Source organism: Chryseobacterium sp. KMC2, assembly GCF_016756935.1.
Lineage (GTDB): Bacteria > Bacteroidota > Bacteroidia > Flavobacteriales > Weeksellaceae > Chryseobacterium > Chryseobacterium rhizosphaerae.
Genome location: NZ_JAESIT010000015.1, coordinates 1 through 57671, shown reverse-complemented (window position 1 = coordinate 57671; position 57671 = coordinate 1). Strand labels below are relative to the sequence as shown.

The 57671-nt window shown below is 35.4% G+C and carries 51 protein-coding genes; 22 read left to right on the top strand and 29 right to left on the bottom strand.

All coding sequences use genetic code 11. The annotated features are described in order from the left end of the window. Positions 1 to 230: 230 nt before the first annotated feature. The gene (locus tag JML65_RS17060; protein WP_167449396.1) at positions 231 to 377 is read right to left on the bottom strand and encodes a hypothetical protein; all 147 of its coding nucleotides are present in this window, start codon (positions 375 to 377) and stop codon (positions 231 to 233) included. Positions 378 to 489: 112 nt separating this feature from the next. Here JML65_RS17060 and JML65_RS17055 point away from each other — a divergent pair, with 112 nt between their 5' ends. Continuing rightward, complete coding sequence (locus JML65_RS17055; RefSeq protein WP_202271526.1) at positions 490 to 786, top strand: MGMT family protein; 297 nt, start codon at positions 490 to 492, stop codon at positions 784 to 786. Positions 787 to 1365: 579 nt separating this feature from the next. On the opposite strand, the gene JML65_RS17050 is transcribed toward JML65_RS17055, so the two are convergent. Both JML65_RS17050 and htpG read right to left on the bottom strand, forming a co-directional pair. Continuing rightward, a complete protein-coding gene (locus tag JML65_RS17050; protein WP_047490091.1) occupies positions 1366 to 1758 on the bottom strand; it encodes a helix-turn-helix transcriptional regulator in 393 nt (130 codons plus the stop codon). A gap of 900 nt (positions 1759 to 2658) precedes the next feature. After that, a complete protein-coding gene (gene htpG / locus JML65_RS17045) occupies positions 2659 to 4551 on the bottom strand; it encodes a molecular chaperone HtpG (protein WP_047490095.1) in 1893 nt (630 codons plus the stop codon). A gap of 82 nt (positions 4552 to 4633) precedes the next feature. Here htpG and JML65_RS17040 point away from each other — a divergent pair, with 82 nt between their 5' ends. Then, positions 4634 to 6136, top strand: coding sequence for a hypothetical protein (locus JML65_RS17040; protein WP_202271525.1), 1503 nt, complete (start codon positions 4634 to 4636; stop codon positions 6134 to 6136). 65 nt (positions 6137 to 6201) lie between these two features. On the opposite strand, the gene recA is transcribed toward JML65_RS17040, so the two are convergent. Both recA and JML65_RS17030 read right to left on the bottom strand, forming a co-directional pair. Continuing rightward, positions 6202 to 7203 (bottom strand): recombinase RecA, encoded by a 1002-nt coding sequence (recA, locus tag JML65_RS17035; RefSeq protein ID WP_047490101.1) that lies wholly within the window; start codon positions 7201 to 7203, stop codon positions 6202 to 6204. A gap of 191 nt (positions 7204 to 7394) precedes the next feature. Beyond that, positions 7395 to 8591, bottom strand: a complete 1197-nt coding sequence (locus JML65_RS17030; RefSeq protein WP_202271524.1) for an oxygenase MpaB family protein — start codon at positions 8589 to 8591, stop codon at positions 7395 to 7397. Between the two features lie 251 nt (positions 8592 to 8842). On the opposite strand from JML65_RS17030, the gene JML65_RS17025 reads away from it, so the two are divergent. Further along, on the top strand, positions 8843 to 9238 hold the full coding sequence (locus tag JML65_RS17025; RefSeq protein WP_202271523.1) for a hypothetical protein: 396 nt from the start codon (positions 8843 to 8845) through the stop codon (positions 9236 to 9238). Between the two features lie 69 nt (positions 9239 to 9307). On the opposite strand, the gene gap is transcribed toward JML65_RS17025, so the two are convergent. The 4 genes from gap to JML65_RS17005 form a co-directional block, all read right to left on the bottom strand. Then, positions 9308 to 10312 carry a type I glyceraldehyde-3-phosphate dehydrogenase gene (gap, locus tag JML65_RS17020; RefSeq protein ID WP_047490113.1) on the bottom strand — a complete coding sequence of 335 codons (1005 nt, stop codon included), beginning with the start codon at positions 10310 to 10312 and terminating at the stop codon, positions 9308 to 9310. A 32-nt stretch (positions 10313 to 10344) separates the two neighbouring features. Beyond that, positions 10345 to 11331 carry a 6-phosphofructokinase gene (gene pfkA, locus JML65_RS17015; protein ID WP_047490116.1) on the bottom strand — a complete coding sequence of 329 codons (987 nt, stop codon included), beginning with the start codon at positions 11329 to 11331 and terminating at the stop codon, positions 10345 to 10347. An 83-nt stretch (positions 11332 to 11414) separates the two neighbouring features. Further along, the gene (locus JML65_RS17010) at positions 11415 to 12287 is read right to left on the bottom strand and encodes a DUF4846 domain-containing protein (protein ID WP_202271522.1); all 873 of its coding nucleotides are present in this window, start codon (positions 12285 to 12287) and stop codon (positions 11415 to 11417) included. Between the two features lie 191 nt (positions 12288 to 12478). Further along, positions 12479 to 12820 carry a winged helix-turn-helix transcriptional regulator gene (locus tag JML65_RS17005; protein ID WP_202271521.1) on the bottom strand — a complete coding sequence of 114 codons (342 nt, stop codon included), beginning with the start codon at positions 12818 to 12820 and terminating at the stop codon, positions 12479 to 12481. 96 nt (positions 12821 to 12916) lie between these two features. On the opposite strand from JML65_RS17005, the gene JML65_RS17000 reads away from it, so the two are divergent. Continuing rightward, a complete protein-coding gene (locus JML65_RS17000) occupies positions 12917 to 13153 on the top strand; it encodes a hypothetical protein (protein WP_202271520.1) in 237 nt (78 codons plus the stop codon). Further along, complete coding sequence (locus JML65_RS16995) at positions 13150 to 13950, top strand: DNA alkylation repair protein (protein WP_202271519.1); 801 nt, start codon at positions 13150 to 13152, stop codon at positions 13948 to 13950. The genes JML65_RS17000 and JML65_RS16995 overlap by 4 nt, the downstream gene beginning before the upstream one ends. A 987-nt stretch (positions 13951 to 14937) precedes the next feature. On the opposite strand, the gene JML65_RS16990 is transcribed toward JML65_RS16995, so the two are convergent. The 3 genes from JML65_RS16990 to JML65_RS16980 form a co-directional block, all read right to left on the bottom strand. Then, positions 14938 to 15696: a TIGR03915 family putative DNA repair protein gene (locus JML65_RS16990; protein WP_202271518.1), complete on the bottom strand. Its 759-nt coding sequence runs from the start codon at positions 15694 to 15696 to the stop codon at positions 14938 to 14940. 71 nt (positions 15697 to 15767) lie between these two features. Then, positions 15768 to 16196 (bottom strand): hypothetical protein, encoded by a 429-nt coding sequence (locus JML65_RS16985; protein WP_202271517.1) that lies wholly within the window; start codon positions 16194 to 16196, stop codon positions 15768 to 15770. 2 nt (positions 16197 to 16198) lie between these two features. After that, positions 16199 to 17458 (bottom strand): putative DNA modification/repair radical SAM protein, encoded by a 1260-nt coding sequence (locus JML65_RS16980; RefSeq protein ID WP_047490140.1) that lies wholly within the window; start codon positions 17456 to 17458, stop codon positions 16199 to 16201. 155 nt (positions 17459 to 17613) lie between these two features. Here JML65_RS16980 and JML65_RS16975 point away from each other — a divergent pair, with 155 nt between their 5' ends. The 5 genes from JML65_RS16975 (at position 17614) to sucC (ending at position 23187) form a co-directional block, all read left to right on the top strand. Continuing rightward, complete coding sequence (locus JML65_RS16975; RefSeq protein ID WP_047490143.1) at positions 17614 to 18942, top strand: hydroxymethylglutaryl-CoA reductase, degradative; 1329 nt, start codon at positions 17614 to 17616, stop codon at positions 18940 to 18942. A 166-nt stretch (positions 18943 to 19108) separates the two neighbouring features. Continuing rightward, the gene (locus tag JML65_RS16970) at positions 19109 to 20197 is read left to right on the top strand and encodes a hypothetical protein (RefSeq protein WP_202271516.1); all 1089 of its coding nucleotides are present in this window, start codon (positions 19109 to 19111) and stop codon (positions 20195 to 20197) included. A gap of 1 nt (position 20198) precedes the next feature. After that, positions 20199 to 20585 (top strand): DUF423 domain-containing protein, encoded by a 387-nt coding sequence (locus JML65_RS16965; RefSeq protein WP_047490149.1) that lies wholly within the window; start codon positions 20199 to 20201, stop codon positions 20583 to 20585. A gap of 3 nt (positions 20586 to 20588) precedes the next feature. Then, positions 20589 to 21866 carry a chloride channel protein gene (locus JML65_RS16960; RefSeq protein ID WP_202271515.1) on the top strand — a complete coding sequence of 426 codons (1278 nt, stop codon included), beginning with the start codon at positions 20589 to 20591 and terminating at the stop codon, positions 21864 to 21866. 130 nt (positions 21867 to 21996) lie between these two features. After that, positions 21997 to 23187, top strand: a complete 1191-nt coding sequence (gene sucC / locus JML65_RS16955) for an ADP-forming succinate--CoA ligase subunit beta (protein WP_047490155.1) — start codon at positions 21997 to 21999, stop codon at positions 23185 to 23187. Between the two features lie 229 nt (positions 23188 to 23416). On the opposite strand, the gene JML65_RS16950 is transcribed toward sucC, so the two are convergent. After that, on the bottom strand, positions 23417 to 24301 hold the full coding sequence (locus tag JML65_RS16950) for a mechanosensitive ion channel family protein (protein WP_202271514.1): 885 nt from the start codon (positions 24299 to 24301) through the stop codon (positions 23417 to 23419). 92 nt (positions 24302 to 24393) lie between these two features. On the opposite strand from JML65_RS16950, the gene JML65_RS16945 reads away from it, so the two are divergent. Beyond that, positions 24394 to 25029 carry a peroxiredoxin gene (locus tag JML65_RS16945; protein ID WP_202271513.1) on the top strand — a complete coding sequence of 212 codons (636 nt, stop codon included), beginning with the start codon at positions 24394 to 24396 and terminating at the stop codon, positions 25027 to 25029. A 92-nt stretch (positions 25030 to 25121) separates the two neighbouring features. Here the strand turns inward: JML65_RS16945 and JML65_RS16940 are convergent, their stop codons facing one another. From JML65_RS16940 to JML65_RS16930, 3 genes are all read right to left on the bottom strand, one after another. Beyond that, positions 25122 to 25712, bottom strand: coding sequence for an outer membrane beta-barrel protein (locus JML65_RS16940; protein ID WP_047490162.1), 591 nt, complete (start codon positions 25710 to 25712; stop codon positions 25122 to 25124). Positions 25713 to 25997: 285 nt separating this feature from the next. After that, positions 25998 to 26513, bottom strand: a complete 516-nt coding sequence (locus JML65_RS16935; protein ID WP_047490165.1) for a membrane protein — start codon at positions 26511 to 26513, stop codon at positions 25998 to 26000. Between the two features lie 88 nt (positions 26514 to 26601). Beyond that, positions 26602 to 28929, bottom strand: a complete 2328-nt coding sequence (locus JML65_RS16930; protein WP_202271512.1) for a TonB-dependent siderophore receptor — start codon at positions 28927 to 28929, stop codon at positions 26602 to 26604. Positions 28930 to 29112: 183 nt separating this feature from the next. On the opposite strand from JML65_RS16930, the gene JML65_RS16925 reads away from it, so the two are divergent. After that, positions 29113 to 30168, top strand: a complete 1056-nt coding sequence (locus JML65_RS16925; protein WP_115920548.1) for a Gfo/Idh/MocA family oxidoreductase — start codon at positions 29113 to 29115, stop codon at positions 30166 to 30168. Positions 30169 to 30227: 59 nt separating this feature from the next. On the opposite strand, the gene JML65_RS16920 is transcribed toward JML65_RS16925, so the two are convergent. Further along, positions 30228 to 32123 (bottom strand): ABC-F family ATP-binding cassette domain-containing protein, encoded by a 1896-nt coding sequence (locus tag JML65_RS16920; RefSeq protein ID WP_115920550.1) that lies wholly within the window; start codon positions 32121 to 32123, stop codon positions 30228 to 30230. Positions 32124 to 32317: 194 nt separating this feature from the next. Here JML65_RS16920 and JML65_RS16915 point away from each other — a divergent pair, with 194 nt between their 5' ends. Beyond that, positions 32318 to 32830 (top strand): 5' nucleotidase, NT5C type, encoded by a 513-nt coding sequence (locus JML65_RS16915; RefSeq protein WP_047490176.1) that lies wholly within the window; start codon positions 32318 to 32320, stop codon positions 32828 to 32830. Between the two features lie 13 nt (positions 32831 to 32843). Here JML65_RS16915 and JML65_RS16910 read toward each other — a convergent pair whose 3' ends face one another. Beyond that, entirely contained in the window at positions 32844 to 33707 is an 864-nt protein-coding gene (locus JML65_RS16910) for a glycoside hydrolase family 25 protein (RefSeq protein WP_047490179.1), read from the bottom strand. A gap of 65 nt (positions 33708 to 33772) precedes the next feature. Here JML65_RS16910 and JML65_RS16905 point away from each other — a divergent pair, with 65 nt between their 5' ends. The 5 genes from JML65_RS16905 to deoC all read left to right on the top strand — a co-directional run bounded on the left by JML65_RS16905 (position 33773) and on the right by deoC (position 38240). Continuing rightward, positions 33773 to 35035, top strand: coding sequence for an NAD(P)/FAD-dependent oxidoreductase (locus JML65_RS16905; protein WP_202271511.1), 1263 nt, complete (start codon positions 33773 to 33775; stop codon positions 35033 to 35035). Beyond that, the gene (gene trmD, locus JML65_RS16900) at positions 35032 to 35703 is read left to right on the top strand and encodes a tRNA (guanosine(37)-N1)-methyltransferase TrmD (RefSeq protein WP_047490184.1); all 672 of its coding nucleotides are present in this window, start codon (positions 35032 to 35034) and stop codon (positions 35701 to 35703) included. Before JML65_RS16905 ends, trmD begins: the two co-directional genes overlap by 4 nt. Before the next feature lie 355 nt (positions 35704 to 36058). After that, on the top strand, positions 36059 to 36994 hold the full coding sequence (locus JML65_RS16895) for an endonuclease (RefSeq protein WP_047490187.1): 936 nt from the start codon (positions 36059 to 36061) through the stop codon (positions 36992 to 36994). 27 nt (positions 36995 to 37021) lie between these two features. Further along, positions 37022 to 37492, top strand: coding sequence for an Lrp/AsnC ligand binding domain-containing protein (locus JML65_RS16890; RefSeq protein ID WP_047490188.1), 471 nt, complete (start codon positions 37022 to 37024; stop codon positions 37490 to 37492). Between the two features lie 4 nt (positions 37493 to 37496). After that, positions 37497 to 38240, top strand: a complete 744-nt coding sequence (gene deoC, locus JML65_RS16885; protein WP_047490191.1) for a deoxyribose-phosphate aldolase — start codon at positions 37497 to 37499, stop codon at positions 38238 to 38240. 55 nt (positions 38241 to 38295) lie between these two features. On the opposite strand, the gene dusB is transcribed toward deoC, so the two are convergent. Together dusB and JML65_RS16875 are read right to left on the bottom strand one after the other, a co-directional pair. Then, positions 38296 to 39291, bottom strand: a complete 996-nt coding sequence (gene dusB / locus JML65_RS16880; RefSeq protein WP_115920552.1) for a tRNA dihydrouridine synthase DusB — start codon at positions 39289 to 39291, stop codon at positions 38296 to 38298. 131 nt (positions 39292 to 39422) lie between these two features. Further along, on the bottom strand, positions 39423 to 42659 hold the full coding sequence (locus tag JML65_RS16875; protein WP_081989044.1) for a hypothetical protein: 3237 nt from the start codon (positions 42657 to 42659) through the stop codon (positions 39423 to 39425). A gap of 147 nt (positions 42660 to 42806) precedes the next feature. On the opposite strand from JML65_RS16875, the gene JML65_RS16870 reads away from it, so the two are divergent. The 3 genes from JML65_RS16870 to JML65_RS16860 all read left to right on the top strand — a co-directional run bounded on the left by JML65_RS16870 (position 42807) and on the right by JML65_RS16860 (position 45755). Then, positions 42807 to 43742: a T9SS type A sorting domain-containing protein gene (locus tag JML65_RS16870; protein ID WP_202271510.1), complete on the top strand. Its 936-nt coding sequence runs from the start codon at positions 42807 to 42809 to the stop codon at positions 43740 to 43742. A gap of 88 nt (positions 43743 to 43830) precedes the next feature. Beyond that, positions 43831 to 44781: a T9SS type A sorting domain-containing protein gene (locus JML65_RS16865; RefSeq protein WP_202271509.1), complete on the top strand. Its 951-nt coding sequence runs from the start codon at positions 43831 to 43833 to the stop codon at positions 44779 to 44781. 164 nt (positions 44782 to 44945) lie between these two features. Beyond that, complete coding sequence (locus tag JML65_RS16860) at positions 44946 to 45755, top strand: lamin tail domain-containing protein (RefSeq protein WP_202271508.1); 810 nt, start codon at positions 44946 to 44948, stop codon at positions 45753 to 45755. A gap of 90 nt (positions 45756 to 45845) precedes the next feature. On the opposite strand, the gene JML65_RS16855 is transcribed toward JML65_RS16860, so the two are convergent. The 8 genes from JML65_RS16855 to JML65_RS16820 form a co-directional block, all read right to left on the bottom strand. Next, a complete protein-coding gene (locus JML65_RS16855; RefSeq protein WP_237390921.1) occupies positions 45846 to 48668 on the bottom strand; it encodes an aminopeptidase in 2823 nt (940 codons plus the stop codon). Between the two features lie 54 nt (positions 48669 to 48722). Continuing rightward, the gene (gene pyrF, locus JML65_RS16850; RefSeq protein ID WP_115920560.1) at positions 48723 to 50102 is read right to left on the bottom strand and encodes an orotidine-5'-phosphate decarboxylase; all 1380 of its coding nucleotides are present in this window, start codon (positions 50100 to 50102) and stop codon (positions 48723 to 48725) included. A 115-nt stretch (positions 50103 to 50217) separates the two neighbouring features. Continuing rightward, a complete protein-coding gene (locus tag JML65_RS16845) occupies positions 50218 to 50559 on the bottom strand; it encodes a YkvA family protein (protein ID WP_047490446.1) in 342 nt (113 codons plus the stop codon). 86 nt (positions 50560 to 50645) lie between these two features. Continuing rightward, a complete protein-coding gene (locus JML65_RS16840; protein WP_047490207.1) occupies positions 50646 to 51185 on the bottom strand; it encodes a TlpA family protein disulfide reductase in 540 nt (179 codons plus the stop codon). A 37-nt stretch (positions 51186 to 51222) separates the two neighbouring features. After that, the gene (locus JML65_RS16835; protein WP_202271507.1) at positions 51223 to 51786 is read right to left on the bottom strand and encodes a thioredoxin family protein; all 564 of its coding nucleotides are present in this window, start codon (positions 51784 to 51786) and stop codon (positions 51223 to 51225) included. Positions 51787 to 51802: 16 nt separating this feature from the next. Continuing rightward, positions 51803 to 52873, bottom strand: coding sequence for a chorismate synthase (gene aroC, locus JML65_RS16830; protein WP_202271506.1), 1071 nt, complete (start codon positions 52871 to 52873; stop codon positions 51803 to 51805). A 50-nt stretch (positions 52874 to 52923) separates the two neighbouring features. After that, entirely contained in the window at positions 52924 to 54495 is a 1572-nt protein-coding gene (locus tag JML65_RS16825; protein WP_237390920.1) for an LIC_10190 family membrane protein, read from the bottom strand. Between the two features lie 116 nt (positions 54496 to 54611). After that, positions 54612 to 55184 carry a YMGG-like glycine zipper-containing protein gene (locus JML65_RS16820; protein ID WP_115920564.1) on the bottom strand — a complete coding sequence of 191 codons (573 nt, stop codon included), beginning with the start codon at positions 55182 to 55184 and terminating at the stop codon, positions 54612 to 54614. Between the two features lie 302 nt (positions 55185 to 55486). Here JML65_RS16820 and JML65_RS16815 point away from each other — a divergent pair, with 302 nt between their 5' ends. Continuing rightward, positions 55487 to 55933, top strand: a complete 447-nt coding sequence (locus JML65_RS16815; RefSeq protein WP_202271504.1) for a hypothetical protein — start codon at positions 55487 to 55489, stop codon at positions 55931 to 55933. Positions 55934 to 56379: 446 nt separating this feature from the next. Here JML65_RS16815 and JML65_RS16810 read toward each other — a convergent pair whose 3' ends face one another. Continuing rightward, positions 56380 to 57210 carry a glycosyltransferase family 2 protein gene (locus JML65_RS16810; protein WP_273635240.1) on the bottom strand — a complete coding sequence of 277 codons (831 nt, stop codon included), beginning with the start codon at positions 57208 to 57210 and terminating at the stop codon, positions 56380 to 56382. Between the last annotated feature and the right edge of the window lie 461 nt (positions 57211 to 57671).

Sequence of the window (57671 nt, the reverse complement as noted above, 5' to 3'; positions counted from 1 at the left end):
TTAAGACGCAAGAAAATCTAAGATTTTCAGCAAGGACATGACAGAATAGTATTAAATTTCTTGCAGACCCAGCAAATGCTGGTTAAAATCTACCGTACACAATTTTATCGGAGATAAAATCCTTGCCCCTTACAGAATGTAGTATTCCAAAAAACTAACGTCTTTGCGTTTTCCAAAAATTTTCCATAAACATCTGTGAAAACCGGTATCATAAGTAGGAAAATAAAAAATCAATCCAACGAATTCACCAGAACAAAATAACGATACGCCAAAATTCCCTTTTCTATCTTAGTCAGATGATTGGGATCTTTATTACTCAGTTTTGGGAGAACTTTTTTATTAACCGCATTCAGCAGCCGGAAAAATGATTTTTTCATATCTTTATCTTTTAATGAAACATCATTGAATCCATGTGAGTTCAAAAATAATGCAAATCTTTTGAAATCCGGAGTATATGATTTTCAATCACTTAATTAACTACAGAAAGGTATGGATGAAATCTTCAAACAACAGGTGTACGAAGTGGCGAAACTTATTCCAAAGGGCAGGGTTTCAACGTATGGAGCTATAGCCAAAGCAGTAGGTTACCCGAATCATTCCCGGCATGTGGGAAAAGCTATGGGAGGATGTCCTGAAGATGTTCCTGCACACCGTGTGATCTCAAGTTCAGGAGTCTTATCTGTCCCTGAATTTCAGCCAAAACTGGAAGCGGAAGGCCTTACGATAGAAAATCTTAGAATAAAAAATTTCAAAAAACTGTTCTGGGATCCGTTGGAGGAATTGTGATTTCAAAACAAGTTTGTTTAAACTTAACCACAAAAGTCACAAGAGATTTTTAAACACTTATAAGCTATATACTTTGTGTATAAGAAGTACACTAAAGTTTTGTTGAAAATCAAAGATTTTCATCTTATGTGAACTTAATTGTGCGGTATTCTTTTAAACTTTCTAAAGTGTACTAAAGTGTCTAAAAAATAAAAACTTTTGTGTCTGACTACGTCGAAATAATATTCATCGACTGAAAGGAGATAATCTTCGATTTGTGGTTTAGTAAAAAAGTTTAAACGGCTTTAGAATTTAAATCAAAGAATTTTTTTAACGCAAAGTTTTCATTTGCTTTCTTGAATATTTTTAGAGAGCAAAGTTGGAATCAATGAAATTGATTCTTTCTAAGCGAACGTATTACTGTCACAAAGCTTCATTAGCGACAGAGTTGCAACTCTTTGCCTCCTAAAATAAAACATTTAAATCATTAATTCTTTGCATCAAAAAACTTTAGCATCAATTAGAGCCTATATCACAAAAAAATGTCACTCCATAACTTAATATGAGTGACACAGATATTTTTACAATTTTCAAACCGTATTATTTTCTTCCTTTTGGGAGACCTTTCAGTTCTTCTTTCAGTTTTTCGTTCTCCTCTTTTAATAAAGCAATATAGTTTTGTAAATTTTCAATGATAGCTCCCGGAATATTATCATAATTATTTTGATTAGTAATTACCCCCGCAGAAGAAGATCTATCATTAAATACAGGATGGTCATTGTTAATAACTACTGTAGGTTCTTCCTCTTCATAAATATCTTCAATCGGTACATCCAGAAAACGGGCCAGTTTGTCCCATTCATCTTTTACGATCCTTACATCACCGCTTTCTTTTCTACTGTAATTAGATACATCTGTTGCGATAAAATCAGCTACCTGTTGTTGAGTATAGCCTTTTTGCTTTCTGATGACGCGTAATTTTTCTTTTTGCATGACCGACATTTTATACAAAAATGGCAAAAAAGCATAAGCTGTACAATAGAAAACAGAAAAAAATATGATCTAAAGAATAAGATTAAAGATAAAATGAAAATAAGCTTATAAACATAGGTGTTATCTGATTTAATTGTTGAAAACTTTCTTCGTATCAGTTGTTTATTTCATGATAACTTCTGATTAATCAAAGAGTATTTGGTAAAAGACCAGATTTAAACCTTATAGGTTTTTAAAACCTATAAGGTTTAGATACAATAACCTATCCATTTAGATTACTGTTGATGATTTTTGGATTGTTGGAAAAACGCAAAGCCGCAAAGATTTTCATGCATTGTGAAAATTTTAAGCCGTAAAAAAATCTAAGATTTTCAGCAAGGGACATGACAGAATAGTATTAAATTTCTCGCAGACCCAGCAAATGCTGGTTAAAATCTACAGTACACAATTTTATCGGAGATAAAATCCTTGCGCCTTAAAAGCATGAGTTATATCAAAAAAATTGCGCCTTAGCGTTTTCCAACTCCTCATCCTTTTTAGTAAAAAAAGACTGTTTCGAAATGAAACAGTCTCTTGTGTATCCTTATTTTTCAAGCTGCTTAGCATCTCTTTTTTGTTGGAATACGCAAAGGCGCAAAGATTTTCATGTAGTATGAAAATTTAAGACGCAAGAAAATCTAAGATTTTCAGCAAGGGACATGACAGAATAGTATTAAATTTATCGCAGACCCAGCAAGTGCTGGTTAAAATCTACAGTACACAATTTTATCGGAGATAAAATCCTTGCGCCTTAAAAGCATGAGTTATATCAAAAAAATTGCGCCTTAGCGTTTTCCAACTTCCTCATCCTTTTTAGTAAAAAAAGACTGCTTCAAAATTGAAACAGTCTCTTGTGTAATATTATTTTTCAAGTTGCTTATAGCTTCTCTGTATAAAGTCTGTCAGGTCTTTTCCTTTCAGTAAATTCTGTGAAAGTTTGGCAAGATCCAGAGCATATTTGATCAGGTTTTGCTTTTCGTCACTATTTTCAGTTTTTAATATCTGATTAGAAAGTTCACTGTTGGAATTGACAACAAGATTGTACATTTCCGGGAATCCTCCCATTCCGAACATTCCACCTCCGCCTGTAGCCTGCATTTCTTTCATTCTTCTCATAAACTCCGGCTGAGTAATAGTGAAAGGAGCATCACTGCTGTCAAGATCTTCAAGCTGAACGGTGAATTTAGCATCCTGTATTGCTTCTTCTACATTCTTTTTTAAAGATTCTTTTTCAGTTTCATTTAATTTTGAAATAACCGGCTCATCTTTTTTGATCAGGTTATTGATGTGATCAGCATCTACTCTTGCGAATGAGATGTTTTCTTTTGAAGTTTCCAGTTTCTGGATCACATGTGGAATAATAGGAGAGTCTAATAAAAGTACCTCATATCCTTTATCCTTTGCAGATTGGATGTAGCTGTGCTGTTCATCAGCATTGGTAGCATAGAGAACAACTAATTTGTTATCCTTATCTGTTTGTGACGGCTTGATTTTCTCAACTAATTCATCCCATAAAAAGTATTTTCCGTCTGTGGTAGGATACAACGTAAATTTATCTGCTTTTTCAGAAAACTTCTCTTCAGTGATAATTCCGTATTCAATAACGATTTTAATATCGTTCCATTTTTTCTCATAATCTTCACGGTTTTCGTTGATCAGAGAAACCATTTTATCGGCTACTTTTTTGGTGATATAAGAAGAAATTTTCTTTACAGCACCGTCTGCCTGAAGATAAGAGCGGGATACATTCAACGGAATATCCGGAGAGTCGATAACTCCTCTAAGAAGCATCAGGAAATCCGGAACGATACCTTTTACTTCATCTGTTACAAATACCTGATTTTGGTAGAGTTGGATTTTATCCTTGTCGATATTCAGATTGTTGCTCAGTTTTGGGAAGAATAAAACTCCGGTAAGGTTGAATGGATAATCAACATTAAGGTGAATATTGAATAGAGGTTCATCAAACTGCATTGGATACAATTCGTGATAGAACTTCATATAATCTTCGTTGGTCAGCTCACTTGGAGCGATAGTCCATGCCGGTGTAGGGTTGTTGATGATATTATCTACTTCTTCTGTTTCCGCCACTGCATCTTCAGGAGCATCTTCCGGTAAAGGCAGGGTATGTGTTTTTGTTCCGAATTTAATAGGAACAGGCATAAACTTGTTATACTTTGATAATAGCTCACGGATTTTTCCTTCTTCTAAAAACTCTACAGAATCTTCTGCAATGTGAAGGATGATTTCTGTACCTCTGTCAGTTTTATCCGTTGTTTCCTCAAGGGTAAATTCCGGGCTTCCATCACAGATCCATCTTACAGCCGGTTCATCTTTATATGATTTGGTAAGGATTTCCACTTTCTCAGCCACCATAAAAGCAGAGTAGAATCCAAGCCCAAAATGTCCGATAATTCCTGAATCTTTTGCAGAATCTTTATATTTTTCCAAAAACTCTTCAGCTCCGGAAAAAGCAACCTGGTTGATGTATTTTTCAACTTCCTCACCCGTCATACCAATACCCTGGTCGATGATGCGTAACGTTTTTTGTTCTTTATCGATTTTAACCTCAAGTTTTGGGTTACCGTATTCAACCTTAGCCTCTCCAATACTTGTTAAATGCTTTAATTTTAAGGTAGCATCAGTAGCATTAGAGATTAATTCTCTTAAAAATATTTCGTGGTCGCTGTAAAGAAACTTTTTTATAAGGGGAAAAATATTTTCAACAGATACATTAATATTTCCTTTAGTCATAATATTTTAGATTTTTAATTGTTACCCATAACTTCTCAAAAAAAATACCACGAAGAAGAATGTGACAGAATGACATTTTTTTATGAGCGGTCTATTCATCCCTTTTATTATATTTACCGCCAATTATAATAACAATATGGGAATCTTTAATTTTTTTAAGAAAAAAGAAAACAGACAGGAGGAAGTTTATGCTCCGGTTCAGCAAAATGAAACATCAGTTAAAAATGTAATGGAAGAAGCTGAAGAAGTGGAAGTAATGGTAGATACATTACCTGAACAGCCTTCGGAGCCGGTTGAAGAAAAGAAGATCAATAATGAATATGAAAAGATAAAGATTTACAATGATTATATTGTCTATTCCATTGCGCTTCAGCTAAAGGGTGATTATGCCCCTATTTCTGCATTTGAAAAGGAAAATGGTGAAGTGGAAGGATTTGCCTATATGGTGAACGATGCTACATATATGTTTTCAATGGAAGATGCTATCGGAAGAATGGAAAAAAAGTTTGAGTCTGAGCTTAAGGAAGGTAAGATCAGGTCATATATGATTTTATACCATTCTAAGTTTGATGATAATGGCAACCATGAAGTGGCAACCCAGGAAGGAGAGTTCAAATCAATCACGCTTTCCTATCATTGTAAAGGTTTTGATAAAGCTAAAACAGCATTGCCTTATGTTTTTGAAAACCAAAGCATCACTTATAAAGGTTTTTCAGAGTTTTCTCAGGAAGAAAACAATGAGATCATGAATAATCAATTGGTAGAGGGTAAAGAGTATTTCACCAATATAGAAGAAATTAAAATACCGGAAAGTAGTAACGAAGCTGGAATCAAGATTAAAAAATCAAATGTTCATACCCTTGCGAGTACGTGGGGTGGGGTTTTCGGATTTGAAAGCTTTCAGAACCAGAAAGAATTTTCCGAGTATTTGATCCATACCATGTCTTTATTTAGAATGGAAGACCCCGCTTATGACCAGGATAAGCTGAAGTATACAGAATTTAAAGATGTAAAATTCAAGCCGGTGCTTTCCGATGATTTTACTACCATGTATCCGGAAGTAAAAACTGATTTTTCCCTGGATTTTGAAACAAAGGAAATTAACGAATGGGAAAATGTGAACAACAATGAAGCGGTTATTGGAGGTTCGGCAAGAGATACCTTTGGAATTTGGTTTTTCGCAACGGATTATGTGGAGAATAGGAACAGATATTTGACACAGACAAATTTAAATGTTAATATCAGTGGGATTGTTTTCGTATTGGATCTGCATGAGAGTTTTGAATTACCGGACGGTACTATGACGGGAGAGGATTTTACAGCGTATAAACCAAGCCAGGATCTTCCTAATTATGGATGTTTTGATTTTGTGGGTAAGATTATAGACTTCAGAGAAACGGAAGTACTGGCAGATGGAAGTGCTAAAGGCTACATACTGAAATTAAAGCTGATCACAAATTCTGAAATGGAAGACTTCTTTACAATTGATGCCTTTGTTAGTAAAGGAAATATGAGATTTGAAACGTTGACCAAAGGAATGCAGGTTGCCGGAGCATTACAGTTGCAAGGTAAGATGGCAGACTAATAATAAGCATACAAAAGAAAAACGGTCTGAATTTTCAGACCGTTTTTTATTTTAATTGAAACAAATTATTTGTTTTTCAATTCTTCCTTGATTTTATTTTCCAATTCCTCAGCAAGATCAGGATTATCTTTTAAAACATCTTTTACAGCATCACGTCCCTGACCTAATTTGGTCTCTTCGTAGCTGAACCAAGAACCGCTTTTCTTTACAATTCCCATATCTACTGCTGTATCAAGAATTTCTCCTACTTTAGAAACTCCTTCTCCATACATAATGTCAAATTCAGCCTGTTTGAAAGGTGGAGCTACTTTGTTTTTCACAATCTTCACTTTCACACGGCTTCCGATAGCTTCGTCACCCTGCTTAATTGGAGCACTTGCTTTTCTGATATCCAGTCTTACAGAAGCATAGAATTTAAGAGCATTACCACCGGTAGTTGTTTCAGGGTTTCCAAACATAACACCGATTTTTTCTCTTAGCTGGTTGATGAAGATTACCGTACATTTTGTTCTTGAAATAGTAGCAGTAAGTTTTCTTAATGCCTGAGACATTAATCTTGCATGAAGACCCATTTTAGAGTCTCCCATTTCCCCTTCAATTTCAGCTTTTGGAGTAAGAGCAGCTACAGAGTCAATCACAACGATATCAATAGCTCCTGAACGGATAAGATTATCCGCAATTTCTAAAGCCTGCTCACCGTTATCCGGTTGAGAAATAATAAGGTTTTCTAAATCAATTCCTAGTTTTGCAGCATAGGTTCTGTCGAAAGCGTGCTCAGCATCAATAAATGCAGCAATACCCCCTGCTTTTTGAGCTTCAGCGATAGCGTGAAGAGTCAATGTTGTTTTACCTGAAGATTCAGGACCATATATTTCAATGATTCTTCCTCTTGGATATCCACCTACGCCTAATGCGATATCTAATCCTAAAGATCCTGAAGGAATAACTTCTATGGTCGTATCTACGGCAGCATCCCCCAAAGTCATTACAGTTCCTTTTCCGTATGTTTTATCTAATTTGTCAAGCACTAATGCGAGTGCTTTTTTCTTATCTTCAATGTTACTCATCGCTATTAAAATATTTCTCAAAAATACATAATTTAAATATCAAAAACTAATATTATTTATGGGTGAAACCTGTTTTTAAAGTTAAAAAATGATAAATTTTTACTACTGATCTCATTCATAACGAAGCAGATGCAGAATATAGTTTTCGGGAAATTTTAAAACATATTTTTTATTTGCAACAGATATATTATCTAATGGAAATTTGAGTTTTTTGTGATATTCAGATAGTCTTCCAGTACCTTCATCTGATCCTTATTTCCTCTTTGTATTCTTGCTTCCCGGCTTACCAGATTGTCATAGATTTTATTGAAAAATATCTTAGATTTTGGAAATAGTTTTTTATAGGAAACTTCCGGAATTTGTAGTCTTTTACAAACCTCGTCACCCAAAAGAAACCAGGTACAGCAGATATGGAGATACCTTAAGTTTTTTCTTTGGAATTCAAATTTTAAAATAGGATTTTCTAACGATTCGTTCAGTAAAGAATGGGCAAGGAGAACAGAGTCTTTATCTGAAGGTGGCTGAACCGAAGTCCATAGATAAAAATATTCTGTAGCCTGCTTTTTATTATCGGGAAGAAGCTGCTCCGGAATTCCTAATAAATATCCTACATATTTCCAGAGGTGAAAAATGCCCTGTTCTTCTTCAACAGAAAAAGTGTTTCCCAGTTTTTGAAGACTGTGAAGAAAAACGAGGCTGAACCCAATATAGGTAGCCATCATATCCCAGGAATTGATGGGCTCTCCCCAGTTTTCAGTGTCCCAGTCTTTATAGTGTTTTTTTATGGAAAGCCTGGCATAGGAATGGATAAGCCTGGTTTTTATGGCAAACTCATATCCTTTTGCGTGAAGTTCGAGTGCATTGTAGCGGGTAGCATTGACCCAGAAATCCAGTGTTTCCGAAAGACGCTTTACAGCTCCTTTTTTTAAGGCTTCCGTTACAATCAGCGGTTTATTGAGATAAGCATAATCATATCCTCCGATCAGGCAGTAATCCCGCAGTGAGATCAGAGAGTCCAGATTACTTCTCATACAAAGTTCAGCACCGCTTTTAAGCAGGTTATAATCAAGCCACTCAGGAACCTTTTGGGTTTGGGCGAATAATTTTTTTACGCTGTCAGGAACATCGTCGGTTTCAGAAACACCATTGCGGATATAGTTTTCAATTTCTCTGGAGGCTTCCTGGTATTTTTTAGTAAAATAAACCTCTTTTACAACCTCATCACCGGTTTCATCTACATGATAAAAGAAAGGCGCATATTTCTCAAAGTTTTCAAAACTCACTTCAGCTCCTGAAATTTCAATGAGCTGTTTGCCATTGCCTTCTTCCCAAAAGTTTTTGAAATGAGGAGAATCTTTAAAGCGAGGTTGTATTGTCGTTCGTTCCATGTAATATAAAAGTACAAGTTTTACACCGAAATCCCCTGATGATATTGATCAGCCTTTTAGATGATATGAAGCTTGGTTTCATTTTTTTTCTGAAAAATAACACAAACGGGTTATTTTTTTGTCTCCATAAAAGTCCAAACTTTGTTGTGAAGCTAAGAGTCATCAAAATATCAGTTCTAAAAAGATATTGTTTCAGAATTGAATTTCTCTGCTCTTCAATGATAAAAACTTTAACCCTAAAACAACTAATTATGAAAACGAAAATTTTACTGCCACTTTTGCTTTGGACAGGAGTGATCTTTGGACAAGTTAGAGACTCATTAAATGCAAAATTTGCCAACCCTGAGGTTGATCAGAGTAAAATAGTTGCATCAAACATTTTAAGAGTTGAGGCTGATCTAGTATCATCCTGGAGAGGAGTCAGAGGTTGTGGCGATGCGCCGACACCGCGTAAGAAGATCGAAGCTACAGCCAATGCTTGGATTAAAACGAAAATGTTTGAACACAAAAACTTGAAATGGATCAGATACGGATGGAATGTTCCGGTAATTTCAGTGAGACGCTGGCAGGATCCATTTCCGGACAAAAGAAGGCATTGTTCCGGAAATGCCAGATTCAAAATCTTTATGGAATTTGAAAAACAGTAACTCTTAAAACAAAAAAACCTTCCCATCGGGAAGGTTTTATATTACTTATTGCTTATCGCTCATTACTTATTATAAAGAAGCAGCGTGTACAAGCATATCTACTAACTTGTTAGAATAACCCATTTCGTTGTCATACCAAGAAACAAGTTTTACGAAGTTTGGAGAAAGCATGATACCAGCATCTTTATCGAAGATAGAAGTTCTCTTATCTCCTACGAAGTCCTGAGAAACCACTGCATCTTCAGTATATCCTAAGATTCCTTTCAATTCACCTTCAGAAGCTTCTTTGATAGCCGCACAGATCTCATCGTAAGAAGTCGCTTTTTCTAATCTTACCGTAAGGTCAACTACAGAAACGTCTACAGTAGGTACTCTGAAAGACATACCTGTTAATTTTCCGTTTAATGAAGGAATTACTTTTCCTACTGCTTTAGCAGCACCTGTAGAAGAAGGGATAATGTTGTTTAGAGCAGCTCTACCACCTCTCCAGTCTTTCACTGAAGGACCGTCAACAGTTTTTTGAGTTGCTGTTGTAGCGTGTACAGTTGTCATTAAACCTTCTACGATTCCAAATTTATCGTGGATTACTTTAGCTAAAGGAGCTAAACAGTTTGTAGTACAAGAAGCGTTTGATAAAATTTTGATATCATCAGTAAGTTCCTTGTGGTTTACACCCATTACGAACATTGGAGTATCATCTTTAGAAGGAGCAGAAAGGATTACTTTTTTTGCACCTGCATTGATGTGAGCCTGAGCAGAGTCTTTAGATAAGAAAAGACCTGTAGATTCTACGATATAGTCAGCTCCAATTTCATTCCACTTTAGGTTGTTAGGATCTTTTTCAGCAGTTACTCTGATTTTTTTCCCGTTTACAACAAGATCATTCCCTTCTACAGAAACTTCACCTGGGAAAACACCATGTACAGAGTCATATTTTAACATGTAAGCCATGTATTCTGCATTGATTAGGTCATTGATTCCTACAACTTCAATGTTGTCTCTTTCAGTCATTGCTCTGAAAACAAGACGTCCAATTCTACCAAAACCGTTGATACCTACTTTAATTGTTGACATAATAGTTTGTTTTTATTAGATTATAAAAATAATTAGATTGCTAAAATTTCTGAAATCAACATCAGATCTTTGTTGATTTCGTTATGTTTTTTAATGGCTTCTTCAATAGGAGTATACACCACATCATTGGAGCGCATTCCTGCCATTACATTGTTTTGTCCTTCCATTAATCCTACTACGGCACCATATCCAAGTCTGCTGGCCAATACTCTGTCTGCACAACTTGGGGATCCTCCTCTTTGCATATGTCCTAAAACCGCTACACGAATGTCATAGTCAGGGAATATTTCCTTTGTTTTTTCTGCCAATCCATAAACATTGGCTAGTTTTTCACCTTCTGCTACCACTACAATGCTGGATGCTTTTCCTGTTTTTTCAGCTTTTCGGAATTTTGCAAAAAGATCATCCATGCTGTCTTTTTTCTCAGGAATTAAAATATCCAAAGCACCTGTTGCCAGACCACTGTTTAAAGCAATAAAACCGGCATCACGACCCATCACCTCTACAAAGAAAACCCTGTTGTGAGAAGTAGCCGTGTCACGGATTTTGTCAATAGCTTCCATAGCTGTATTCAGAGCTGTATCATACCCAATGGTATTATCAGTCCCGAAGATATCATTGTCAATAGTTCCCGGTATACCAATTACCCGGATTCCAAATTCTTCATTGAAGATTTTGGCTCCCGTAAAGGTTCCGTCTCCTCCAATACATACCAATCCGTCTATTCCAAGCTTGACACAGTTATCATAAGCTTTCTGACGGCCTTCTTTAGTTCTGAATTCGTGGGATCTGGCTGACTTTAGAATAGTTCCGCCCTGGTTGATTATATTTTTTACGGAACGAGCTCCCATTTTCAGGAAATCAGCATTGATAAGACCATTGTAGCCTTCTCTCACTCCGTAGCATTCGATATTATAGTAGTTGGCGGTTCTTACTACCGCTCTTAATGCAGCATTCATACCTGGAGAATCTCCTCCTGAAGTAAGAACTGCAATTTTTTTTACAGCACTCTCTTTCATCTAGTAAAAAATTTCGAACACAAATTTACAAAAACAAGTTCAGATTATGGCAGTAACTTTCTAATAGTTTTGAATATAAATTATTAAAAGCTTCTGAAGTTTGTAGGCTTAAAAATATATCGTGCCGTTTTGGTTTCAGGAGAGTCAACATTAAGATCATACCAAGGAGAAGTTTTTTTGTTAAAAGGATTGGACAGTAAATGAACAGATTGAGCCGGAGTAAACCCTTCACCCAATAAGAATAATTTCTTTCCGTCCTTATTGTTACATACTCCTGCAATAAACACCACGTGACCCGGACTTCCCGGAGTAATCAGGATATCTCCGGTTTTTAAATCTGAATTTTTAGTGACCGGTTTTGTCTCCTGATGTAAAGAGATCGTTCCTGCATAATTGAAGATGAGGTCAAGATAACTTCTGAAATTCTGATAAGAATCATCAAAGCCTCCTGTTTTTCTAAAATTGACAGAATTACCATTCACAAAAGCTCTTGTTCCGTTTTTATAATCATTCCAGCTGAGCAGATCCCCGCTTGTGAAATGGAATTTGATGGCATCGGTTTTTTTATCTGCATATAAATATTCTGCGCGCAGTCGTATCACGGCATCAGCACATTGCTGCAGGTCTTTATTTCCCGTGTCAATATCAAAAACAGCTTCATGGAGATGTTGGGTAGAAATGGGGGTTCCATCATATTTCAGGATCTGACTTCCATAAGGCTTCAGTTTAAAGTTTTCAATAAAATATCCGAAGGAACCGGATGCTTCATCCAGCCATTCATAATCCTTAGGAGGAGAGAATCTTTCTTTGATGGTATTTTTACCTGTATTGACCAGCACAGAACCTTCGGAAACAAAGTCCTGGGTTTCCTGAGAACTACGTTTTGAAGATGTTTTATCCGGGGTGCAGCTTACCAGAACACTAAGAATAGTTAATCCTGAAATAATTTTTTTCATATGGCATTTGATACAGTTACAAATATGATGATTTTTGTAATATGTAGTAGAGTATAAAGTATAAAGTATAAAGTATAAAGTATAAAGTATAAAGTATAAAGTATAAAGTATAAAGTATAAAGTATAAAGTATTTGTGGTATGTACTACTGCAGGGTATTAAAAAAAATGTGGCCCCCCTGTGGTTAAGAAGCTATGCTTTCTCTTCTTCAGGAATCAACAGTTTTCCCCAGTCATTAAGCTGCCAAAGAATCCTAACCAGCTTTTCTCCAAGTTCCGTTAAGGTATACTCAACTCTGGGAGGTAATTCATTGAAAGATTGTTTTGTTAAAATACCGTCTTCTACCATTTCATTAAGCTGTTGATTAAGAACCCTTCGGTCAACCTTAGCAATACCCCGAAGAAATTCACTGGGCCGTTTTTTACCCTCATTGATCTGCCATACGATAGGAATTTTCCATTTTCCACTAATGCTGTTCACAGCTACTTCCAATGGACAGATTTTATTTTCTTCAGCTCTTTCCTTTATTTCCATAAAATTGACTTTTTTATCCCTATGGGTGAAAAATATGCGGTATTGCCTGTTTCTAAAGGCTTTTAGACCTTTGTAAAAATAATAAATTAAAAAGTAATGCATAGGTTGGCAAAGCAGATTGATCAGTTGAATCAGGAATTGTTTTTCAGCTTCAGGATCTTGTACTTCCTTATTATCAGAATTGAGCTATCTGAGTTTAATAAAAATGATGAAAATACCTTACCGGTTCCTGCTGTTTTTGTGGTGGATGAAAATAGAATGGTAACATATAAGTTTTTAGATGTAAATTACATGAACAGAGTAGATATAGAAGAATTAATAAGGGTGTTATGACAGAAAAAAGAAAAGGAGCACGTTCCATTAAAGACATTCCGGGAGATATTCTGGAACAGCTGAATCGGGGAGAACTTGAAACAGCTAATCTTACAGAATGGCTGGCGGTAGATCAAAAATTACTGTTAGAAAATCTCCTTCACCAAAATGGGCGGACAGAATATTTGAAACCTATTGTAGACCTTGTGAATCAGCTGAAAAAACAGACGGTTAATACAGTCAATGAAGCGATTGGAATGGGATTGCTAAAACTTTCACATCAAAATCATGATGAAGCATTTTTACTGGACCTTTCAAGACATCAGGCAGATTTGGTACGCTGCTGGTCTGCTTATACTGTGGGGGGAAATTCAAGGACAGATCTTAAAGAAAAACTGAAAAATATACAGCCTTTTGCTTCTGATCATCATTTCGGAGTAAGGGAAATCTGTTGGATGACGGTACGTCCGGATATTTCAAAAAATCTTACAGAAAGCCTGTCGGTGTTGTCAGGATGGACATCGCACAAAGATGAAAATGTCAGACGTTTTGCCAGTGAATCAACGAGGCCCAGAGGTGTCTGGTGTGAGCACATTCCGGAATTAAAGCAAAATCCGGGATTAGGACTGGATATCTTAGAGCCATTACGATCGGATCCCTCAAAATATGTACAAGATAGTGTGGGAAACTGGTTGAATGATGCCAGTAAGTCACAACCCGAATTCGTAACGGAAATCTGTGATGAATGGCTTCGCGAAAGTCCTACTAAAGAAACACAGTATATTGTCAAAAAAGCACTTCGAACTCTCCGGAAATAAAAGTTATTCACAAAATCAGAATTCCGGCAGGGATTTATATACATATTTTTGATAATTAAATAATTACATACTTGTTTTTCAAAAAAATATAGTATGTTGTAATAGTATTTCAAAAAACATAAAAGTTATCCACAAAGTGGAAATGTTGATTTTATTTGATTGCATGGTGTTGATATTTAATGCTTTGTGTGGGCGGTTTATCATGAGTATCAGTGCCATCTGTGGTAGAAAAAAGTTATCCACAATATGGAAATATTACCCCGTGTTTTATCACAAATCAGAAGACGCCTGCAGATTGAATAAAAAAAGAAAAATCACTTTAAGGAAAATCCTTGTCACTCCTGACAGATCAGTTTATCCACAAAAAAGAGAATATAGATTGTTATCGGTTTTAATGTTCTGATTATTAGGTGTTAAATTGATATTTTAGAAAAAAGCTTATGTAAATTTGTGATCATTAAAAAGTTATCCACAAAGTGGGAATGTTGATTTAATTTCACTGTATGTGATTGATAGTTAGTTTTTTGTGTTGGAAACTTATCATAAGTATCTGTGTTGTTTATGGTGGGAAAAAGTTATCCACAATATGAAGATTAGGGTTGGAGTGTTTCCACAAATCAGAAGAATGCCGAAGCTTAAATGAAAAAATAGAAATCACATTCGGATCAATCTTTGCCATCCATCATAAATAGGGATGATTCACAAAATGAGAATATGGATTATTATTGATAATATTGTATTGAATACCAAATGAGCAATGGATATTTTGGAAAATTGTTTATCTCAATTTGTAGTCAATAAAAAGTTATCCACAAAGAATAAGTGTCAATTTAATTTCACTTCATACTACTGGTAATTAGTTATTTGTAAGGTTTTTTTAGAATGAATGTTTGTACTAAAAAAAAGTTATCCACAATGTATGAATTCTGAATCCGGGTATACAGTTATTTTTAAATTATCCCATGCTGAAATTTTCAAAGTACTTCCTTAGTATTTCTCCGTCAAATACTTCCAATATCTCTTGGGTACATGCTGAATATGGAGTTTTAGATTTTTTCTTTCCACAATATTGGTTTTTGTGAAATACCGCTGCCAGAGCGTTTGATAGTTCTTCTCTTCATCATGGAATTTCTGTTGATATTGATTGAAATCTGGTTTTTCTTCAGGATAAAAGAAATCACAATTTTCAAGATCATAAAGAATTCCATAGTTTCTCCTAAGATCATAGATCATCCATTTCTGATCCTGGTAACGGTCTTTAAAATGTTTTCTGATCAACGGAAGAACATTAAAGTCCGGATCTATTTTGGCGAAAAAAATACCATCTTTCATTTTTTCAAAGCGTACAAAAGCGGTCATTCTATGTCTTTCCCGGTCTACAGACTTACAGATTTTTGAAATTTTTAAAATATCAGGATCTGCAAAATTTTCCAGAATATTTTCTCCCGGATGTTGTATAGATTGTTTAACCGCAGATAAGATCAATATCTCACTTTCAGGATCATCAGATAAAAAAACTTTTAACAATTGATGAATTCCCTGTTTCCCTATATGTTGTTCTAATTTCTTTAAAACCCGGTCTGATTTACCTGTCTGCGTAATGACTTCATGTATTTCGGCAAAAATATTTTCCTGAAAAAACTTTTCTCTGCCTGTGATTTCCACGTCTTTATAATGGTATTCGAAAACTTCAAACACCGCAGTGAAAAGACCGTCAAAACTTCCGTCATAGATAAGGGTTGTCATAGTTTAATTTGAAAATATAAGAATTGTTGTTTTTGTTATTCTATTGCATTTTCAGAATGATAAAGAGTTTTTCATTTTCTATAGCATATTAATCTCAATTCATTTTCATCCGATTCCAAACAAAACTCACCAATGCTTTGTGTAATTGTAGAAATTTTTTCCAGATCCTGAGTCGTGTTGGAATCAAGAATTTTAGGGAAAGAAAGATATTCTATTTCTTTATATTGAAGCCAGTCTCCAAATGAATTATTCCCTTCAAAAGCCGAATCCCAATAATCAAACTCAAAAATGCTGTTTTCATCCAGATATAATTCTCCAATTTTTTCATTTTGAATTTTTTTAAATTGTATTTTCTTTATTTCATGGGCATTGGCAACTATTACCTCGATCAGTTTTACCCATTTTGAGTTGGACATGAAGTGTTGAGAAAATTTTGCAATCTCTTTTTCAATTTCCCTTTTCCATTGCTCACCAGCATGTTTCGCCTTTTTTGTTCTCATATTTAAAATAAACTCAATTGTTGTGAAAATTGATTGTGAAATTTAGATGAACTTCCTCCTACCAGGAGTTTCCTGAAATTTTTATCCGTTAAATATTTCAAATAAGCATTCCCTGTATTAAAATCAATAAAATATTTTGCCCTGTTGACTGCTGTTCCCAATTGTTTCAAATGATCCATCGTTAACATCTGAAAACGCCTGGCACTTATAATCTTCTGTGCAGATTTTACACCAATCCCGGGAATTCTTAAGATCATCTGATAATCGGCAGTCTGAATATTAACAGGAAACTGATCCAGGTGCCGCAATGCCCAGCTTAATTTGGGGTCCACTTCCAGATCAAGAAAAGGAATAGCAGGATCTAAGATTTCTTCTGCTTTAAAACCATAAAACCTCATCAGCCAGTCGGATTGATAAAGCCTATTTTCCCGTAACATCGGAACTTCTGTTGCCAGTGAAGGTAATCTTTTGTCTTCCAAAACAGGTACATAGCCGGAGTAATACACCCTTTTCAGATTGAAATTTTTATAAAAATGATCGGCAACCTTGATGATTTGCAGGTCGTTTTCATTGGTAGCCCCTACAATCATTTGAGTAGACTGTCCTGCCGGAGCAAATTTAGGAACTTTCTTTAAAATTTTCTTCTCATCCTCATACTGGCTGATCCCTTTCTGGATATACCGCATCGGGCTGATCATATCCTGTCGGTTTTTCTCTGGAGCGAGTAGTTTTAATCCGCTTTCTGTAGGGATTTCAAGATTAACAGACAGCCGGTCTGCATATAAAGCCGCTTCCTGCATAAGCTCATCACTTGCCCCCGGAATAGACTTCAGATGAATGTAGCCATTAAAGTTTTCCTCTAAGCGTAATTTTTTTGCCACTCTTACAAGCCGCTCCATGGTGGTATCTGCATTTTTGAAAATTCCGGAACTCAGAAATAATCCTTCAATATAATTTCTACGGTAAAAATTAATCGTCAGATCTACTACTTCCTCAACGGTGAAGGCGGCCCGTTTGATATCATTTGAGCTCCTCGAAACACAGTAAGCACAATCGTAAATACAGTGATTGGTCAATAAAACCTTAAGTAAAGAAACACATCTTCCATCTTCTGTATAGGTATGACAAATTCCACTTACGGAGCTGTCTCCTAAAGCCCCTTTTTTGTTTTTTCTTGTGCCTCCGCTGGATGAGCAGGAAACATCATATTTCGCTGCATCAGCAAGGATTTCAAGTTTTTCTTTAAGGCGGTCAAAATTCATTTTTTATAAGATGTGATATTATTTGTATCTATTTGTTTTTAAATTTTGTTCAAATTTAGTTCAAAAATTGATAAATGTCAATCTTTTTTCATAGAAGTTATCAACAAAAAAGACCCTCAAAATCATTATATTTACGGCTCATTAAAGTTTATATCATGAATCATAAACCCATCGAAGGTTTTTCCAAGCTACCTAAGCAAGGGAAAATCGACTGGCTCGTAAACGAATATCTTGAAGGAAATCAGGACTACCAACATATATTAAAACAATATTGGAATGATGATGCAGATCTTCAGAAACTTCATGAGGAGTTTTCTGAAAATACGATTTCCAACTTTTATATGCCTTACGGAATTGCTCCGAACTTTTTAATTGATGGAAAACTATTGGCACTTCCAATGGCTGTGGAAGAAAGTTCTGTAGTTGCTGCCGCTTCCAAAGCTGCTAAATTCTGGATTGATAAAGGTGGTTTTAAAACAACGATTATCAACACTGAAAAGCTGGGTCATACCCATTTTATATTTAATATTGAGCCTCACAAATTATTGCATTTCTTTAATTTCAATTTGAAGAAAAAATTATTTGAAGCTACAGAAGACATTACGGCCAATATGAGAAAACGTGGCGGTGGAATTCTAAACATCAGCCTGATTGATAAAACGGCAGAAATGCCTAATTACTATCAGCTTAAAGCCAGTTTTGATACGGTAGATTCAATGGGAGCAAACTTTATCAACTCATGTCTTGAGCAGTTTGGAAAAACTTTGAGACAGGAGGTGGCAACCAGTGATGACTTTAGTCAGGAAGAAAAAAATTCATTGCAGATTGTTATGAATATCCTTTCCAACTTTACTCCTGACTGTGTGGTAAGAGCTGAGGTTTCTTGTAAAATGGAAGATTTAAAGGATGACAGTGGAATTTCTCCTGAAGAATTTGCAGCTAAGTTTAAACAGGCCGTTACCATTGCTGAAATTGAACCTTACCGTGCAACTACTCACAATAAAGGAGTAATGAATGGGGTAGATGCTGTAGTGATTGCAACCGGAAATGATTTCAGAGCAACAGAAGCCTGTGCTCATGCCTATGCAGCAAGAGACGGACAATACCGATCCCTGACTCACTGTACAACAGATAACGGGGTTTTTAGATTCTGGATCGATCTTCCGATTTCTGTGGGAGTAGTAGGAGGGTTGACTAACCTTCATCCTTTAGTGAAATTCTCTTTGGCCTTACTTGGAAAACCTTCTGCACAAGAGCTAATGAGTATTTTAGCCGTTTCAGGTCTGGCTCAAAACTTCGGTGCACTGCGCTCTCTGGTAACGACAGGTATTCAGAAAGGTCATATGAAAATGCACTTATTGAATATCTTAAACCAATTGGGAGCTACAGAAGAAGAAAAACATCATTTTGTTACCTATTTTAAAGATAAAACGGTAAGCCATCATGAGGTCATCAATGAGTTTAACAGAATGAGAGAAAACTAATGTTACAGATCATTTTGCCCATAGTATTTCTCATCTTCGGAATTTTTTTGAAGAAAACGAATATGGAAGGCTTTAAAGGCTCCAAAAGATTTGCCAATATGTTTATTATACTGGGAATCTCTACATTGGTTGCCAAGTTTATTTTAATATATCTAAAATCAAAATAGTGAAAAAAAGCATCTTATTCTTTCTGTTGATTTCAGGCTTAAGTTTTTCGCAGCAAAAAAATCTGAAAATAAATTTTTTACAGCCGAAATCTGAAAATTGTTATTTTCCTGTGGTTTCTTATCCGGACCAGCCAGCAATAGAAAATAAGATCAATACTTTTTTACAGGTTGATCAGCTGGAATATGTTCCCGGATCAGGAGGAAATCCTTTTAAGCTGGTTTCCGGCGGAAAGACTTCTTACTCCAACTATGTTCATTTTTATAGTTGGGAAAAGAGGGAGACTCCAAAGAATATTCTGTGTCTTGCCATAGATGGTGAAGCTTCCGGAGCCTATCCGGAAAATTTCATGATCTGGAAGAACTTTGATCTGAGAACCGGAAATTTGATCAACATTCAGGATCTTTTTCAGCCCAATGCTGTTAAAGTAGTAGAAGGCATCATTCAGAAAAGAATAAGAAAAAATATTAATGACTTTCTCACGCAGTTAAGATCAGAGAAAAATCCTTCACAGGATGTATTAGATCAGATTGCTCTGTATGAAGGTTGCTATACTGATTATACTTTAGATGGAATCAAGTTTTTTTTCACGGAAGAAAAGCTGAAGTTTATTGCCGGAAGATGTGCGAACCACGCGATGAGAGCACTGGATGAACTGGACGATCATGTTATTGAGTTTCCTTATAAAGAACTGGAGAACTATTGGAGCCCTTATGCCAGAAATTTACTTAACGGGTCTGAAAAACTGGAAAAAACCAGCTTCAGAAACAAGCTGTACAGAGGGAAAATAGATGGGAAATATCCGGTGACAGTGCTTATTAAAGACTTTTATGCTGCTAAAGATACGAACGAAGAAAGTTCTTTTTCTGCAGTGTATTGGTATGATAAAAGTAAGAAACTGATTGAGTGGAACGGAAAGATGAAAGGAAACCATATTTCAATTACTGAAAGTGAGTATTACAGCCAGGAAACAAATCAATGGATTTTGAAAGCCTTTGTAGAAGCAGACATGAACGGAAAAAAAATTGTAGGAACCTGGCAAGATTATAATACAAAAAAATATTTAACTCTAGAATTAGAAGAATTATAAAATGAAGACAATTACTTTAGTTTTTGGTGCGGTCTACGGAATGATATCTGTGATCCTTGGTGCATTCGGTGCACATGCCTTAAAGAAAATATTAGCTGTGGAAAGACTGGAAAGTTTTGAAACGGGAGTGAGATATCAGATGTATGCAGCATTTTTCCTGTTGATTATCGGGTACATTTTAAAATTTGAAACCTCTACTGAAAAATGGACCTCTATTTTAATGATTGCAGGAACACTTTTATTCTCTGTAAGCATCTATTTCCTGAGTATGCAGGACTATTTAGGAGTTAACCTTAAATTCTTAGGACCTATCACGCCGCTTGGAGGCCTGATGATGATCTTAAGCTGGGCAATGCTTATTCTTTACTTTGCTAAAAATAAGATCTAAATAATGAAGATCAACAGAAGAAGACGGCTTATAAGAACATTCAACCTTTTGGATCAGCCGATGAGGTTTAATCCGTTTGTTTTTAGCCGTACTTTTTTCATGTGGGCCTTTACGGGGCTCGTAGGGGGAGTTATTGCCGGTGGATACTGGATTGTACTGGAACATTTTACCGAATTTCTGGCTCATTTTCAAGGATGGATGGTAATTCCTACGATGGCAATTTGTGGCCTTTTGGCAGGGTTGGTCATTCACTTCATTGGTGATCCCGGAGAAATTCATCTGATCGTTAATAACATCAGATTTAATAAAGGAAAACTGGAACCGAAGAATAATCCTTCCATGATCCTTTCATCACTTTTCTGTGTAGCTTCAGGAGGAAGCTTAGGACCGGAAGCACCCCTGGTGCAGGTAACGGGCTCCACAGGAACATGGTTGGGAAAAATTTTCAGACTGAAAGGTGAAGAATTACGTTCTTTAAGTATTGCAGGGATGGCTTCAGGTTTTACAGCCTTATTTGGAGCACCTCTGGGAGGAAGTCTTTTCTCCCTTGAAATCTTGCATCATAAACATGCCGTGGAATATTATAAAGCGATTATTCCTGCATTGGTAGCCAGCTGTTTCAGTTACCTTATGTTTGCTTTAATTATCCATTTGGGAATTGGGGCAACATGGGATTTGAAAGCTTATCACTATGCTGGAGTATATGATTTTGCCTATGCTACAGCATTTGGAATTGTAGGAACCCTATTCGGCTGGATTTTTATTTTTGTAGTGAAATTTTTTAAAAAAATTTTTGAATACAGAAAGTTCCCGATCTATATTAAAACATTTGCAGGTGGGGTTATCTTAGGGATTATAGCGTATAATTTTCCTATCACAAGATATTTTGGACATAATGAAATCAATCAGCTGATCGGTGGGAATTTTGGACTGAACTTCCTGATCTTAGTTCTGGTATTTAAAATCCTGGCTATTGCTATTACAGTAACCTCCGGATGGAGAGGTGGTTTTATCATTCCATTGTTTTTTGTAGGAACAACATTAGGGTTGATTATTCATAATTTGTTTCCGACAGTCGATACTACTTTAGCTATCGTAAGCTGTATGGCTGCCATCAATGCGTGTGTGACGAGAACACCCATGAGCACCACCATTATTTTGGGAACACTCACAGGGTTTACTTATTTCGTACCCATATTGTTCGCCAGTCTTACAGGATATTTTCTGGCTCCAAGAATTCCGTTTATCGGATCGCAGTCTGAAAAATTAGCGGAAGAATAGGGGATTTATATTAACATGTCAAAAATCAAGGTAAGTAATCTTTAATTTTTGAATGAAGAATCTTGAACTTCCGTGTCTTTTTAGTAAATTTGTCAACCTTTAAATTTTTAAATAAAATAATAAAAATAATATGAATCTTCACGAGTATCAATCAAAAGAGATTTTATCAAAGTATGGAGTAGCTATCCAACGTGGTTTCGTTGCAAACAACGTAGATGAAGCTGTAGCAGCTGCTGAAAAATTGACTGCTGAAACTGGAGCTCAGGCTTGGGTTGTAAAAGCACAGATTCACGCAGGTGGTCGTGGTAAAGGAGGTGGTGTTAAGTTTTCTCCAAATATGGATAAACTTAAAGAAAACGCTCAGAATATCATCGGAATGCAGTTGGTAACTCCACAAACGTCTGCTGAAGGTAAAAAAGTACACTCTGTTTTGGTTGCAGAAGATGTTTATTATCCTGGAGAATCTGAAACTAAAGAATTTTATGTTTCTATTCTTTTAGATAGAGCTGAAGGAAAAAATACAATTGTATATTCTACTGAAGGAGGAATGGATATTGAGCACGTTGCAGAAGTAACTCCTCATTTGATCCACAACGAACTTATTGACCCTGCGTTAGGTCTTCAAGGTTTCCAGGCTAGAAAAATTGCTTTCAACTTAGGTCTTGAAGGAAATGCTTTTAAAGAATTTGTGAAATTTATTTCATCTCTTTACAATGCTTACACAGGAATTGATGCTTCTCTTTTCGAAATTAACCCTGTATTAAAAACTTCTGATAACAAAATTATCGCTGTTGATGCTAAAGTAACTTTAGATGGTAACTCATTATTCCGTCACAAAGATCTTGAAGCTTTAAGAGATACAAGAGAAGAAGATCCTATCGATGTTGAAGCTGGTGAAGCTGGTCTTAACTTCGTAAAATTAGATGGTAACGTTGCTTGTATGGTAAACGGAGCTGGTCTTGCAATGGCAACTATGGATATCATCAAGTTATCAGGTGGTAACCCTGCTAACTTCCTTGACGTAGGTGGTACTGCTGATGCTCAGAGAGTACAGACTGCTTTTGGAATTATCTTAAGAGATCCAAACGTAAAAGCAATCTTGATCAACATCTTCGGAGGTATCGTAAGATGTGACAGAGTAGCTCAAGGGGTTGTAGATGCTTACAAAGCTATGGGAAGCCTTCCAGTTCCATTGATCGTAAGATTACAGGGAACTAACGCTGTAGAAGCTAAAAAATTAATTGATGAGTCTGGTCTTCCGGTACACTCTGCAATTACTTTAGAAGAAGCTGCAAACAAAGTAAAAGAAGTTTTAGCGTAATCTAAAATTTTTATATAAATAGAAAACCGTTTCATTTTTGAAACGGTTTTTTTGTTTGAAAACCGCAAAGAATATTAAACTGTGTGCTGTTTTTAAGACGTGGTTTTAGTGCTATTTTCGAACTGTGTATAAATCTGTATCGCCTTAGCGTTGATCCGGCCTATCCAATAGTCTAAAAAAAGACCACTTCAATTGTTGAAGCAGTCTTTTATGTCTTTAAAGAATATTTTTATTTATCCTGATTCTCGGTTGCATTAGTTTCTCCACTGGTAATGCTGATACTGGTAGGCGTTACCAGCTGGATCTTATCCACATCAAAACGCTCTTTAATACCTAAATAGGCTTTACTTCTTACCTGAGCCAGATTAGCACCTATTTTTATCCAGAATTTTACCTGAAGGTTAAATGAACCCTGTTTTAAATCTGTAAAGATCACCTCTATGGTGTCCAGCTTATCCACATTGTCCAAATTTTTAATGACATCCAAAATACTTTTCTGTGCCATACTGATATCTTCATCAGCAGGAATTTCAAAGTTTAAGATGATTCTGCGTTGTGGAGACGCTGTAATATTATAGAATGGTGCATTAAAAACAACCTGATTGGGAATGTATGCTTTTTTCCCATCATCAGTAAGGATTTTTGTAGTTAAAAAGCCAATTTCCTGAACGGTTCCTGAGTGAGCGCCAATGGTAATATAATCTCCCACTTTAAAGGCTTTGTCAATTCCAATAAGCATTCCCGAGAAAATACTTGAAACCAGATCTTTCAGGGCAACCCCCGCGATAACCCCTGCAACTCCCAAGCTCCCAATAAACTTCCAAAGGAAACCACTGAAGCCCATAATCTCAAGTGAAATAAAAGACCCAAACAACATGATCAGAAATCTGAATACTCCGATCAGAGTAACTAAAGAACTCTCTTTTTTACTTTTTGGGAAGAATCTGTGGAATAATTTTACTGCAATTAAACTTAAATACTTACTTGTGATGAGGAAAAAAGTAAATACTAAGATTCCCACAATAAGTTTAGGAGTGAGTTCGGCAAACGTTATATACCAGCTTTCCAATACTTTGTATACCAAGTCTACATAGCTGAGTCCTGTTTTCTCCATGAATTTTTTTAATAAAGATATAAATTTTCAGGAAAAATTTTGCTAGTTTCAAAAAGTCTACTAAATTTGTAGACTAACAAACGCGAAATAATATGTCAATTAAACTAGGAGATACAGCACCGAACTTTCAGGCAGTCTCATCTTTAGGAGATATCAACTTCTATGATTATCTTGGAGATTCATGGGGAATTTTATTTTCACATCCGGCAGATTATACTCCGGTTTGCACTACAGAGCTGGGCTACACGTCTAAGCTGCAGGCCGAATTTGCTGAGAGAGGAACAAAAGTGATTGCCCTGAGTGTAGATGAAGTAGAGGATCATCAAAACTGGATTAAAGATATTAACGAAACTCAAGATACCCATGTAGCGTTTCCTATTATTGCTGATAAAGACAAAAAGGTGTCAGAACTGTATGATTTTATTCACCCGAATGCTTCTGCTACGGCTACAGTTCGCTCTCTGCTGATTATTGATCCTGCTAAAAAAGTGAGACTGATTATTACTTATCCTGCGTCTACAGGCAGAAATTTTAATGAAATTTTGAGGGTGCTGGATTCTTTACAGCTTACAGATACCCATCACGTTGCTACACCTGTTAACTGGGAATATGGTGATGACGTTATTATACCACCGGCAATATCTACAGAAGAAGCCAGAGAAAAATTCCCCAAAGGAATTACTGTCATAAAACCCTATCTGAGATATACGCCCCAGCCCAATACATGATTTATTTGATTTTTTATAGTTTAGTTTTATTTGTACGAAAAGCGCCCTGAAAATAATTTTCAGGGCGCTTTCATTTTTATACGTATTTCTGATTACTTAACGTCGTTGATAATTTGCTTTCCTTTAGACGTTGGAAGATAAATCTGGAATCCTAAACCAAAAGTAATTTTGTTGGTATAACCTCCGCTTCCGAATCCTGCATTAGCATCATATTTCACCAATCCTTCTAAACCAATGTTTGGTGTAATGAAATATGAATACCCAGGTCCAAATCCGAAGTTAAGTCCGTTAGAAGAAGAACCTCCTTTAGAGATTGATGTTCCTCCAACACCTAAATTACCTTCTAGGAACCATCTTCCGTGATGTAACAGATTGTTTACTCCCTGTTCTCCCGGATTAAGGTAATAACGTCCTAATGCTCCTACATTATACGTGAAAGTAGTGGGTGCATCTTTAGCTCCTTTGAATCCTAAATCTACATACCCTCCAATAGCAATATTGTCTTCAATAAAGTAAGCTCCTTTTGGCTGAATATTGAAATCATAGCCACCTCCTTTATTTAAACCGAAGTTGGCGCCTGCAAGGTTACCACCTACCATCCAATTACCTTTTTGAATCTGAGCGTTTGCAGTTGCTGTTAAGCCTGCTACGGCTAATATCCCTGTTAAAATAAGTTTTTTCATAATTTATTATTTTAATAATTAAATGTTTATTATTCACGAATTATAGAAAAAACAATAAATGTGCCAGACTCCTAATTTTAGATAATTTTTCAAAATTATTGTTAACAATATCAATGAGATAGAATTGATTTTTTTAACACAATTACTAAATATTTCGCAATTATATTAAATAAAATGAAACGCTCTAAATTGAATATTATTAATATTAGAGAGATTATCTATTCTCCTTTTACTATTTATTTGTTTTGATTATAATTAGGACGTATCAGGATATTTGAATTTTCTTTAAATAAACAGAAGAAGTAAGGATATAATTAATCCGGCAATGGTAAATTTTATTCCTCGTTTGAATGCCTTGGTTTTAGGATTGAACATCCAGAAGCTTGAGATCACAAAAAAGAAAAGGGCAACTCCGAAGAATATACTTAAAGGTGCTATGGCATCTTTAGACTGTGATTTGTGAAGAGAAACCATTTTATCCAGTACAAAAGGCAATTCCATTTTTGAATACTTAGCTACTCCTGTTGCTGAATCATAAGTTCCTTTTTTAAAGTGGAGAACACTACCTTCAGTCTTTTCTACTTCAAGACCTTTCATCTTCAGTTCTTTTTTCAGTTCTTTTTCAGAAAGGTTTACAGATAAAGTCTTCTCATACTTTTTTTCACTCTTTAGAAAATCTGTGTCTCTGTAGACCAAAATAATTCCACTTACTGCATACACTGCCATAATACCTGCAAGGAAATATCCCAGATAACGGTGTGTAATCCTCATGAAACTTCTCGTGTCTTTAATCTTATCCATATTGTATCGTTTGTTTTTAAATTTCAAAAGTGGAAACTGCAAAAATGCAATTTCCACTTTGAGTTAAAAAATAAATAGTTATTTATTTCTAAAGTTTGTACGTCAATGTAAAATAATAATTTCTCGGCGTGATCGGGTTTACAGAATAATTCTCGTGAACGTTGTAGTTTACAACATCAAATAAGTTACCCACTTTACCCTGGATAGAGAATTTCTTCCATTCATATCCTACAGATACTGTTACCGTAGTGTAATCTTTTAGATCAATCATTCGGGTTACATTATTTCTGGTGATATTGGTAGATTTTGAATCATTCCACCCGGCAATTCTGTCTCCGATATAATAGATACCTGCACCTACTCTCAATCCTTTTACATAATTGGTGAATTTATAGAAGATGGAAGCATTAGCTGTTGTTGCAGGAGTTCTTACCAATCTTTGATTTTCGACATATCCTTTTTCAGGGGTGTCTGTATAAACAGCATTGTTGTAAGATACACCGGCAATAATAGAGATGTTTTCGGTAGGATTCCCTGTAATATCCAATTCTACCCCACGGCTTCTCATTTTTCCGGCAAGCTCCTTCAGGTTAGAATCGGGAGTCTGTACTTTTCCGGCATTATCAACATAGAAATAGTTCTGGTAATAATTATTGTACATTATTTGATACAACGTCAAATTTACTGCTAAGGCGTTATTCCAGAAATTTTTCTTCGCGCCAATTTCGTATTGATCAACTGTTGTAGGCTTGATTCCCTGTTTAGCTAAACCATTAACTCTGTTTTGTACATCAGATAAACTTCCACTGGTGTTTAGATTATCCGTTCCGTCTGACATATAACCGGCATTAGATACAAATGAATTGGTATATGTTGCAAACACAGAAAGGTTATCATTCGGCATATATACTAAACCAAGTTTTGGAGATATAGCCTGATCAGAAGTTGCTGTATTATTTACCAGTGTTTTTGTATTGCGGGTAAATTTAGTATTGATAGTCGGCATATTTTCAATATATGACCAACGTAAACCAGCGATTACTTTAAACTCCTTAGTAAGACTGATGAAATCTTGTGCATACACACCAATTCTTCTTGTGTTGATTCTGTTTTTTTCTAATGTTTTAGAATCGGGCATGCTACCGCTTGCCCATGTAGATGGATCATCCAGATAAACGGTACCGTTTGAATTTCCATTTGTTCCATATAAATAAGATGTTCCGAAAGTTGCCTTTTTAGGATCTGCAACGTTTGGATCGTAATATGTGTAAGAATCTGAACTACCATAATCAGCATCAGCACCAATCAACACTTTATGGTTAATTCTTCCGGTATTGAAATCACCATTGATATTCACCTGTGCAGAAGTATAATTCTGCTCATTATAAGTTCTGTTTAATGGTCTGTCCCATGAAAGACGGTCAGAGCCTTTTTTATATCCCCATTGTACTCTTTCTGTAGAGAAATAGTCTTTCGTATAGTTTTGATAAGACGCCACTGCATTTAATGACCATTTTTCATTAAACTGATGATTAAAGGTAACATTGGTTGAGACTTGCTCTACATTCTGATATTGCCAGTCTGCTCCCAAGAATGCACTTCTCGACAGAAGGTTATTCATTTCATAGGATACTCCGTCTTGTTTTGTAATAGAACCAATACCAAAATCCGGAGTGAAGTTATTTTTAAGATAATCGGCTTCTACAATCAATTGTGATTTTGGGCTGATATTAAAAAGGAATGACGGATTGAAATAATATTTTTCAGACTGTACCACATCTCTGAAGCTTTCAGCATATTCATAAGCTCCATTTATTCTGAATGCTACATTCTTGGATAATGGACCATAGATATCAACAGTCGGTTTGTAAGAATTCCAGCTTCCTGCATTTAAACCTACGTTTCCGCCAAAATTAAATTTCGGCTTTTTAGTAATCATATTGATAATACCGCCGGCAGCTGCATTACCAAAAAGCATGGCATTAGCTCCTTTTAATACTTCAACTCTTTCCAGTCCGCTTACTTCAGGAAAAACCCCACTGTTTATTCTTGTACCGTTCTTAAAGATATTATCATTCCCTAGATTAAAACCACGCCCACCGAAACTGTCCTGAGAATTTCCTCTTGAAGAAGTCACATACATTCCGTTTACGTTTTGAAGAACATCACTTAGCTGTTTTGCCTGCTGTTGCTCAATAATCTCATGAGTTACAATCGCAATAGCCTGCGGATTTTCCATTACCGTAAGGTTAGACTTTGTTGATAAGGACCTTGCCTGGTTAGGATTTCCCGTTTTGTGAAGATTAATGTCTTCAATAGTCTGGGTTCTGATAGTATCTGCTTCAGCATTTTTAAGCTGGGCACTCAATGATACAGCAGTAAATAATAACCCTAAAGAAAGTAGTTGTCTTTTCATTTTATTTTTATGTAGAACAGTTTTAAATAAGCCGCAAAAGTAAGTATTTGTTTAGAATAGATAAAAATTAATATATGATTTTTATCATAGTATTAAATCACTGAAATGTGTTTTATTGTTATTATTGCTGTGGATGGACAATGAGGAGCTTTTTATGAATATATTTGTTATAAAAATAAAATTATGCAATTGGTAAAAGCAGGGCTATGTGCCTTTGGAATGAGTGGAAAAGTATTTCACGCTCCTTTTTTAAAGGAACATCCCGGATTTTTTATTTCTGCTGTAGTAGAAAGAAGCAAAGAAGAATCTAAAGAAAAATATCCTGAAGCCACTATTTATCGCTCAGTAGAAGAGATGCTTCAAAGTGCAGATATAGAATTGGTGGTGATCAATACTCCGGTTCAGACCCATTATGAGTATGCAAAAAAGGCATTGGAAGCAGGGAAAAATATTATTGTTGAAAAACCATTTACGGTGAATGTGGAAGAAGCTGAAGAACTGGTGAAGCTTGCTGAAGAAAAAGGGCTCTTTCTAAGTGTTTATCAGAACAGGAGATTTGACCGTGATTTTTTACAGGTAAAGAAAATTTTAGAAGAAGGAAAATTGGGCAGTATCAAAGAAGCCGAAATTCGCTTTGACAGATTTCGTACGACACCGAGTGGGAAGCAGCATAAGGAAAATCCTGATCAGATAGGTTCGGGTTCTCTTCATGATCTTGGAGCTCACCTTGTAGATCAGGCTGTGCTGTGTTTCGGATATCCTGAGAAGCTTTTTGCTGATGTATTCTCTATGAAAGGGACGGCATTCGCAAATGATTATTTTGAGATCCTTTTATTCTACAAAAATGATGTAAGGGTAAGATTAAAGTCTTCAGTTTTCAGTAAAGAAGCTCATAATGCCTATATCATCCATGGAGATAAAGGCAGTTTCTTACAGGAAAGAACCGACAATCAGGAAAATGAATTGGTAGCAGGTGCTATTCCGGTGTACGGAAATGAATGGATGCAAGGATTAAAGCAACCTGATGGAATTTTAAATTTCCTGAATGAAAACTCCGAAACCGAAAGAATTCTTACTTCAAGCGAAGCCGGAAATTATATGGATTACTACCAGCAGATCTATGAACACATCGTATTTGGGTATCCTTTGCCTTCTCCGGGAAGAGAAGTTATTCAGAATATGAAAATTATAGATGCCTCTCTAAAGAGTACAAAAGAAGAAAAAGTAATCTATTTATAAATAATAAGTTATGAATTATGAGTTGCTTCAGCCCATAATTCATAACTTATCATTGTTTTTTATAGGGCTTCCTGAAGTTCCAGCCATTTCATTTCGTGGCTTTCCAGTTTTTCGGAAATGGTTTCCAATTCTGCAGAAAGTTTGACCACTTTTTCATAATCTGTCTCATTATTAAGCTGATCTAATATTTTTGCACGTTGTTCCTCCAGCTCTGGCATTTCTTTTTCAATAGTTTCCAACTCTCTTTGTTCTTTAAAAGTGAGCTTTCTTTTTTTAGCATTGGAAGATGCTGTAGTTTCCGGGAGAGGCGTATTTTCTTTTACAGGTTCTGTCTTTACCGTTGTATTTTTTCCTAAAGCATCCTCACGGCTTTTAGCTTCACGGTATTCTGAAAAGTTTCCTACAAAATCTTTTATTTTTCCATCTCCTTCGAAAGCCAAAACATGATCTATGATCCTGTCCATAAAATATCTGTCGTGGGAAACAATAATTAAAGATCCCTGGAACTGTTGCAGGAAGTTCTCCAGAACGGTTAATGTAGGAAGGTCAAGATCATTCGTAGGTTCATCAAAAATCAAAAAGTTAGGATTTTGATAAAGAATATACATCAGGTGAAGTCTTCTTTTTTCACCTCCCGAAAGTTTTGAAATAGGAGAGTACTGTGCCTGATCATCAAATAAGAACAGTCTTAAGAACTGAGATGCAGAAAGACTTCTTCCGTTGGCTAAAGGATAGAACTCTGCAATTTCTTTAATGAAATCGATAACACGCTCGTCTTCTTTATACGTAAGACCTTTCTGGGCAAAATAACCGAAAGAAATAGTTTCCCCCGTTTCAATTTCTCCTTTGTCGGCCTTTTCATAGCCCTGGATAATATTTAGTAAGGTAGATTTACCCGCTCCGTTTTTTCCAATGATTCCAATTTTTTCACCACGTTGGAACTGATAACTGAAATCTTTTAATAAAACTTTATCTCCAAAACTTTTATCAATATTCTTCAGTTCTAGAATTTTATTTCCAAGGCGTTTCATTTCGAAATCAAGTTCCAGACCTTGTTTTCTGGTATCGGTTTTGGCTACCTTTTCAGTTTCATAAAATGAATCAATTCTGCTTTTAGACTTCGTTGTTCTTGCCTTAGGCTGTCTTCGCATCCATTCAAGCTCTTTTCTATACAGGTTGTTAGCCTTATCGATGGTCGCACTGAGATTTTCTTCGCGGATCATCTTGTTTTCAAGATACGTAGCATAAGACCCGTTATGAAGATAAAGGTTCTGATCCTCTATTTCCCAGATAATATCACAAACACTGTCCAGGAAATACCTGTCGTGGGTCACAAGCAGTAAAGTTATTTTAGCTTTATTCAGATAATTTTCAAGCCATTCTACCATGTCTACATCCAGGTGGTTGGTAGGCTCATCCATGATCAGGAGTGTGTGTCTGTGCTCAGCTCTGGTTTCTGTTAATAACTTTGCCAACGCAACACGTTTGATCTGTCCTCCCGAAAGAGTTCCCATTTTCGCATCCAAATCAGTGATCTTAAGCTGGGAAAGAATTTGTTTCATTTCATTTTCCAGATCCCAAGCTTTATGAGCTTCCATATCAGCCAAAGCTTTTTCAATGAATTCATTATCGGTGGAATGAAGGGATTTATGATAATTTTTCAACGCAAGGATAGGCGCTGAATCCAGAGTCATCATAAATTCCTCAATGTTTAAATCAGGATCATAATGGATCTCCTGGTCAAACAGAACAACCTGGATATCCTTATTGATGATCGCAGTACCGCTGTCTGCAATTTCTTTACCCATTAATATTTTCAGAAGGGTAGATTTTCCACTTCCGTTTTTGGCAACAATAGCAATTTTGTCTCCTTCATTGATGTGAAAAGAAATATTTTCGAACAAAACTTTGATACCATAAGATTTGGTAAGATTTTCGGCAGAAACGTAATTCATTGGAAATTAATGGTTTGATTTTGATTTTGAATTGAACCGCAAAAATACGAAAATGTAGCCATAAAACTTTCCGGAACTTCTTTTATAAAAATGAATATTTATAATTTTTTAATAGACTGTGTCCATTGCCTGAAAAAACTATTCAGTAATTTTGATAAGATTAATTTTAATAATACAAAATCTGATTTGAAATAATGAAAAAAGTAATTGTCGACATGGATGGGGTAATGGCGGATGTATACCATCAGCTGATACAATTTGAAAAAAGAGACTCAGGAAGAGAAATAGAGATCAGTGATCTGACAGGCAAACCTGAAATAGATGCATTTCCCAACGGAAAGAAACACGTTAATGAAGTAGGTTTTTTCAGAACTTTACCTGTTATGGAAGGCAGCCGTGAAGCAATAGAATATCTGAACAACAAATATGAACTGTATATTGTATCTGCAGGCATGGAATTTCCCAACAGCTTAAGAGAAAAATACGACTGGCTTGCAGAGCATTTTCCATTTATTACCTGGGAACAGATTGTTCTTTGCGGTAGCAAAAGAGTGGTTTCCGGAGATGTGATGATTGATGACTATCCAAAAAACCTTGATCATTTCCACGGAGAAAGATTAATTTTTACACAGCCTCATAATGAGCTGGTTGAAAATGAAAGCTATAAAAGAGTAGGGTCCTGGGATGAGATTATGAATATGCTGTAAAGTAGCGTACAACTTAATCTATAGTCAATCTTTTTAAGGACCAGGAATTTCCATTGTAAATATTAAGATCCACTTTGGTATTGATGCCATGAACAATGCCGTTTTCTGTAAATTGCCAGAAATCCCATTGGTCATCAGGCGAAGGAGACGGCACATCATTGTAATTGGCTAGCCAGAGTGGATAACCGTCAAATTCACCTTTCAGAAAATCTTTATAATAATGGTAGTAGGTATAGATGATAGGTTTTTCACCATAGGTGTCTTCTATTATTTTGCACCATATTTTAAGATCTTCTATCAGCTTTTTGTTTGTTTTGCGTTTTGGAATTTTCTCAATATCTAAAATAGGAGGGAGATCTCCGCTTTCTAATTTTACATTAGCCAAAAAATTGTTAGCCTGGATGATCGGGTCTTCGTCGGCTCTGTAGAAATGATAAGCACCACGGATAAGGTTGTGTTTTTGAGCTTTCCCCCAAAATTCCTCAAAATGCTTGTCGGCATTGCGGTTACCCATAGTTGCCCGCATAATGACAAATTCTAATGGGATGGTTTTATTGCCAATACTGAGGCTGTCCCATTTAATATCTTCTCTGTTTTGATAATGTGAAACATCAAAGCCATACGTTTTATCAAGATTATCCGTAAGAATTTTTTGAATCCTTAATGTTTCTCTTTCACTGTTGTGGAGTTTTTTATGACTAAATTTATTAAAGTACAAAGCATAATAGTAGCTGACGGATTGTTTTAAATAAAAACCGGTCCCTATCAATGCTATAATTAATATTGCCAATACTACCTTCCTGCGGAAAAAATAGTTCTTCCGTCTATTGATATGGAGCTGTTTGGCAGTTTTTTTGGTGTACTTTTTTGGTGTCATAAAGTTTTGCAAAACTAACTTTTTTCACTACTAAATGCTAAATAAAATCAGTAAATTTGTTTATTATGGAAACACGCGAAAAAATCATCATTATAGGAGGAGGATTTGCGGGGCTACAGCTTGCAAAAACATTAAATAATAAAAATAAAAAAGTTATTGTACTGGATAGGGTGAATCATCACATGTTCCAGCCGCTTTTTTATCAGGTAGCTTCAGGGAGGATAGAACCTTCCAATATTTCCTTTCCTTTCCGAAAGATTTTTCAGCAATCCAGAAACACGCAGTTTCGTATGACGGAGGTGAAAGAAATTGATCCAGCCCACAACAAAGTCATTACTGATGAAGCAGAATTTACTTACGATAAACTGATTATTGCTACCGGTTGTAAAACTAATTTTTTCGGCAATAAAGATCTTGAAAGTAAAGCTTTTGGGATGAAAAATACTCAGGAAGCCATCGGGATCAGAAATCATATTTTAACAACTTTTGAAAAACTGATCCTGGAAAAAAGCCGGAGTGATGACGGAAACTGGAATATTGTCATTGTAGGAAGCGGACCTACCGGAGTAGAGCTTGCAGGGGCCTTTGCAGAAATGAAAAAAGAAATTCTGCCAAGAGATTATCCTTATATGAATTTTGATCAGCTGAAAATCATTCTGGTAAGTTCCACAGAAAAGCCACTTGCCGTGATGAGTAATGAAGCACAGGATCAGTCTGAAAAATACCTCAAAGACCTTGGAGTAACTTTTATGAGTGGTGAAGTGGTTACAGAATATGATGGAGATAAAGTACATCTGAAAAGCGGTAAAGAAATTCCTTCAAACAATGTTATTTGGGCAGCAGGAGTTACCGGCAATGTAATAGACGGTTTCCCAGAGGAAAAATTAATAAGAAACCGATATATAGTAGACCGCTATAATAGAATAAAAGGCTACGATAATATCTATGCCATCGGAGATATTGCCTATATGGAAACTCCGAAATATCCGCAAGGACATCCACAGGTAGCTAATGTGGCCATTAATCAGGCGAAAAATTTAGGAAGAAATTTTTTAAAGAAAAATCCTTCCGAATGGAAAGAATATGAATATAATGACCAGGGTTCTTTAGCTACTATAGGTAAGCATAGAGCCGTTGTTGATTTACCGTTTATAAAATTTCAGGGATTTTTTGCATGGTATTTCTGGATGTTTCTGCATTTAATGTTAATTTTGAGCGTTCGAAATAAGCTGGCCATCTTTTTCAACTGGATGTGGAGCTATTTCAATAAAGATTCATCTTTAAGATTAATTATTATACCTACTAAGAAAAACGGAACATTACAATGAGAATTGATATAATAAGCGTGCTACCGGAATTAATGGAAAGTCCGTTTCAAACTTCTATTTTGAAGAGAGCAATGGATAAAGGATTGGCAGAAGTACATTTTCATCATTTGAGAGACTGGGCGATCAACAAACACAGACAGATTGATGATGAACCTTATGGAGGTGGAGCAGGGATGGTTATGATGATAGAGCCTCTGGATAAATGTATTTCGGAGCTTAAATCTCAGAGGGATTATGATGAGGTTATTTATCTGACACCGGATGGAGTGACTTTAAATCAAAAAATTGCCAATACACTTTCCATAAAAAATAATCTGATCTTCCTATGTGGTCATTATAAAGGAATTGATCAGAGAGTAAGGGATCTTCATATTACAAAAGAAATTTCAATAGGGGATTATGTGCTTACCGGAGGTGAGCTGGCAGCATGTGTTCTTGCAGATTCTGTGATCCGACTGCTTCCGGGTGTTTTAAATGACGAACAAAGTGCTCTTACAGATAGTTTTCAGGATGATTTACTTTCACCTCCTATTTACACCAGACCCGAAAGCTATAAAGGTCTGGAAGTTCCTAAAATTTTACTGAGCGGGAATTTTGCAAAGATTGAAGAATGGAGACATGATGAAGCGGTAAGAATTACCAAAGAAAAACGTCCCGATTTACTTTAAAAAAATATTATTGTTTTTTTTAAACCTATTTGCAATAATTGCGAATGGAATAATATTTGTTATATGATATTTTATTAAGAAAAATATTAGTAGTTTTTATTTTAAGTTAATATTTTATTTTATTTATTTTGAATTTTGCTTATTGTCTCAATTTTCGATATTGAGGTAATATCATGAAATGATTGAAAAATTAATTCACTAAGTGTTGTTTTGTTAGTGATTTTTGTTATATTTGATCGTTTTTTACTGAAAAATTAATTTTGAAATTAACAAATATTAATTAAAGAAATTTAAAAAAATGGTAAATTTATAATTGAAAAAAGAGCATACTAACTAAAGATAGAAATTTGTGCTGATGGAGCTATTCTCTTTTTATAATGTTGAAAATTTATTTTTGCCTGATCCAAAACCTGTTCATAAACTGGACCCTACAAAATCAGGTTTAAGAAGCTGGGATGAAAAGAGATATAAAAATAAACTTTTTAAAATCTCTCACGTATTCCAACTGATGAAGGAGGAAAATGGCGTATTGCCATTTATGATAGGACTCTCTGAAGTTTCCGGTAGGAAAGTTTTGGAAGACCTTGTGGAGATGGATCCTTTTCACTCAGAATATGGAATTGTACATTATAATTCTATGGATGAAAGAAAGGTAGATGTAGCAATGCTGTATGATAAAAATAAAGTAGAGGTAATAGATTCTGAAACCATTACTTTCTTTTTTGAAATATCAAATAAAAACACAGGAAATTACGACACAACCAGGGACGTACTTTTTTCTAAGATTAAATATAAAGGGGAAATTATCAATGTCTTTATCGCCCACCTTCCCTCTAAGCGCGAAAAAGATATCAATAAACCTAAAAGAGCTTTTATATTAAACGAAATCCGGCAACGGATCTTGAAAATTGTAGATGATGATAAGGAACATGTTATATTGTGTGGTGATTTTAATGAAAACCCGGATGATGAAAATTTAGTAAAAATTCTCTATGACAATGATCATGAGAAGGTTTTGATGAACCCTTTTCAGGAATTGTTTTCCGCAAGAAATTATTCTACTTTTCATTATAAATCTGGATTGCTGTATGATCAGATCATAATGTCGAGATCACTTCTGGACAATAAAACGCTGGCCTTTCAGGAGGCTTGTATTTTTAATTCTGAGAAAATAAGCAGCAGGACCAGAAATTTTGAGGGACGTCCTTTCCGAACTTATGCCGGTACAAGGTATTTGGGTGGGTATAGTGATCACTTTCCGGTTTTTGTCAGATTTAGTGACTTATCTTAAAAAACATAAATAATAAAAAAGTAGAAAATGAAAAATTCGAGTAACACAAGTTATCATTTAGATTCAATCGACAAAGAGATCATCTACATGTTGATGGACAATGCTAAAACTTCTTTAGCACACATTTCAAAAAATGTTGGAATTTCTACAACAGCAGTACATCAAAGAATTAAAAAACTGGAACACGCAGGAGTTATTGAAAACTCGATTTCGTTCCTTAATCCTAAGAAAATTGGATATAAGGTGATTTCGTATATTGGGGTGTTTCTGGACCAGCCAAGTCATTATCCTGATGTGGTAAAATCTTTGCATGATATTAATGAAGTAGTAGAGGCCCATTATACTACGGGAAATTACACCATATTCCTGAAGGTTCTTTGTAAAGATAATGATCATTTGATGCAGATCCTTAGCAAACTTCAGAAACTAAAAGGAGTAACAAGAACAGAAACCTTTATATCTTTGGAACAAGGTATTTACAGACAATTGAAAGTATAACGATATGAACATAGGACAATATTTGGATTCCACTTACTTGAAAACACCTGAGCAATCAGGGATTTCACACGAAGAAACTCTTCAAAAAGATAAAGAACTGGCGCAGGAAGCTATTGACAATGATTTGTTTGCTGTAATGATCCGTCCGGATTATGTAGCAGAGATCAAAAAATATATTCAGGAAAGAGATTCAAATGTTGCAGTGGGAACTGTAATAGGTTTTCATGAAGGAACATACTCTATTGATGAGAAGCTTGCAGAAGCTACAAAAGCAATTGAGGATGGAGCAGATGAATTGGATTTTGTTATTAATTACAAGGCATACCTTGAAGGAAATACAGCCTTGGTAAAAGAAGAATTTGTACAGTGCACAAAGCTTGGACTGGAACATCATAAAGTTGTAAAATGGATTATCGAAATTGCCGCTTTAACCGATGAACAAATTGCTGATCTTACCAAAAATATTTCTGGTTGGGCCGGAGAAAATTTTACAGAAAAGGACTTTCCTCACATTTTTGTAAAATCTTCAACAGGTTTTTTTGAAACCACTGGTGGAAAACCTAACGGTGCCACATTTGAAGGAGTGAAAATAATGCTTGATAATGCAGGAAAACTTCCTGTAAAAGCAGCTGGAGGAGTAAGAACCCCAGAGGATGCTGAAAGAATGATCAATATGGGAGTGAAAAGAATAGGAACTTCTTCAGCCCTGGCATTAATTAAAAACCAGTCTTCATCAGAAGGATATTAATATTGATATCAATTATAAATAAAAAAACCATCAAATTCATTTGATGGTTTTTATTTTATGCCTGTGCCTGATATTCTTCGTAAAACTGTTGAGTCTCCAGAATAAGGCTGCTCATTTCTTCTAATGTGAAAACCTCCAGGAATTTTTTTCTGAATTCCTTAAAGTGAGGAACACCACGGAAATAGTTACTATAGTGCTGACGCATTTCTATTAGTCCTAATTTTTCCCCTTTCCATTCTACACTCCATTCAGCATGCTGGCGTACTGCCAATAAACGGTCTGCGACGGTTGGCTCAGGTAGGTGTTCACCTGTTTTAAAGAAATGTTTGATCTCATTAAATATCCAGGGATAACCAATCGCTGCACGTCCTATCATAATTCCGTCACATGCATATTTTTGTTTGTATTCCAATGCTTTTTCAGCAGAATCGATGTCACCGTTTCCAAAAATAGGAATTTCAATATTCGGATTCTGTTTTATTCTTGAAATATGTTCCCAGTCTGCTTCTCCTTTGTACATTTGTGCACGGGTTCTTGCATGTATCGTAAGGGCCTTAATTCCAGTTTCCTGTAGGCGCTCTGCTACTTCATCAATATTAATACATGTACTGTCCCAACCTAAACGGGTTTTAACAGTCACTGGCAAATGAGTAGAACTTACTACAGCTTTTGTAAGACGAACCATAAGGTCAATATCTTTCAACACTCCTGCTCCTGCTCCTTTGCAGACCACTTTTTTTACAGGGCATCCGAAATTAATATCCACTAAATCAGGATTTACCGTTTCTACAATTTTTGCAGACATAGCCATTGCCTCTTCATCTCCTCCAAAGATCTGTATTCCAACAGGTCTTTCATAATCAAAGATATCCAGCTTTTTACGGCTCTTCATTGCATCACGAATTAAGCCTTCGGAAGAAATAAATTCCGAATACATTAAATCTGCACCATGCATTTTACACAAACGTCTGAACGGAGGATCACTTACATCTTCCATCGGAGCCAGCAAAAGTGGAAATTCCGGCAGTTCTATATTGCCTATTTTTATCATGGTGCAAATTTACAAAATTCTTAGGATTAGAAAATATGATAATATCTATGAGTGTGATGGGGTGAATTTGATCGGTTGGAAGTGGAAGATATGAGAATGTACATGTATATCATTCTCCTTTCTTCCGAGTCTTAGAAGCTTGCTTTTACTTGCATGCTTCCGATATGTATTGTCCTGTCACCAGAGTTTCTTCCTTCATAATTTAAATTTAACTGAATGAAAGAGTTGATCGCCTGCTGGATAAATACACTCCATACTTGGTTTTTTCCAGGCTTTAAACCATCCAGCATCTGGTTTCCTACAATACTGTAATTATTTCCGGTGAACGTATTGTTGATGAATGAAAAATTCCCACGGATTGAAGTTTTTTTACGTTCCCACTGAATGGTTCCGGTAATATCAAAGGCTTTAAGATTTTCCTCTCCATCCACTCTCTCTTTTTTGCGGTAAGCTGCTGAGAGCTCAGTCTGGATAGCATCAGTAAATTTATAGGTAGCCTTCGGTTTGGTTTCCATATTGTTTAAACGATAATCTCTTGTTGCAAACAGCTGCGAGGAGTTTTTAATATCATGAACCGAGTTTTCCCAGTCTACCCTGAATTCTTTATTGAACCAGTATCCTATATTCAGGAAATGAGAAATTTGCTCACGTTCTTCACTGCTGAAGTTTGCATTGATAAGATTGTCATTAGATATAAATCGGTAGTTTCCGTTCCAGCCGGATTTGTCGGTAGGATTAAACTGTACGGAGGTCAGTATATTTTGATTTTTAAGAATCTGATCACTGTTTTTTTCAAAAGGATTAAGAACCAAGACCCTGTCTTTTTTATAGAAAGAGTTTTGAGAATTTAATGAAATATTGAAGTTCCAGCGCTTTAAAAATGCATTCTCGGAATTGAAAACAATAGCAGGGTTTACGAATAAAGCCAGCTGAAGTTTATTTTTATTAGATGGAATATATCGTACAGAATTGGTGTAAACACGGATGTATTTTGCTAAATCTGAATATTCTGCGATTTCAAATTCATCCAGCTGCTGAATACCATCTCCGTTATAATCGGTCCATTTATAGATCCCTTGTCCATCTGTTACTTTAATGTATTGAAACTCCCTTTGTGCCTCCTGTCCGTTTCCGAGTTCGTAGAATGCCTGCAAACGCATTCCATTCCTGAAAAGCTGCTGATTGTAAAGGATATTTCCAACCACAAAATCATTGTTTCTGGTTACGGCATCGGCAATATCGTTCTGGTAAAAGAATTTTCTATAGTGAATTAACGCATTAAGAGTGGTTCTTTCGGTTTTAATGATTTGACTTTCTGCCATGATCCCCAAAATACTGTTCATGTTTTGAAGTCTGTTATCACGTACAGAGTCATTATCTCTCATATATACTTTTGCAAGCAATTTGGTCCTGGTGCTATCACCAACTTTCTTTTGAACAAAAATTTCTTTCCAGCTGAAACTGGTTACATCCAGGAGTTGAGTGTCATTATATTTTTTCTCATTGTGCTCCATGCTTCCTCCAATAGCCCAGCTGCCTTTTTTACCGGTATATTCTGTGGAAACACCTCCTCGTATAAACTTGGTATCCTGTAACGTTGCATTGGTATTCAGGAAGGAGAAGTTTCCTTTGGTAAAAAATTTTCCTTTGATCCAACCAAAATCCAGGTCATTTTTAATCCCTTTATAAGAATCCTGCTCATTCAAATAGTTGATACGGTAATTTAAAGTAGATTTATTATTCCACTTGTTCAGGAAGCTGAAAGTAAACCTGTTTTGAGTTCTGTTGTTGAATTCCTGCACCAAGTTGAAATCTCTGGAGAATTCTACATCATTGATACGGTCAAGAATATGGAATTGCCTGTCTATATATTGATATTCAAAACTTGGAGTTCCTTTCCAGTTGTTTTTAGTAAAGCTTTTATTTCCGAAAATCCGCCATGCATATCCAATATTCTGATCAGAATCTTTTGAGGAAAATAAATTGATATCATAGTTACTCATGGAAATATCAGTACCAATTTTCCCTTCATTTAATAAGTATTCCGAGTTTAGGGAGAAGACCTGTGATTTTTGAGGAGAAGGAAGCTTTCTTACGGCTCTGTAATCTCCTCCATTCGGTCCTGCATATTCGAAAACACGTCCGTTATTGGTGGTTTGTGCTACTTTATAATCTCCCTGGTTGGCTCCGAAATAAGTGAAGGAAACCTGATAAAGTGTTTGATTCTGATCTGTAGAAAATTCATAAAAATTTCCCGTAGGGTTTGAATGCAAAACATAAAGGATTTTGTTGACATCATATTCGGTCACTACACCGGATGGAGCATACATCAAATTAGGGTCATTGCCGGCATTAGCCAGGATTTCTTCATCTTCTTTAGAAAGGTTTAAAGAAAGTGGTGCATTTTTATTATCATTTTCCATAAACCAGTTAAGGCCTACTTTGAATTTTTCTCTCTGATGTTCCAGTTTACCCGTAAATAAATATCTGGAATAATTTCTGTTGGCGTAGTTATAAGAGATGGTGATGAAGTTTTGCTGGAAAATAGGACGGAAACTGGTAAAAGTAACCTCACCTGTGTTATAATTGATAATATAATCCTGGTTTTCACCACGTTTCATTAAAATACCATCAATGAATACCTGCTCAGATCCTGAGATCAGTGTGATAAACTGTTCTCCGTTTTTACCTGTCAAACGATAAGGCCCCTGGTTTCCTTCCACCCCCTGAAAACGGATCCTGTGAAATTCACTTCGTGCAACCCCCATTGAAACATCTACAAGCGTTTTGTTTTCAGTTCCAAATTCAGTCTGAAACTGAAGCCCCATGCTTCTTCTCTGATATTTGGCAAAGTAATTTTTAGATTCAACAAGATCTAAATGCCCGGCTCTAAGAATAGATTTATCCTTAATATTAAGCTGCATATAAATCTTATCAAATTCTTCCAAAGTCTGCGTATACCCATCAGCCTGAATCGGTAGATTATGATCTGAAATACTGGCCAGAATGGTTACATCCTTGGAAAGGCGCCCTGAAATCTGAAGATCCATGGAACTTTGTACAGATTGCCCCTGATTATTACCAAAAGTAATCCCACGGATGATGGACCCTTTAGAATTAAGCTCTCCTAGAAATCTTTTTTTATCATTTTTAGCCAGTACAGCTTCATCAATGATAATTTTATTATTCGTCCTTATAAAGTCGAGAGTGTCTTTGGTGAAAATATCCTGTTCCAGCCTTGCAGCCAGAATACTGTCCTTTTTTATACTGTCCTCAGGAACATTGGGATTTTTCCATGAAAATACCTGGGCACTCCCTGAGAAGATGCCTAAAAAGAAGAATACGAATAATAGAATAAAATTCCGCAAGTCCTGAAAATAATCCGTAAAAATAATTAAAAAATGTTAACGGAATGGGGTTTAGTATTATTAACAGAAAATTAATATAATTATTGCGAATGACTAAATATTTGATATAATTTAGCGGTTGAAATTATTAATATTTAAATTTTAATCATGAAAAAACTTTATTCGTTAGCTTTATTTTGTTTAACAGGTTTTGCATTTGGTCAAATTAGCTTAACGACACTAAACACTCCTTACACTCAAAATTTTGATGAATTAGTAAATACTGGAACAGGTTCTCTGGCCTTAACCGGTGGTTTAGCAGGATGGAGCATTGTAGAGACGGGTGCTAATGCCAATACTACGTATGCAGCAGATACAGGAGCATTAAATGCTGGTAATACTTATAGTTATGGATCAGCAGGGAGTACTGATAGAGCACTAGGATCTGTGGCGAGCAGTAACTTATTGTCAAGATGGGGAGCTCAGTTTAAAAATGATACGGGAAATCAGATTACAGATCTTCAAATATCTTATACTGGTGAAGAGTGGAGAATGGGACAACTGAACAGAGGGAGTAATGATAAGATTATATTTGAGTACAGTACGGATGCTACCTCATTAACGACAGGAACATGGACTGCCGTTTCAGCTTTAACTTATGAAACAACTAATGCTACAGGAACAGCAGGAGCAAGAGATGGGAATGCTGCAAGCTACAGAACTGCACTTAGCTCTACAATTGCTGCATTAAATATTCCTGTAGGACAAACATTTTGGATCAGATTTGTTGATTTTAATGCCGATCAGTCTGATGACGGTCTTGCTATAGATGACTTTTCTTTAACACCTCAGGGAGGAACCTTGGCAACAGGAGAAAATAGAATTTCAAGCAAATCTTTTGTTAAAAACACTTCAGTTGAAAATGAAATCTACTTCGGAGTACAATCAGAAGTTAAAATCTTCAATATAAGTGGACAATTGATCAAAACAGCTTCAGTGAGAGAAAATGGAAGTTTAAATGTAGCTGAACTTCAAAAAGGTATTTATTTTGTAACAGGAATTGTAAACGGTAAAAACGTTTCTGAGAAGGTTATTAAAAGATAATTTTAACTAATTGTTAAATATGCACCGTCACTTGAATTGGGTGACGGTTTTTTTGTACTTTTAGACTATAAATTTAAATCATCATATAATGAAAAAAATCTTTACTATTTTGGGAATAGCTTCTGCTATTGGTTTTATGAATGCGCAAACTACCGTTTTGACGGAAGATTTTAGTTTTACAGGAGCTCTTAATGCAAATGGATGGGTTACTCACAGTGGAGCAACGCCGGGACAATTGACATCTAACGGAAATGCTGCTAATCTAGTGGCAGGGAATACAGAAGATGTAAACAAAGCATTTTCGTCTTTGTATACAATTAGTTCAACCGCTGTTAACAAAGCTGAATATTCTGCTACAATTAATGTAGCAACTGCAACGGGTCTAAGTACATCGGGAGATTACTTTTTAATGTTTACAGTTACTTCAGGGGCTAACCCGGGAAATAATTTTAACGCAAGACTTTATGCGAAAGGAAGTGCAACGGGATATACTTTAGGAGTATTGAATAACGGTGCCGGAACCGTAACGCCTACTTATGGAACTGAAATTCCTTATGGAACACCTGCCAATATTACAGTGACCTATATTATTGATAATACAGTAACTCCAGGTACAAATACGGCAACTTTACAAATCAATTCACAACCATTACTTACAAACACTACGGGAACAGGAGCTGCTTCTGCAACAATTGGTGGGGTGGCTATCAGACAGGGTGGAAATGCCACTTCAGGAACTGGAAATATCTCCATTGATAATCTAGTGGCCAAAGTATACTCTCCAACATTGGCTGTTTCAGAATTTAAAAATGGCAAATCAGGAAGCTTTGTGAAAAATTCTTTCGTTAAAAACGGAGAAATTACTTTTGGAGCTGATGTAAAAGATGTAAAAGTTTTCAATATGTATGGACAAGTTGTGAAAACGGCTTCTGTAAAAGAAAACGGAGCTGTCAACGTAGCTGAACTTACAAAAGGAAACTATATTGTAACCGGCACTGTAAACAATCAGCCGGTATCTCAAAAAATATTGAAAGACTAAAACGAAGATTTTAGATAAAATAGAAGCCACTCATTTCCTTGAATGAGTGGCTTTTTTTATATTAACAAATCCTTATTTATTGTAATTTTTCTTATTAATTTTTCAATTATATGGTACTGTTTTTGATATTTTTAATTCAAATTTGTTGCTAAAATTATACACCCATGAAAAAAATATTTACTATTGCAGGATTAATACTGTTTGCTGTAGTGGCACATGCTCAAATCGTTATCAATGAGATCTACGGAGGGAATGAAAATTCCGGGGCTGTATTAAAAAATAATTATATTGTATTAAAAAATATAGGAAATGTTCCCGTTTCTTTATCCGGAGCTACTATTCAGTATGCCCCTGCAGTAGGAGCATTTAATCAATATCATACGTTACCGGATTTTACCCTGAATCCGGATCAAACCTACCTGATTCAGGAGGCTGGGATTAGTGGTGGGACCATAAATTTGCCAACTCCGGATTATATTGCCACAACGGTAACCAATTTTGATGCAACTCCTAATCAGTCAAAGGGATTACATATTTCAGGAGTTTCCGGAAAAATTGCATTGGCTGCCAATAATGTGCAGGTTCCCGGACCTATATCATCCAATGTACTGGATTTTGTAGGATATGGCTCCAACGCAGATCAGTTTATGGGTGACGGCCCGGCTCCGTCTCCAACAATAACAACGGGGATCAAAAGGATAATGGGCAGCAGCAATGACAATCAGGTTGATTTCTCTCTTGAGGGTACTGCAAAGTCCGGTTTTGTACAAAATCCATTTATAAAAGGTAATGAAATTGTTTTCGGATCCGAAATTACTGATGTCAAAGTGTATGATACCTTCAGACGTGTCGTGAAAAAAGCCCCTACAAAGACGGCCTTAGCTCTCGATATTGCAGAATTACCTAAAGGAACTTATATTGTAACAGGAACAATTAATAATGTCCCTATTTCTCAGAAAATTGTAAGGGATTAGTTTTTTATAGAGAAGGCTACCTTACACTAAGATAGCCTTTTATTTTTTTAGTACTTCGTTAATACCCGGCATTAAAAATATAGCCATTGTTTAATACCAACCTCTTCTGGCAGCATTAATAATGGTCCCCAGATTGAGAACAAGAGTATATCTGATCCGTTTTGCGTAGTCTTTAAATGAAGGTTCAAACCCAAGAGAAGACTGTATTGGGAAGTAAACTTCAAGGAAATCCGGAATAATTCTTACTTTTATACCGCTGTCCCAGATAAATTTTGTGGGACGGTCTTGATTTTTATAGATCCCTGCATCAGCATATACATGAAATATTTTCCATACACTGGAATCTACATTGAAGGAAGTAATCCATTTATTAACGGAGCCCGGTATAAATGATTTGAAACCTCCATCAGCCAAAATAAATTGCTGAGAAAGGATACCACTGTTGGCACTTTCACCCAAAAGACTGTAGGAAAAAGCATAATTTGAAACCCTTGAAATTCCGTAATTAAATAAATTATTTCGGGTGTCATTTCTTAAAAAGTATCCCGCAAATAGACGTAAACTCAGTTTTTGTTTTGGGGCAAATTCCCATCTGTAAAAGGCTTCAGCTGTAACTTTATTGAAATCTTCCATTCCCTGTGTGCTGATGCTGAAACTCTTTTCATGAATCATCTGATTGTCACTATAGCCATACCCAAAGCTCCATAGGTTATACTTTTTGTAATCATTATTAGCAATCATAACAGGGCTGAGATCTCTGTCGAAATAATTATAAGACATCCCAATGCTTCTGCTTATGGTACTTCGGGGATCTTTCCTAAAGCTTATATTAGAAAGTACCGATGCTTTTCGGTAGGCCAATCCATAATCATAGTGGAAATAAGATCCGGAAACTCCAAAAGTAAGGCTTCGAATGATACTTTCAGCAGGTAGAAAAGAATAGGAGACTGCTCCCGATCCGGTTAGCTTTCCTGTTCCTGAACTGTACATTGGTGTAAATGAATACAAAAATTTCTGATCAAAGAATGATTGGTTTTTAAGATTGATTCCTAAAAGAAATTTATCGTAGGTATTATTAAAACGTACTCTCGGACTGATATAGATCTCATTGTATTCAGGATCCGGAATGTCTTTGATGAGTTTTAGCTTGATTTTTTTAGCATTCGAAAATATACCTTTTGCGTACAGGAAATTATCCCTGTAATTTGATTCCGGGAAGCTATAGCCTGTGTTTAAGGTGACTTTATAAATATTATCTGACGCAGGAAGAAATAATTCATTATTATTTTTATTTTCTTCTGTTTCTATCCAATAGGCTTTTTTCTCTCCCTCCCGGGTTTGGGTTTCCAGTTTTACAGGAATGGAGGCGCCTATATTTTTTGTGATTTTGATATGTAGAGAATCGTTCTCTTTTCTTATGTTTTTCAGCTTAAAGTTAACCCTGTTTTTCTGCTTAAGAAAATTGGTGAGGTATCCTGAGGCTTTATCTTTTTCACTGAGGTCACTCAGGAATTCTTCAGGCTTTATTTTTTTTCCGGAGTTTTGTGAAATATAATTTTTTACAACCCCATTGAAGGTGTCATTCCCCATTTTATCTGCCGAATAATCAAATAGACTTCCTGTTTCAAAGCTGCTGACAGCCATGTCATTAAAGTTACTTAATGAAGAGAAATTGTCGTCAATCTTTTGATCTAGATTTTGCAGCATGATATATTGGTAAGCCAATCCATACCGATCCAAAAGTTTCACTTTGGATGCGTGAAATATTTTTAAAGGTTTAATTCCGAATAATCTGGTCTCCGGAAGGGCGCCTAAAAGTTTGGTGTCTTTATAGAATTTTTTCAGATACTGAATCTCAAGATAAGATTTTAAACCATTTTTAAACCAGTGATCTTTCTCTTTATCAGCAATGATATTCTCATCAAGGATTTTTTTTGTTATGATTCCAAAATAATCAAGATCGGTTTTTTCAGCATCTGTAAATAACTGAAATCTGAATTTCCAGAATCTAATATCATTATTCCCGAAAAAGTCTTCCTTAGCTCTGAATTTATCCGAAATGAAAAGTGTCTGTGGAATAAAACCAATTTTATCTTTAAGAAATTTCAATTGTAAAGGCAGGAGGAATTCCAAGTTTTGTTTTTCTTCGGGTTTCAGATTGTATCCGAATTTAACTTCAGAACTGAAGCCATCAACATCAACCTTAATAGAAGGATAACTGTTGGTGGAGATTATAAATTCAGGGTCAGAATCCAGATACCCTTTAAAAGAATTCATCTGAACCTGCGGAAGATTACTTTCAATAAAACTATTGACAGGAATATCAAAATTGACGGTCCAGAAAGTATTGAAACTTACAGATTCTTCAATATCACGATATTCTTTTTTAGAAATATTGTCCGGATCAAATTGATCCGGAACAATAAAGAAATATTTTAAAGCAGTATTCTGGTCGGCTGTACCATATCCTGTAAATGTTTTATCAGGAAGCTGTATCCGGTACTGTAATTTCAAAGTAACGGCTTCGCCGGGCTGTAATGCCTCTTTTAGTGGAAGAAATAAATTCTCATCCGAAAGAGCATTGATAGAAATGGGCTGGTTTTCTGAATTTTTAATATTCAGCTCCAGAAGTTTACCCAGCTGATCAGCTTTTGCAAAGTGCAGATCATTGTTTCTGTCTTCCAGCTTTCTATAGACAAGTGAGGTTCCACGTTTATGATAGGCGGAAATCCAGTTCAGGAGTTTTATGGTTTGAAGCTGCTTATCAGAATGATTGTAATAAACAATTTCCTGATTGACTTCAAGCGTTTTTCTGTCAGCAGACAACTTTGCTTCAATGTATATGCTGTCTTTTTGTGCAGAAACCTGTACAACTCCTAAAAACAAAATAAGGCAAATCGTGATCTTTTTCAAATATAAGTGATAAAGTACCAAATATAACTTATTTTGTAAATACTTTATAGGATTTTAACCCTGAGTTGTCTTTTTTTCCAAAGAATTAATATAGGCATTCCAACCCTCAGTTTTATAAGTAATCGCTGAAGCTTCCGGATTGTCTGATTTATAAATTCCTCTTCCTACGATGATGAAATCTGTATGTAAGGTTTTAAATACATGTTCAGGGGTATTGTACTGCTGGCCTTTACCATCACCCGAATCGGCTAGATTCACTCCAGGGGTGAATAATAAAAGATCTTCCGGGATTTTATTCTGGGATACACCACCAATTACATTAGGATGGGATAAAGCTACTTTTAAAGCATCTTCACGATAGCTCGCAGTCGTTAAAGCTCCTTTAGAAGACATTCCTACGATGGCTACTACTCCTACATTTTTAAAGCAATCCAATGATTCAAATCCCCCGATAACCTGTGATGTCACAAAATCTGCCCAATCTGTAATTTTGAAAACTCCACTGGTGAACTGAAGTTCCTGAGTATTTCCGATATCTGCAAATTTTCTGTCTTCCATTAATAAAAACTGATGCTTTTCAGCAATTGCTTTTAATGGGCTAATTGTTTTTGCATAGTCAAAATCTGAGATGATATCGATATGTGTTTTCAAAGCAATGATATGAGGTCCTACTTTTTCAGCAAAATCCAATAGTTCCTGTGTTGTCGTAACATCTGCAGAAGCAATAAGGTTAGATTTTTTTGCCAAAGCGGTTTCTAATAATTTCTTTGAAACAGAATGCTGAGTACTGCTCAGCTTTTGCTCATATGAAGCTCTGGTCTCTTCTTCAAACTGAATATGATTCCCCTGTAGGAAGTCCTGAATTCTTTTTACTTCTTCATCAGATAATTCTCCTGTTTCCTGAAGAATAACACATACTTCTGAAATGTTGAAAAGAGTATGTACTCTGTATCCTTTGCTTTCCAAAAGTTGCTTTCCTCCCTGTTCTCTGTCTAAAACCACAACAATATCTGAAACTTTCAGATCTTCCTGCTCGATTTCAGGAATCGTTTCCAGCAAAGATTTTCCTGAAGTAATAACATCCTCCACCAAAAGACAGTTTTGACCTTTCTGATAAATACCTTCAATCAGCTTTTTGGTACCGTAGCTTTTAGCTTCTTTTCTTTTAATAATTAATGGAATATAACTTTCCAATGACATCGCAGTAGCCATCGGAAGTGCAGCATAAGGAACTCCGCAGATTAGATCGAAATTATCTAATGGAAGCATTTCCAATAAGTAGTTGGCAAGATTTTTTAAAATTTTCGGATCTGAAGCCAAAGGTCTTAAGTCTACATAAAATGGGCTCTCAATACCACTTTTTAAGGTAAACCTACCGAATTTGATGATACCCAGCTTGTAACACTCTAAGAAGAATTCTTTTTTACTTTCCATTATTTTTTATTAGATATTGCAAATTTAAGGATTTGAAATAAGGCTTAAAAATTTATCACCTATTTGTAAATAAAAAACCACCCTGAAGGATGGTTTTAAAGACTATAATAAACTATTATTTTATAATTTCAGCATCAATAACTTTGGCTCCGCTATATTTTTGCTCGGCTTCCCAAAGTAAAAATTTATCAACTTCTTTGATGAGCTTGGGGATAGTTAACGATAATACCGCTAAGTCATCCATTACTCCAAGTACCGGTATGGCAAATTCAGGAAGAAGGTCGATAGGGGAGATGATATATAAAATTCCGAGTAAAGGAAGAATGATGTCAATGGATTTCATTGGATAAACTCCTTTTCTCCACATTTTTACCATTCTGAATATGTCGGGAATCTTTCTCACAAAACCTTTGTGATTGATAGCTTCTTTAGCAATGTTTAACTTTGAATATTTCATTTTGTGTTTGGTTTTAAATAAGTTTTTCAACGATGTTAATTTCGCAAATCTTATACCAACAAATTATAAAATTTAGTTAAAAATGATTATTTAATAATATTGTCAATGAACTGATGCACAGTCTCTGTGTTCCAATCTCTATATGCATCTTCTTTAATAATAATCCTCCCTGTTTTATCTAAAAGAAAAGTGGTAGGAAATACTTTAGGAAGAATTTTTTCAGAAATAGGACTTTGAGCAATATACACAGGAACAGTATAATTATTTTCTTTCAAAAATTTTCTTACGTCCTCTTCCTTATCATTCATGGCAATAAGGATGAAATCAACATTATCTTTTCTGGAATCATATAGCTTCTGAATAGTAGGCCATTCTTTTCTGCACGGTGGACACCATGTTCCCCAGAAGTTCAGAAAAACAGCTTTATTCTTAAAGTTTTTAAGGTTGGTGCTTGGAGCATTAATTCCTTTAAGGTCGATATCATAATCTTCTTCACTTACATGTACAGCATTTTCAATAGTAGCAATAGGAAAGAACTGATCTTTCATAAAATTCCTTATTCCCGGCACAAAAGCAATGATGCCAATAATGACGATGAGTACAATATAAATAATGTTCTTTTTCATTTACTATTTTTTACTGTTAATAAGTGTCAGATCTATTTTATAATAAATCTAAAATTTCCTGAATAGAATCTTTACCTCTGTTTCTTGCATAATAAATCTGCAGATCATTGTAAAAACTGTCTTTTGGATATCCTTCAGGATCAGCTTTATATTTCATAAGCAGTTCATATCCATATTTTGGACGCGGACCCCATGAATTTTTTACGTTAAAATCTTTATCCAGGATAATTACCTTAGGAATAGACTCTGTTCCATTGGTTAAAAACTGATTGATCAGGCTTTTATCACTGTCTCTCAGGAAAACTCTGATTTCATTATGGCCTTCAAAAAATTTAAAAAGAGCAGGTACAGTAGCACTTGCATCTCCACACCATGCCTCGGAAATAATTAAAATCTTTCCATCGAAATTTTTATCAGCTAATTCCTTCAACTGGTCTTCATCGGGAACATACTTCTTAAGAGTTCTGTCCATTCTCTGAAGTCCCAGTTCGTAATATTGTTTGTAGTCCGCTTCCTGTTGGTCAGCTGGATTTTCTAATCTTTGTTTTGCAATTTGAAGGTATTCTTCAAATGAAATTCCTTTATCCCAGTAATTTTTCATTACCAAAAAATTATGTTTAAAAATTATTGATATTTCTTGTTTTGTTGATCAAAAAAAGATCAGCCAATACGAATGCGGCCAGAGCCTCTACTACAGGAACTGCTCTTGGAACTACACATGGATCATGACGTCCTTTTCCTTCTACAATGACAGGGTTTCCTTCTTTATCTATACTGTCCTGAGGTCTTAAAATAGTGGCTACAGGTTTGAATGCTACACGGAAGTAAATATCCATTCCATTGGAAATTCCACCCTGAATCCCTCCTGAAAGATTAGATTTTGTAGTGAAATCTGTATTGAAAGCATCATTATGCTCCTTTCCGGTCATTTTTGCTCCACAGAATCCACTGCCATATTCAAAACCTTTACATGCATTGATGTTCAGCATTGCTTTTGCCAGTTCTGCCTGAAGTTTTGAAAATATAGGTTCACCAATTCCCACAGGAACATTTTTAATAACGCAGGTAATAGTTCCACCGATGGTATTGCCTTCTTTTTTGATTTCTTTAATTTTTGAAATCATTTTTTCAGCAGTTTCCGCATCCGGACAACGTACGTCATTGCTTTCTGTCTGAGAAAAATCCAAGGCCTGATAAGGTTTCTCACAGAAGATATCTCCTACAGAAGAAACGTAAGCATTTATTTCAAGTTCCGGTAGAAGCTGTTTGGCAAATGCACCCGCAACTACCCAATTCATTGTTTCTCTTGCTGAAGATTTTCCGCCTCCACGATAATCCCTAAACCCAAATTTCTGGTCATAGGTGAAATCAGCATGACTTGGACGATATGCACCAGCAATATGGTCATAATCTTTTGATTTCTGATTTTCGTTTTCGATGATAAAACCGATTGGTGTACCCGTTGTTTTTCCGTCAAAAATTCCTGAAAGAAACTTTACTGTGTCACTTTCTTTTCTTTGGGTAACAATAGCAGACTGCCCCGGTTTTCTTCGGTTCAGTTCGTGCTGAACTTTTTCGAGATCTACCGTTAAACCTGCCGGAAAATTATTGATGATACCGCCATAAGCCACTCCGTGACTTTCTCCAAATGTTGTAAGACTAAGAAGATTACCTAATGTGTTGAACATAATACAAAATTACCTTTTTTTCTCCAGATAATAAAGTTTCAGTATTTGTTCTATTTATCAGTGTCTTTGATATTATTGATAACATGTTCTGCTTCCATTTTCTCTCTGGAAATGAACTTTTTCCAGATAAATCCTTTTCTGATATCCTTTTTATCGGAAAGTTGAGGGAATATTCCTGCTTTGACGTCGTCAAAAATAAAACTTGTTGATATGGCGGGAAGAGGAGTGTCAAAATTAAAAGGATAATTTTTAGAAACATTGAATTTTAAATTGCCAACCTCAAAGGTGTTGTATTGCTGATATTCATAGGTTGATGGTTGGTAAAATTGTTTTTTTTCAAATCCGGCGATGAAATTTCCGGGTCTAAAACTTGGAAGATGTTCCTGAATGAAATTGGGGAAAGACAATATGGAAATAAAGAATATACTCAAAGCTGAGAAAACGGTGATTGATTTTCGTTTGTCAAAATATTCATAACAGAATATAAAAAATATCACAAAGAACACGTCTATAAAAAATCTGTATTGAGCTGAAAAAGCAAGCACAAGTATACTTTTTATCAATACTGAAATACAGAGTAAAGAGATCAGCTTTCTTTTTTTGATCCAGGCAAATGCTGAGAAAGCAATCAGGCTTACAATAAACAGGATGTTGATGTTGGATTTTATTCCGTCTAGGAGAAACCAGTTTCTGATGTGATCAAATGTTGAGAACCTTTGAATTTCTTCATAGGAATACTGCATATCATAAGTTTTCTGAATGGCATATTGTGAAGAAGTTTTTAAGATCTCGGGGTTAGGTTTCCAGGGCATTCCCAATTCGCCAATGGCAACAGGAAATATAGGATAGCCAAATGTCCAGATGTTTTTTGCAAAAAATACGAGGAGAATAAAAATTCCAAAAAGCAGTTTTTTAAAATCTGATTTAAAAATAAAAACAGCACAAAGGAAAGTGAGTATGGGCAGCCAGATCATGGTAGGCTTTATGGCAAAAATAAAAATGGAAAATGCAAAAAGAAGTGTTGTGTTTCTGTTTCCTGCTGTTATTTCATTCAAAATAATTAAAGAAAGAGCAATCACTGGAAGATCGGGGCTTGGTGATTGTGAGAACAATAATAATACAGGGAGAAAACATAGATGAATCCATGCTTTTCTTTCAGTAATATAAATGGTATAAATGATCAATAGGATGGTATTGATTCTTAAAAAGGGATCTGAGAAATTTGAGAACCCGGCCTGGAAAATATGCCATATAGACATTTGCCCCAATGTAAAGTCAAGGTTGGAAATTCCTTTTATCAATCCATATTCAGTAAGCCATTTTATGGTGGGTACATAATAGCCAAAATGATCTAGTATATATGGAGAAAATGTACCGGCTAACATAATAATAAATGATACTGTGGTCATTAAAAAAATATCCTTTCCCGAAAAGTGGTATAACTCCCGGTACAGTTTATTTTTAAAAAAGAAAAGAAATCCTAATGCAAGAGTACCTATTTCTACATAAATATTCAGGGGAATAAAAAAAGAAAAAAGGGTCCATCCTATGCTTATTCCTAAAATACCTGCTAAAGCTTTTCCTGCAAGACCCGGAAGAGGACTGCCCCAGAAAAAGTCCATGATTTTACCTGCACCTATCAAGACAGGTATGATAAAAATAGCAGAAAAAAGAATCAGTATCATAAAAAAAGATTGCTTAAAAATAAGCAATCTTTATATTGTATTGTGAAAAAATATTATCTGCGTGGCTGTACTCTGCCGTCTTTTCTGTCTCCTGATCTCCCTATGGCATATCCTGTAGCGCCACCTACGACACCACCAATTACAGCTCCAAGACCTCTGTTGTTCTTAGAGATAATAGCTCCTGCAGCAGCCCCACCTACAGTACCAATGATGGTTCCCTTAGCAGCTTTACTCATCCCTTTTTTTGTAGTTGTACCTTGTGAAGAACTGCTTCCGTTATCTGCATAGTCTCCATTGCTTCCTCCGGAATTGGAGTTAGAGTTAGAACTAGAACCGGAGTTTCTATCTCTGTAGATGGTTCTGGTTTCTCTTATCACCTGTGGCTTTGAATTATTTGCAGCTTTTGCTTTCTTGCTTTCTGAGATACTGTCAGATTTTTTCTGTGCTTCGTAAACCAGCTTTTCCTTTTCAATGGCTAGTTTCTGCTTTTCTATTTCAAGCTGCTTAGCTTGAAACTCAAGTTTTTGTACTTCCAGAGACTTTTCAGCAACGCTGTTGTTATCATCTTTTTTGCAGGCCGTCATTAAAAAAACGGATAAAAAACCGGCTAATATTACCTTTTTCATAATTCAAATTTTAATAAGCTAGAGCCTAAACGACTGTAGTTTTAGTTTTATTTCCAATTATGAAGCCAAATTTCAGTTAAAGGATGTTAAAATTATCAAAATGGATAAATGTTAATAAATGAAACATGATAAATGTCGTATGAAAACTTTGTATTCTAGTACAGTTCTTGCTATTTATTCAGAAGTTTTTCAGTGTTGGAAAATTAAAAGTTTTTTTGAACAATTGTAAATTTTAATTAATTAATAGTTTTCGTTGAATTAATCTGAGATCATTAATTTTGAGAAACTAAATTACTTTCAATATGAAAAAAACAACATTTACAGCACTGGCTTTCATCGGATTGTTGGGTACTGCTGTTTCATGGTCTTCTACTGATAACGGGATGAAGACAGAGTCGCAAGCACGTCCAGAGGTATCAAAGAGTGAAACAAAAGCACAAACTTATAAAATACGATATGGTTTGCTTTCTAAAAACGGAACAAAAATTCTTTCCGGAAGTCATGATGTAGGAAGTTTTCTTGCTGAAAATATGGCTACGGGAGATGTGTATGATACGTATTACAGTGGAGGTTTTCAGGCTTTACCTCAGTATTATGAAGGAATCCCTGAAGGAACCTATACTTTTTCTGCAATGCAGGGACAAGGTGCCTGGACTGGCTATGGATCAGTTGTAGCGACTGTTTCAGATGCCCAAGTAGATGCTGACGGATATATTACAGTATATATTCCAATAACTTGGGAAGAATAATATTGCATAAAACAAAATATTTAGTAAATTTACCAACCTCTTAAAAGAGTGTTTTTAATTAATTATTAAGTTAATTACTTTGTTTACTTAATTTATACTCATTATTTCATTCGTGGTAAAATCAATCATAGATGTAATTATAACATAAATAGTAAACAATTTTAAGATATTCTGTTTGGATTTTTCTGAATAGATTTTTTTCATCATTTGTGTTTTTTAGGCCTCCTGATTGGAGGTCTTTTCTTTGTATGATTAATGAAGAAAATAACCTTTAATGGGGGGATGATTTTACTCATCAACTAAAGACCTAAGGTTAAGTATTTTTCAAATAATAGCTTTAGATATACCCGCTAAAAGGTATTGTAAATAATTCTCTGTTAAGAAATTGTATTTCATACTTATGATCTGATGATAAAAAAACTCCTCAAAAAATGAGGAGCTGTTTATTATAAATGTAGAGTTACTTTTATCTTGTTGATCAAACGATGAAGAGTACTGGTCTGATAAGCCAGGAGTCGGTAGATCTCTTCGGAATTGGTGTAGGTTTCAGGAACATTGAGATTGTTGATCTTCTTAATTCCTCTTCTTTTCATGGTATCATAAATCACTTTAGCAAATGATTCTTTTGCTCCCTGCTTACTGCTGTGCTGTGAAATGCCATCGGAATGAAGTCTGTAGAGGTATAAAGGTTCTTTGATGTATTTTACATCACCATATTCCAGAATTTTCAAATACAGATCCTGATCTACAGCGCTTCTAAGTGCTGGATTAATACCCGAGGTTTTTAAATACGCTTCTTTTTTAAAAGTAAAAAAATGGGCAAACTGAATAGGGCAATTAAAAAAATACCGGCTGTTGTAAACTTGTTTGGTGCTGGCAAAAATCTTATCAGGGACAAGATTATCATCACACAGCATCATTTGAGAATAGGTAGCAACAATATCGGTTGTATTGGCAAATTCATTGATTGTTTTTTCCAACGCTTGTGTATAGATAGCATCATCAGGGTCAAGGTAGGCGCATAGCTCTCCCTCTGCATATTTCATGCATTCTCTCTTGGTAAATCCACAGCCCTGATTCACTGCATTATGATACAGTTTGAAACGGGGGTCATCTTTGATAATTGACTTTATAACTTCTACTGAATCATCCGTAGAGGCATCGTCAACAATGATGGCTTCCCAATTTTCATAAGTTTGATTGACTAATGAATTATAGCAGTCCCTAAAATACTTTCCATTATTATAGTTGGCTATAAGTATAGAAAATTTTATCACGTTTTTTTGAGTTAAGTTTAATTTAATGTGTAAAACTATAAAAGAATATCCATGAAAAACATATCTTTAGTCATAGTATAATTGATATATTTTTCTTATTTTACAAGAATTTACTATTGTTTAATTTGAAATTGGTAAGATAAAATAAAAACTATTTTATGAGTTCAATCATAAAATAATAATAATAACTAGTATATTTTTGAAAAAAGATTAATTATTTTATTTCTGATATATAAAAATTTTTTTCATCATTTGTGTTTTTTAAGGCCTCCTCTGGAGGCTTTTTAGTTGAAAAAACACTAATGAAAAAAAAATCTGTTATCAAAAAAAGGTCAATCCTAATCAAAAATTGATTTTCATACATCAGAGATTTGAAACATTTCCTGTTTCTTTTTCAATGATAAGGTTGCCATTTTTGCTCATGTCAGTTATTTTATGGCTAAGTCTGATATGGCTTGTCA

Excerpts from the sequence above, each read along its gene's own strand:
- JML65_RS16995 (WP_202271519.1), top strand. The coding sequence starts at position 13,150 with ATGACAGAAAAAAGAAAAGGAGCACGTTCCATTAAAGACATTCCGGGA.
- JML65_RS16930 (WP_202271512.1), bottom strand. The coding sequence starts at position 28,929 with ATGAAAAGACAACTACTTTCTTTAGGGTTATTATTTACTGCTGTATCA.
- JML65_RS17000 (WP_202271520.1), top strand. The coding sequence starts at position 12,917 with ATGCATAGGTTGGCAAAGCAGATTGATCAGTTGAATCAGGAATTGTTT.
- JML65_RS16910 (WP_047490179.1), bottom strand. The coding sequence starts at position 33,707 with ATGACACCAAAAAAGTACACCAAAAAAACTGCCAAACAGCTCCATATC.
- JML65_RS16940 (WP_047490162.1), bottom strand. The coding sequence starts at position 25,712 with ATGAAAAAACTTATTTTAACAGGGATATTAGCCGTAGCAGGCTTAACA.
- JML65_RS16895 (WP_047490187.1), top strand. The coding sequence starts at position 36,059 with ATGGAGCTATTCTCTTTTTATAATGTTGAAAATTTATTTTTGCCTGAT.
- JML65_RS17025 (WP_202271523.1), top strand. The coding sequence starts at position 8,843 with ATGAAAACGAAAATTTTACTGCCACTTTTGCTTTGGACAGGAGTGATC.
- pfkA (WP_047490116.1), bottom strand. The coding sequence starts at position 11,331 with ATGAAAGAGAGTGCTGTAAAAAAAATTGCAGTTCTTACTTCAGGAGGA.
- sucC (WP_047490155.1), top strand. The coding sequence starts at position 21,997 with ATGAATCTTCACGAGTATCAATCAAAAGAGATTTTATCAAAGTATGGA.
- dusB (WP_115920552.1), bottom strand. The coding sequence starts at position 39,291 with ATGATAAAAATAGGCAATATAGAACTGCCGGAATTTCCACTTTTGCTG.
- JML65_RS17040 (WP_202271525.1), top strand. The coding sequence starts at position 4,634 with ATGAGCGGTCTATTCATCCCTTTTATTATATTTACCGCCAATTATAAT.
- recA (WP_047490101.1), bottom strand. The coding sequence starts at position 7,203 with ATGAGTAACATTGAAGATAAGAAAAAAGCACTCGCATTAGTGCTTGAC.
- JML65_RS16920 (WP_115920550.1), bottom strand. The coding sequence starts at position 32,123 with ATGAATTACGTTTCTGCCGAAAATCTTACCAAATCTTATGGTATCAAA.
- gap (WP_047490113.1), bottom strand. The coding sequence starts at position 10,312 with ATGTCAACAATTAAAGTAGGTATCAACGGTTTTGGTAGAATTGGACGT.
- htpG (WP_047490095.1), bottom strand. The coding sequence starts at position 4,551 with ATGACTAAAGGAAATATTAATGTATCTGTTGAAAATATTTTTCCCCTT.
- JML65_RS16860 (WP_202271508.1), top strand. The coding sequence starts at position 44,946 with ATGAAAAAAATATTTACTATTGCAGGATTAATACTGTTTGCTGTAGTG.
- JML65_RS16935 (WP_047490165.1), bottom strand. The coding sequence starts at position 26,513 with ATGGATAAGATTAAAGACACGAGAAGTTTCATGAGGATTACACACCGT.
- JML65_RS17060 (WP_167449396.1), bottom strand. The coding sequence starts at position 377 with ATGAAAAAATCATTTTTCCGGCTGCTGAATGCGGTTAATAAAAAAGTT.
- JML65_RS16975 (WP_047490143.1), top strand. The coding sequence starts at position 17,614 with ATGAATCATAAACCCATCGAAGGTTTTTCCAAGCTACCTAAGCAAGGG.
- JML65_RS16835 (WP_202271507.1), bottom strand. The coding sequence starts at position 51,786 with ATGAAAAATTACTGGGATAAAGGAATTTCATTTGAAGAATACCTTCAA.
- JML65_RS16865 (WP_202271509.1), top strand. The coding sequence starts at position 43,831 with ATGAAAAAAATCTTTACTATTTTGGGAATAGCTTCTGCTATTGGTTTT.
- JML65_RS17005 (WP_202271521.1), bottom strand. The coding sequence starts at position 12,820 with ATGGAAATAAAGGAAAGAGCTGAAGAAAATAAAATCTGTCCATTGGAA.
- JML65_RS17050 (WP_047490091.1), bottom strand. The coding sequence starts at position 1,758 with ATGCAAAAAGAAAAATTACGCGTCATCAGAAAGCAAAAAGGCTATACT.
- aroC (WP_202271506.1), bottom strand. The coding sequence starts at position 52,873 with ATGTTCAACACATTAGGTAATCTTCTTAGTCTTACAACATTTGGAGAA.
- JML65_RS16840 (WP_047490207.1), bottom strand. The coding sequence starts at position 51,185 with ATGAAAAAGAACATTATTTATATTGTACTCATCGTCATTATTGGCATC.
- trmD (WP_047490184.1), top strand. The coding sequence starts at position 35,032 with ATGAGAATTGATATAATAAGCGTGCTACCGGAATTAATGGAAAGTCCG.
- JML65_RS16965 (WP_047490149.1), top strand. The coding sequence starts at position 20,199 with ATGAAGACAATTACTTTAGTTTTTGGTGCGGTCTACGGAATGATATCT.
- JML65_RS16845 (WP_047490446.1), bottom strand. The coding sequence starts at position 50,559 with ATGAAATATTCAAAGTTAAACATTGCTAAAGAAGCTATCAATCACAAA.
- deoC (WP_047490191.1), top strand. The coding sequence starts at position 37,497 with ATGAACATAGGACAATATTTGGATTCCACTTACTTGAAAACACCTGAG.
- JML65_RS16915 (WP_047490176.1), top strand. The coding sequence starts at position 32,318 with ATGAAAAAAGTAATTGTCGACATGGATGGGGTAATGGCGGATGTATAC.
- JML65_RS16815 (WP_202271504.1), top strand. The coding sequence starts at position 55,487 with ATGAAAAAAACAACATTTACAGCACTGGCTTTCATCGGATTGTTGGGT.
- JML65_RS16990 (WP_202271518.1), bottom strand. The coding sequence starts at position 15,696 with ATGACAACCCTTATCTATGACGGAAGTTTTGACGGTCTTTTCACTGCG.
- JML65_RS16960 (WP_202271515.1), top strand. The coding sequence starts at position 20,589 with ATGAAGATCAACAGAAGAAGACGGCTTATAAGAACATTCAACCTTTTG.
- JML65_RS17030 (WP_202271524.1), bottom strand. The coding sequence starts at position 8,591 with ATGGAACGAACGACAATACAACCTCGCTTTAAAGATTCTCCTCATTTC.
- JML65_RS16905 (WP_202271511.1), top strand. The coding sequence starts at position 33,773 with ATGGAAACACGCGAAAAAATCATCATTATAGGAGGAGGATTTGCGGGG.
- pyrF (WP_115920560.1), bottom strand. The coding sequence starts at position 50,102 with ATGGAAAGTAAAAAAGAATTCTTCTTAGAGTGTTACAAGCTGGGTATC.
- JML65_RS17010 (WP_202271522.1), bottom strand. The coding sequence starts at position 12,287 with ATGAAAAAAATTATTTCAGGATTAACTATTCTTAGTGTTCTGGTAAGC.
- JML65_RS16870 (WP_202271510.1), top strand. The coding sequence starts at position 42,807 with ATGAAAAAACTTTATTCGTTAGCTTTATTTTGTTTAACAGGTTTTGCA.
- JML65_RS17055 (WP_202271526.1), top strand. The coding sequence starts at position 490 with ATGGATGAAATCTTCAAACAACAGGTGTACGAAGTGGCGAAACTTATT.
- JML65_RS16890 (WP_047490188.1), top strand. The coding sequence starts at position 37,022 with ATGAAAAATTCGAGTAACACAAGTTATCATTTAGATTCAATCGACAAA.
- JML65_RS16980 (WP_047490140.1), bottom strand. The coding sequence starts at position 17,458 with ATGAATTTTGACCGCCTTAAAGAAAAACTTGAAATCCTTGCTGATGCA.
- JML65_RS16825 (WP_237390920.1), bottom strand. The coding sequence starts at position 54,495 with ATGGACTTTTTCTGGGGCAGTCCTCTTCCGGGTCTTGCAGGAAAAGCT.
- JML65_RS16820 (WP_115920564.1), bottom strand. The coding sequence starts at position 55,184 with ATGAAAAAGGTAATATTAGCCGGTTTTTTATCCGTTTTTTTAATGACG.
- JML65_RS16950 (WP_202271514.1), bottom strand. The coding sequence starts at position 24,301 with ATGGAGAAAACAGGACTCAGCTATGTAGACTTGGTATACAAAGTATTG.
- JML65_RS16985 (WP_202271517.1), bottom strand. The coding sequence starts at position 16,196 with ATGAGAACAAAAAAGGCGAAACATGCTGGTGAGCAATGGAAAAGGGAA.
- JML65_RS16925 (WP_115920548.1), top strand. The coding sequence starts at position 29,113 with ATGCAATTGGTAAAAGCAGGGCTATGTGCCTTTGGAATGAGTGGAAAA.
- JML65_RS16945 (WP_202271513.1), top strand. The coding sequence starts at position 24,394 with ATGTCAATTAAACTAGGAGATACAGCACCGAACTTTCAGGCAGTCTCA.